Raw genomic sequence first — 57671 nt, 5'->3', positions numbered from 1 at the left:
GGTGCGGGTACTTCGCCTTCTGGGCGTCGGTGAGGGCGGCGCTCCTGAGCCGCAGCCACCGGCCCTCGTCGGAGAGCGCCCCGTCGGTGACGGTGATGCCGCCGTTCTCCGCGTACACGAGCTGCTGGCTGGTGGCGGCGGTGGCCTTGACCTTCCAGACGACGGTGTCGGCGTCGATCCACTGCGCCTCGGCCTTGGAGAGGTCGGGGGCGGGCAGTCCGGCGGCGGTCGGCAGCAGGTAGTCGGCGACGCCGCCCAGCATCCAGACCTCGCGGCCCTTGCCGGCGAAGTCGAGAGACTGGTCGCTCGGCAGGTCCTTCTCGTCGCCCTTGTGCAGGATGTAACTGAGCGAGGTGGCTCCGTCGGCGAGCGGGACCTCGAAGGTGACGCCGTAGGCGTCCTTCTTCACCGGCTGCAGCGGCTTGGCCCAGTCGGTGGGCGACGCGGCGCCGGTCCAGGTGTGCAGTCCCCAGCCGTCGTAGTTCCCGTCGGCGCGGTGGTAGTGCAGGACCGCCTTGGTGGTGTCCTGCGGCGGGTTGGCGCCGTCGGGGGCCTCGGTGGACTGACCGTCCCGGCCCTGCTCGACCCAGACCTGCCCGGTGGTGGCCAGGTCCAGGGTGCGGACGGGCCCGTCGGCGACGCCGTCCTTCTGGATCGTGTACGGGAGCGTGGCGGCGCCCTCCTCCAGCTTCAGCCAGGCGAACGCGCCCCAGGCGTCCCGGCCGGTGAACTCGGCGGTGGCGCCGCCGGCGGAGAGCTGCCGGCCGGTGTAGTCGTTGTCGGCCCGCTTGTAGTGGACGACGGCGTAGTCGCGTTCGACGGCCACGGGCTTGGCGGCCGGCGGCGCCTGGCCGGCGGTGGTGGCGGCGAGGGCGCCGGCGGTGCGGCCCGCGCTGTCGACCACGACGGCCTTGTACCGCAGCGGGGTGCCCGCCTTCACCGTGCCGTCGAGGTACTGGGTGACCTTGTACGGGGCGTGGTCGGCGGTGCCGAGGGTCTTCCAGGGGCCGTTGCCGGTCTGGGCGGCGAAGACGACCCGGTTGAGCTGTCCGCCGGACGGGGACGCGGTCAGTTCGACGGTGCCGGTGGCTCCGGCGGCCGGCGCCTTCAGGGTGACGGACGGCCGGGCGGCGGGGGCGGCGAGCGGCTGGTCGGCGCGGAGCACCAGGCTGGACAGGGCGGGCACGGTGACCGTGGCCTTCTTGTCGGCGCCGCTGCGCACGGTGGCCGAACCGCCGTATATCGTGCGGAAGTTCATCCGGGCGGACTCGGTGGTGAGCTCGACCGTCCTCGGGGCGTCCCCGTTGTTGACGGCGACCAGGTATTCGTTGGTCCGGTGCGCGTCGATGCGCGAGTAGGCGTAGACGGAGCCCTCGGCGTACCGCTCGGTCTGCGTGCCGTCGCGGAGCGCCGGGTGGGCCTCGGTCAGCCGGGAGAGGGCCGCGATCTGCCGGTACAGCGGGTGCGTGGGGTCGTAGGCGTCGGCGGCGTGGGTGCGGTCGGTGCCGAGCTGGTCGTCGTCGAGGTAGTCGGCGGTCTTCGAGGCGAACAGCGTCTGGCGGGCGTCCTTGTCGCCGCCGGCGCCGGTGTAGCCCTGCTCGTCGCCGTAGTAGACCACCGGGTTGCCGCGGCCGAGGAACATCAGCTCGTTGGCCAGCTCGGCCCGGCGCAGCAGTTCCGCGTCGGTCGCACCGGGGTTGTCCTGCTTCAGGAAGGCGCCGATGCGTCCCATGTCGTGGTTGCCGAGGAAGGTCACCTGCTCGTAGGCGTTGGCCTTGTCGGTGGTGTACCGGTAGTCGTCGGCGTAGAGCGCGGCGAGCCTGGCGGCGGAACCGCCCTGGGAGGCGTACTGGCGGGCGGCTTCCTGGAAGGGGAAGTCGAGGGTGGCGTCGAGCCGGCCGCGGGTCACGTAGGGCGAGGTGATCGCCGTGTCGGCGGAGTAGACCTCGCCGAACATGAAGAAGTCGTCGCGGCCCCGCTTCGCGGCGTAGGCGTCGAGCGCGGTGGCCCACTGGGTCCAGAAGTCGAGGTCGACGTGTTTGACGGTGTCGATGCGGAAGCCGTCGATGTCGAAGTCGCGGACCCACTTCTCGTAGATCTCCTCCATGCCCTCGACGACCTCGGGACGCTCGGTCCACAGGTCGTCCAGGCCGGAGAAGTCGCCGTACTCGGTGGACTCGCCCGCGTACGTGGAGTCGCCCCGGTTGTGGTACATCGTGGGGTCGTTGAGCCAGGACGGGACCTTCCGGCCGGTGGCCTCCGGCGTGTAGGGGAAGGCGTCCGCGTCGATGTCGGCGGCCTCGACGGCGCGCGCGTCGGAGTCGTCGAAGGGCCGGCCGTCCTCGTCGAGGTACGGCTGGGAGCCCTTGGGCTGGTAGCCGTACTCCTTCTCGGCGTAGTCGATCATGTCGGCGGTGTGGTTGGTGATGACGTCGAAGAAGACCTTCATGCCCTTGCCGTGGGCCTTGTCGATCAGCTTCGCCAGGTCGGCGTTGGTGCCGAAGTGCGGGTCGACCTGGGTGAAGTCGGTGATCCAGTAGCCGTGGTACCCGGCCGAGGCGTTGGCGCCGGTGCCCTGCACGGGGCGGTTCTTGAAGATCGGGGCGAGCCAGATGGCGGTGGTGCCGAGACCCTTGATGTAGTCCAGCCTGCTGGTCAGGCCCTTGAGGTCGCCGCCCTGGTAGAACCCCTTGTCGGTGGGGTCGTGGCCGGTGTCCAGCCTGCCGCCGGTGAGCCCGCCGGTGTTGTTGGAGGAGTCTCCGTCGGCGAACCGGTCGGGCAGCACGAAGTAGAACTGCTCGCGGGTCAGGTCCTGGCGGGCCGGTTCCTTCGCCAGCTTCGCGTCCGAGGGAGGGGACGGGGGTCTGGGCGCGGCGGAGGCGGTGGCCGCCGGCACGACCGGCAGCAGGGCCGCGCACAGTGCGGCGACGGCCCCCCGCCGGAGGGTGGTTCGGGACACGGAGGGTTCTCCTCGATCAGGGGTCTGGGACAACGGGGGATACGGGGGCGGGCCGGGCCGCGTGGTGCGCGTCCCGGCCCGCCGGTGGTGCGTCAGCCGCGCCAGACGTCGCCGGTCAGCTGGACCTTGCCGGAGGCGGGGACGGTCGCGGTGCGGTTGGCGCCGCTCTCCCAGGTGACGTTGCCGGCGGCGTCCTTGCGCAGGTACTTGTACGCGAAGGTGGTGCCCGCGGGCAGGTTCACGTCCAGCTTCCAGACCGGGTAGGCGGCCGGGTCGAGCTTGAGGGCGCCGGCCGGGGACCAGTTGCCGAGCGCGGACTGGTCGCCGGTGACGTAGATGTTCTGGCCGAGGACAGTGGTGGCGTTCACGCCGAAGGAGGCGCCGGAGGTCCCGGTTCCCGGGGCGGGCGGGGTGGTCCCGCCGGCGCAGGTGCGGGCGTTGACGTGCAGGGCGAGCGCGGTGTCCGCACCGAGGGTGGCGGTGAACTGACCGGAGGAGTTGACCGTCACGGCGTTGCCGGTCTGCACGTCGCAGTAGGCTCCGGCGGGCAGCGAGGTCTGGAAGGTGCGGGTCAGTGCGGAACCCTCGTGGTTGATGGCGACGTACGCCTTGGCGCCCCGGCCGAAGGCGATCTGGTCGCCGCCGTTGTCCCACCAGTTCGAGACCGCCTCGCCGCGGGCGGTGTTGCGGAAGGCGACCATCGAGGAGATCTCGCGCCAGGCGTGCTGGCACTTCCAGCCGTCGCTGTAGCAGGCGTTCACCTGGCCGCCGCCCGGCGGTCCGGCGTCGTTGCTGCTGAACTCGTAGCCGGAGTGGACGTCCGGGGAGCCGTAGGGGTAGGCCAGCATGAAGACGTTGGCGAGGGTGTAGGAGGCGCCCGACTTGTAGTTGAGGGTGTCGCCGCCGCGCTCGGTGTCGTGGTTGTCGACGAAGACCGCCGACTTGCCGGACTCCATGAAGCCCCAGCCCTCGCCGTAGTTCTTGAGGTTGGCGAGGTTCTCGTTGAGGAACGTCTGCTTGAGCCCGCGGGCGTAGCGGAACTCCTGGACGTCGCCGGTGCCGAGGTACTCCGACGGGGAGACGGCCTCGCCCGCGCCGTAGATGGCCTCCTGCTTCCAGTACACGCCCGGGTTGCTCAGCCGCGACTTGATGGAGGCGAGGTCGGCGGCCGGCATGTGCTTGGCGGCGTCGATCCGGAAGCCGTCGACCCCGAGGGACAGCAGGTCGTTCAGGTAGCCGGCGATCTTGCCGCGGACGTAGTCCTCGCCGGTGTCCAGGTCGGCGAGGCCGACGAGTTCGCAGTTCTGGACGTTGCCACGGTCACCGTAGTTGTTGATCTGCGCCTGGCAGTCGTTCATGTCGTTGACCGAGTACAGGCCCGGATAGTCGTACTTGGTGTACGAGGAGCCGCCGGTCCCGGTGCCGGAGCCCGCCGACATGTGGTTGACGACGGCGTCGGCGACGACCTTGACGCCCGCCGCGTGGCACGTGTTGACCATGTTCGCGAAGGAGCTGCGGTCGCCCAGCCGGCCGGCGATCTTGTAGCTGACGGGTTGGTACGAGGTCCACCACTGGCCGCCCTGGATGTGCTCCATGGGCGGCGAGACCTGGACGTAGCCGTACCCGGCCGGACCGAGGGTGCTCGTACAGGCCGAGGCTATCGAGTCGAATTTCCACTCGAACATCACGGCGGTGACGTCCTTGGCGCCGGGGGCGGCGGCCTGCGCGGCGCCAGCGCCGAGGCCGGCGGGGGCGACCAGGGCGGCCGCCGCGGCGGCGAGGGCGAGCGAGGCGGAGGTGAGTCTGCGTGCCATGTCTTTCCTCCTGCGGTGGGGGAAGATCGCGGGTGACGTGCGGGCCTCACTCGGCAACGCGCTGTGCCCTCAAGGCTCTTGAATCCTCTTGCTGCAAGAATGAAACCCTGCCGCGGAGCAGACCGTACGAGGCGGCCCCGCTCCGGTCAACCCTTTGGACATCACCCGCTCATCTCCGCGAAACGCGGCAGTTTTCTCCCTGCAAGCCCTTTCGCAAGATGTTGCGCCCCTGTTAAGTTGCACCTGACTCCGGTCCGGCCGGCCGGGGGTCCGGGGCTTCGGCACCGGGCCCCACGCGCCCGGCCGGCCGGGCCGGTCACGCAGTCGAGAGGCACTCGGAGTCACCTCCCCGCCGGCCCGTCCGGGCCGACTCCGGTGCCTCTCCTCGGCGTCCGGGCACGCCCGGTCCCCGATTGGTGTGCCCGCGGACCGCTCAGGACGTGCGGGCCGCCGCCGTCGAGCCCCGTACCACCAGCTCCGGCTGGAAGACGTACTCCGTGCGCTGCACCGGACTGCCGGCTATCTCCTCCAGCAGCGCCCCCACCGCCGCCGCCGCCATGGCCTGGACGGGCTGGCGCACCGTCGTCAGCGGCGGATCGGTGAACGCGATGAGCTGCGAGTCGTCGAACCCGACGACCGAGACGTCGCGCGGCACGTCGAGTCCCCTCCCCCGGGCCGTGCGCACCACCCCGAGGGCCATCAGGTCGCTGCCGCAGACGATCGCGGTGCAGCCACTGTCCAGCAGCGCGTCCGCGGCCACCTGGCCGCCCTCGACGCCGAACAGCGTGGAGCGGACCAGCGACTCGGCCTCCTCGCGGGTCCGGCCGAGCATCTGGACCGAGGCGTCCAGGAACGAGTCCCGCTTGCGCCGCGAGGGCACGTAGCGCTGCGGGCCGATGGCGAGGCCGACCTTGCGGTGGCCGAGCGCCGCGAGGTGGCCCACCGCCATCCGCACGGCGGCGGCGTCGTCCGGCGACACGAAGGGGGCGCTGATGCGGTCGTTGTAGCCGTTGATGAGGACGAAGGGCACGCCGCGCTCGGTGAGCGCGGCGTACCGTCCGGGGTCCGCCGACAGATCGGCGTGCAGGCCGGAGAGGAAGACGATCCCGCCGACGCCGCGCTCCACGAGCTGCTCGACGAGTTCGTCCTCGGTGGCCCCGCCCGGCAGCTGGGTGCAGAGCACAGGCGTGTAGCCGTGGCCGGCCAGGACCTGTTCGACGGACTGCGCGAAGGCCGGGAAGATCGGGTTGGTGAGTTCGGGGGTCACCAGCCCGATCAGCCCGGCGCTGCGCTGCCGCAGCCGCACGGGGCGCTCGTAGCCGAGGATGTCGAGCGCCGCCAGCACCCGCTGGCGGGTGGGGTCGGCGACGCCCGGCTTCCCGTTGAGCACCCGGCTCACCGTGGCCTCGCTGACCGCGGCCTGGCCCGCGATGTCGGAGAGCCGCAGGGCCGAGCCGTTCCGTGCGGCGGGGACGGTCACACCGTCCACCACACCGTGGTGTCCGAGGGCAGCTCGAACTCGGCGCCGTCCACGGTCACCGGGGCGCTGGAGACCAGCACCGTGCCGGGGGCGGTCATGCGGACCGGCGCGCCGGTCGTGTTGACGGTGCAGACGAAGCCGGGGCGGGCGAAGGCGAGGACGCCCTCGGGTCCGTCCAGCCACTCGACCCCGGTGCCGGCGCCGAGGCCCGGGTGGGCGCGGCGGGCGGCGACGGCGGTCCGGTAGAGCTCCAGGGTGGAGCCCTCGACGCCGGTCTGCGCCTCGACGGACAGCTCGCCCCAGCCGGCCGGCTGCGGGAGCCAGCTCCCGCCGGAGCCGAAGCCGTGGCTGCTGCCGCCGCGGGTCCACGGGATCGGCACCCGGCAGCCGTCGCGGTAGCCGTCCTGGCCCTCGGCGCGGAAGAACGACGGGTCCTGGCGGGCCTCGTCGGGCAGGTCGGTGACGTCGGGCAGGCCGAGCTCCTCGCCCTGGTAGACGTAGGCGGAGCCGGGCAGGGCCAGCATCAGCAGGGTGGCGGCGCGGCCGCGGCGCAGGCCCAGTTCGCGGTCGCCCGCGGTGCGGATCTGGGTGCCGAGGCCGGGCGGGTTGCCGAAGCGGGTGGTGTGCCGGGTGACGTCGTGGTTGGAGAGCACCCAGGTGGTGGGGGCGCCGACCGGGAGCATCGCGGCGAGCGAGGAGTCGATGACGGCCCGCAGCGCGGCGGCGTCCCAGTCCGTGGAGAGGTACTGGAAGTTGAACGCCTGGTGCATCTCGTCGGGGCGCACGTAGTGGGCGGTCCGCTCGACGGTCGGGGTCCACGCCTCGGCGACCAGGATCCGGTCGCCCGGGTACTCGTCGAGGATGGTGCGCCAGCTCCGGTAGATCGCGTGCACGCCGTCCTGGTCGAAGAAGGGCAGGCCGTCGTCGGCGCTGCCCAGCAGTTTGAGCTGGTCGTGCGAGCCGAGGTCGGGCAGTCCCGCCGCCTTGACCAGGCCGTGGGCGACGTCGACGCGGAAGCCGTCGACGCCCATGTCGAGCCAGTAGCGCAGGATGGAGCGGAACTCGTCGGCGACGGCCGGGTGTTCCCAGTTGAAGTCGGGCTGCTCCGGGGCGAAGAGGTGCAGGTACCACTCGCCGGGCGTGCCGTCCGGGTCGGTGGTGCGGGTCCAGGCCGGGCCGCCGAAGATGGACTCCCAGTCGTTGGGCGGGAGTTCGCCGTCCGCGCCCTTGCCGGGACGGAAGTGGTAGCGCTCGCGGAGCGCGGAGCCGGGGCCCTCGGCGAGGGCGCGCTTGAACCACTCGTGCTGGTCGGAGGAGTGGTTGGGCACCAGGTCGACGATGACGCGCAGGTCCAGGGCGTGGGCCTCGCGGATCAGGGCGTCGGCGTCCAGCAGGGTGCCGAACATGGGGTCGATGGCCCGGTAGTCGGCGACGTCGTAGCCGGCGTCGGCCTGCGGGGAGGCGTAGAAGGGGGAGAGCCAGACGGCGTCGACGCCGAGGTCGCGCAGGTGCGGCAGGCGGGCGGTGACGCCCGCGAGGTCGCCCATGCCGTCCCCGTCGGAATCGGCGAAGCTCCGCGGATAGACCTGGTAGATCACCGCGTCCTGCCACCAGCCGGTGGACCGGCCCGAGGTGTCGTCGGACGTACCGGTGGAGGGGGCAGCGAGGTGCTGGGTCATGTCGTCCCTGGGGTGTCTGGTGGGGAAGCGGCGCCGGGACCGGGTCGGGGATCCGGCGCCGCCGTGACGGGTGCTGCGGCGACGCGTGCGGGTGCGGGTGCGTCAGCCCTTGACGGCTCCGGCGGACATGCCGGTGACCAGGTGCTTCTGCGCGAACAGGAACACCAGGGCGGCCGGAATGGCGATGAGCACGGAGGCCGCGGTCATCGGGCCCCACTGGGCGCCGTACTGGTTGACGAACTTCTGCAGTCCGCCGGCGAGCGTGAGGTTCTCGTCGCCGACCATGAAGGCGGAGGCGTAGGCCACTTCGCCCCAGGCGGTGATGAACGAGTAGAACGCCGTGACCGCGAGGCCCGGCTTGGCGAGCGGCAGGACCAGCCGCCAGAACGTGCCGAACGGTGTCAGGCCGTCGACCTGCCCCGACTCGTCGATCTCGCGCGGGATCGTGTCGAAGAAGCCCTTCATCATCCAGGCGCAGAACGGCACCGAGATGGTGAGGTAGGTGATGACGAGTCCGGCGGGCTGGTTGAGCAGGCCCATGGCCGACATGATGTTGTAGATCGGCACGATGAGGACGGCGACCGGGAACATCTGTGTGATCAGCAGCGTCCACATCAGCCCGCGCTTGCCGGGGAACCGGAAGCGGCTGACGGCGTAGCCGGTGGTGGCGGAGACGAAGACGCCGATGACGGTGGAGAGCGCCGCGATGACGACCGAGTTGCCGAACCAGGTGACGAACTCGGTGTCCTGGATCAGGTTGGTGTAGTTGACGAACGTCGTCTCGCGGAAGAAGTCCGTGGTGGTCGCGTACTTGGCGGGCTTGAGCGAGGTCAGCAGGACCCAGAGCACCGGGAAGACGGCGATCACCGAGGCGACGATCAGCGTGGTGTGCAGCGCCACCGAGGCCAGCGGGGAGCGCTGCCCGCGCAGCCGGGGCCGGCGCGGGGCGCGCCGGTCGGGGGTGTGCGTGAGGGTGGTCACCAGACTTCTCCCTGCTTGCGGAGGACTCGCCGGTAGACCGCGGCGAAGACCATGAGGAGGACGAGGATCAGCACGCCCCAGGTGGAGGACTGCGCGAAGTCGCGCGGGCTGATCTCGAAGGAGAACTTGTACGCCTGGGTGACGAGGATCTGGGTCGCTTCGCCGGGTCCGCCGCGGGTGAGCAGGAAGATCACCGGGAACATGTTGAAGGTCCAGATGGTGGAGAGCAGGATCACCGTGGTGGAGACCGGCGCGAGGCCGGGGACGGTGATGTGCCGGAACCGCTGCCAGGCGGTGGCGCCGTCCATCTCGGCGGCCTCGTACTGCTCCGCGGGTATGGACTGCAGCCCGCCGAGGAGGGCCACCATCATGAAGGGGATGCCGAGCCAGACGTTGACGACGATGACGGAGAACTTGGCCCAGGTGGGGTCGTTGAGCCAGGGGATGCCGTCGATGCCGGCTCCGGACAGGAGCTGGTTGAGCATGCCGCGGTCCTCGTTGTAGAGGAAGCGCCAGGCGAAGACCGAGACGAAGCCCGGGATGGCCCACGGCAGGATGAGCGCCATGCGGTAGGCGGAGCGGCCGGCGATGCGGCGGTTGAGGATGTTGGCGAGCGCCATGCCGAGCGCGAACGTGATGCTCACGCACGCGATCGTCCACACCAGCGTCCAGCCGAGCGTCGAGAGGAACTCACCGCCGGTGAGGGCGTCGGCGTAGTTGTCCAGGCCGACGAACTCGTAGGTGGCGGGCAGGTGGTTGACGCCGATGGACCGCGCCACGTTGCGCTCGTTGGCGTCGGTCAGCGACAGGAAGACGCCGCGGACCAGCGGGTAGCCGATGATCACGCCGATGACCAGCACCACCGGGGCGACCATGACCCAGGCGTACCAGTGGGTGGACAGGGCGCGCCGGAGCTTGCCCGGCGGCGGGGGGTTGCCAGTACCGCGGGTCCGGCCGCGGGCGACGTCGTCGCCCGCGGCCTTCGCCACCGACTGGCTGGTGTGGACAGCCATCAGTCGGCCAACCTTCCTGTTACTTCCAGCCCTTGAGGAGCTCGCGGTAGGCGTCGCCGGTCGTGGCGGCCGCCTTCTCCGGGGTGGTCTGGTCGGTGAGGACCTTGGTGTACTCGGTCACCAGCGGGGCGAAGAGGCTGCCGCCCTCGGGGATCCAGGGGCGCTGCACGGACGTCTCGACGACCGGCTTGAAGAAGCCGACGATCTCGCTGTCCACGGCCTCCTTGCGGGCGTAGGCGGAGGTACGGGTCGGCAGCAGGTTCAGCTCGCCGGCGACCTGGGCCTGGGCGTCGACCGACGTCATGTAGTCGACGAAGGCGTAGGAGGCGTCGAGGTTCTTGGAGCCCGCGTACACGGCCAGGTTGTGACCGCCCTGCGGGGCGCCCTGGTCGGCCGAGCCGGCCGGGACCGGGGCGACGCCGAGGTTGGCGGCGTCCTTGAACTGGTCGCCGGTGAGGGTGTCCGCCACGGCCCACGGGCCGTTGATCATCATGGCGACCTCGCCGGACTTGAACGCCTGCATCATGTTCTCCCAGCCGTCCGTGGCGTCCGTCTTGGCGGCACCGGAGTCGACCAGGTCCTTGACCACCTTGAACGCCTTGACGCTCTCGGGGCCGTCGACCGTGACGGTCTTGCTGCCGGCGTCGACCAGGTCGCCGCCCTCGCCGTAGAGGAAGGAGAGGAAGTAGTACGCGTCGTCGCCGCGGAGGTAGAGGCCGGTCTTGCCGGTCTTCTTCTTGATGGCGGCGGAGGCGGTCTTCAGTTCGTCGACCGTCTTCGGCACCTCGACGCCGGCGTCCGCGAACATCTTCTTGTTGTAGAAGACGCCCATGGAGTCGATGACCTGCGGCACCGCGTAGGTCTTACCGTCGTACTTCGTCGACGCGGCGGCCTGCTCCAGGAAGTCCTTCTGGTCCTTGAGCGCGGCGGTGCCGTCGAGCGGGGCGAGGTAGCCGAGGTCGGCGAACTCCGGGGTCCAGGCGACTTCGGAGCGGATCACGTCGGGGGCGCCGGCGTTGGCCTGCGCGGCGTTCTTGAACTTGTTCTGGGCCTCGCCGAAGGGCACGTTGACGTACTTGACGTCGACCTTCGGGTGCTTCTTCTCGAAGCCCTCGGCGAGCTTCTTGAAGACCTTGTCCTCGCTGCCGACGCTGGACGTGTCCCACCACGTCACGGTGCCGGAGAGCTCGCCCGAGCTCTTGCTCCCGGTCTCGTCGTCGCTGCCGCACGCGGTCGCCGCGAACGCCAGGGCCGCGACCAGGGCGGTGGCCGTTATGCCACGTCGCATCTGAACTCCTTCAACTGCCGTACCGCTCCGTCGCGGCGCCGGGTCGACGTGAACGTAACAAGGATGAAAGAAGTCCGAAAGACCTTGCGGAACTTTTCTGCAAGCGCGGGGGATCGTTACATGCGCGTGTCCCCAAGGTTGCCGTCACGAGCCTTGACGCGGCCACGGAAACCCCTCCAGCGAACACCGTGTACCGGTATGTACCGGTGTGACGGCAAGCGCACGCTCTTCGCAGGGTGACCGCACCCTGCCCGCAAGGTCTTGCAAGAGGTTGCCGGGGAGCGCCGCACGGGCCGGGCGAGCCGCTTGCGGGAACAGGCGTCCGGGCCGAAAACACGATCCGGTGGGCAATCCGACACCCGCCCGGTACAGTCCTTTCCCATGACCGCACGGCTTGCCGACATCGCAACTCAGGCGGGGGTCAGTGAAGCGACGGTCAGCCGAGTCCTGAACGGCAAGCCCGGAGTCGCGGCGGCCACCCGCGAATCCGTCCTCGCGGCGCTCGACGTGCTCGGTTACGAACGCCCGGTGCGACTGCGCCGGCGCAGCGCGGGTCTCGTCGGGCTGATCACGCCGGAACTGGAGAACCCGATCTTCCCCGCGCTCGCGCAGGTGATCGGTCAGGCGCTCACCCGGCAGGGATACACCCCGGTGCTCGCGACCCAGACGCCCGGCGGCTCAACCGAGGACGAACTCACCGAGATGCTCGTGGACCGCGGCGTCTCCGGCATCATCTTCGTCTCCGGGCTGCACGCCGACACCTCGGCGGACATGGGGCGTTACGACCGGCTCCGCGCCCAGGGGGTGCCGTACGTCCTCGTCAACGGCTTCTCCGCCAAGGTGCAGGCGCCGTTCATCTCCCCCGACGACCGCGCGGCGATGCGGCTGGCGGTCACGCACCTGGCGTCGCTCGGGCACACCCGGATCGGGCTGGCCGTCGGGCCCAAGCGGTTCGTGCCGGTGCTCCGCAAGATCGAGGGCTTCCACGCCACGATGCGTGAGCAGTTGGGACTCTCCACCGAGGAGACGGAGGAGCTGATCCAGCACTCCCTCTACACCCTGGAGGGCGGCCAGGCCGCCGCCTCCGCGCTGATGGCGCGCGGCTGCACGGCCGTGGTGTGCGCGAGCGACATGATGGCGCTCGGCGCGATCAGGGCCGCCCGCCGCGAGGGCCTCCAGGTGCCGGGCGACCTGTCGGTGGTGGGGTACGACGACTCGCCGCTGATAGCGTTCACCGATCCGCCGCTGACCACGATCCGGCAGCCGGTGACGGCGATGGGGCAGGCGTCGGTGCGGACCCTGCTGGAGGAGATCGGCGGGACGCCCGCCCCGCACAGCGAGTTCGTCTTCATGCCCGAACTGGTGGTGCGCGGCTCCACCGCCGCGGCGCCCGGCCCTTCCTGACCCCCGGTCCCTACCGATCACCTCCAGTCCTTCCTGATGACCCCCGACTCCTCCGCAAGGTGCAGAACGTGCGACGTGAACCCCACCGGAGGATGATCGGGCGGAGGGGGACGTATCTGGCAGACTCTGCGCCTATGGGTGAAGCTCACGTGAGATCAGAGGAAGGCCTCTCGACGGCCGTGTCGGCACCCATCATGGACGAGCCCGTCCGCTCCCCCGCCCCGAGGCCCGGAGCGGTCGCCCGGCTGCGCCACTGGCGCTCCCGCCGGTCGCCGGGCCGTCCGCGGCTCTGGTTCGAGATCCTGCTCATCGGCGTCAGTTACTGGCTGTACTCGCTCGTGCGCAACGCCGTACCGGAGCAGAAAGCCGCCGCACTGCGCAACGCCGACTGGATCTGGTCGGTGGAGAAGTCGCTGGGCGCCGCGTTCGAGCACTCGGTCAACCACGCGGTCAACTCGGTGACATGGCTCATCGTGTCGATGAACTACTACTACGCGACGCTGCACTTCATCGTCACCATCGGTGTGCTGGTGTGGCTGTTCCGCTACCACCCGGGCCGTTACGCGGCGGCCCGTCTGGTGCTCTTCGCCACCACCGGCGTCGCCCTGCTCGGTTACTACCTCTACCCGCTGGCGCCGCCCCGCCTGATGAACGGCGGCCATTTCGTCGACACCGTGCTGGTCCACCAGACCTGGGGCTCGATGGCCTCCGGCAACTTCAAGAACATGTCCAACCAGTACGCGGCGATGCCGTCCATGCACATCGGCTGGTCGCTGTGGTGCGGGCTGATCATCTTCGCGGTGGCCTCGGCGCCGTGGGCCCGCATCCTGGGCCTGCTCTACCCGGCCGCCACCCTGGTCGTCATCGTGTCGACCGCCAACCACTTCTGGATGGACGCCGTCGGCGGCATGGCCTGCCTGGCCTTCGGTTTCGCGGTGTCCTTCGCCTGGTACGGCAGGCTGCCGCACCGGCTTCCGAAGCGGGTGGCGGCGGCCCGTACGCGCACCCGGCTGCACGGGCTGCGCACGGGTGCCGGAGCACGCGCGGCGCGGCTGCGCGCCGCTGCCCGCCGGGGCTCCCCGGCGCGGCCCGCCGACGGGGCGCACGACGGTGGCCCGGGGGGTACGGGGCCGGGGAACGCCGGGGGCACGGGGCCGGGGCGCACGGCCGTCACACCGACGGCCGGACGGCCGGAACCGGCTGCCGGACGGCCGGAGGAAGTGCCGGCCCGCGGGCAGTAGGCCCCACATCCCGCCGCACCCCGCACCGGCGCCCCTGCCGGCCGTGCGCGCCGTCCGGCGCACACACCCCCTCGCGCCCCACGGACGCGCTCTCACGCTCCGTAGAAGTGCTCCTCCACGACGGCGCGCGCCCGGCGGGTGACGCGCCGGTAGTCGTCCAGCATGTCCCCGGCGTGCCCCGGCTCGTAGCCGAGGTAGCGGGCGACCGCGGCCAGTTCCCGCGGGCCCGCCGGGAAGGTGTCGGCGGGACGTCCGCGTACCAGCATCACCGCGTTGCGGACCCGGGTGGCGAGCACCCATGCCTCGTCCAGGACCGCCGCGTCCTCGGTGGGGATCAGCTCCGCGGCGGCGGCCGCCGCCAGCGCCCGGCGGGTGCGGGTGGTGCGCAGCCCCGGCTCCGCCCAGCCGTGCTGCATCTGCAGCAGCTGCACGGTCCACTCGACGTCGCTGAGGCCGCCGCGGCCCAGCTTGGTGTGGAGGGTCGGGTCGGCGCCCCGCGGCAGCCGCTCGGACTCCATCCGGGCCTTGAGCCTGCGGATCTCCCGCACCGCGTCCTCGCCGAGCCCTTCCGCCGGGTACCGCAGCGGGTCGACCAGTTCGACGAAGGCCCGGCCCAGCTCTCCGTCCCCTGCCATCGGCTCGGCGCGCAGCAGGGCCTGGCTCTCCCAGACCAGCGACCAGCGCCGGTAGTACGCCTCGTACGACTTCAGGGTGCGGATGAGCGGGCCGCTCTTGCCCTCGGGGCGCAGGTCGGCGTCGATCAGCAGCGGCGGGTCGGCGGTGGGCAGCTGGAGCAGCCTGCGCATCTCCGTGATGACGGTGTTGGCCGCCTTCGACGCCTCCTCGTCGCCAACGCCCTCGCGGGGCTGGTGCACGAACAGGACGTCGGCGTCGGAGCCGTAGGCCAGCTCCCGGCCGCCGAACCGGCCCATGCCGATGACGGCAAACCGGGTGGGCAGCGTGTCGCCCCAGCGGGCCCGCACCGCGGCGCGCAGCGCCCCGCCGATGGTGGCCGCGTTCAGGTCGGTCAGCGCGAGGCCGACCCGGTCCACCAGGGCGCCCGGGTCGGCCTCGGCGGGGCTCTCCTCGGTGCCGTAGGAGCCGATGAGGTCGGCCGCCGCCGTGCGGAACATCTCGCGCCGGCGCACGCCGCGCACCACCGCCACCGCGGACTCGGCGTCCTCGGCGCGCCCGACCGCGGCCAGCACCTCGGCGTCGAGGGCCTCCCGGGTGCGCGGCCGGAGCCCTTCGGGGTCACCGAGGATGGACACCGCCTCCGGGGCCCGCATCAGCAGGTCGGGGGCGAGCCGCCCGGCGGACAGGACCCGGGCGAGATTCTCCGCGGCGGCGCCCTCGTCGCGCAGCAGCCGCAGGTACCAGGGGGTCTTGCCGAGGGCGTCGGAGACCTGGCGGAAGCCGAGCAGCCCGGCGTCCGGGTCGGCGGAGTCCGCGAACCAGCCGAGCAGCACCGGCAGCAGCGTCCGCTGGATCGCCGCCTTGCGCGACACCCCCGACGACAGCGCCTCCAGGTGCCGCAGCGCCGCGCCCGGGTCCTCGTAACCGAGGGCTTCGAGCCGGGTGCCGGCCGCCTTGGCGCTGAGCCGGGACTCGCCGGGGGCGAGCTGGGCGACGGCGTCCAGCAGCGGGCGGTAGAACAGTTTCTCGTGCAGCCGCCGGACGACGGCGGCGTGCCGCTTCCACGCCTTGGTCAGTTCCGCGACCGGCTCGGTGCGCATCCCCAGCGACCGGCCGAGGCGCCGCAGCCCGGCCTCGTCGTCGGGCACCAGATGGGTCCGGCGCAGCCGGTAGAGCTGGATGCGGTGCTCCATGGTCCGCAGGAAGCGGTACGCCTCGTCGAGCTGGGCGGCGTCCACCCGGCCCACGTAACCGCCCTCGGCGAGCGCCCGCAGCGCCTCCAGCGTGGTGCCGCTGTGCAGGCCGGCGTCACTGCGGCCGTGCACGAGTTGCAGGAGCTGGACGGCGAACTCGACGTCCCGCAGACCGCCGGGACCGAGCTTCAGCTCCCGGTCGACCCGGTCGGCGGGGATGTTGTCGACGACACGGCGGCGCATCTTCTGCACGTCGGGCACGAAGTTGTCGCGGTCGGCGGCCTGCCAGACCAGCGGCGACACCGCTTCGACGTACTCGGCGCCCAGCTCGGGGTCGCCCGCCACCGGCCGGGCCTTCAGCAGCGCCTGGAACTCCCAGGTCTTCGCCCACCGCTGGTAGTACGCGAGATGGGAGCTGAGGGTGCGCACCAGCGGCCCGTTGCGGCCCTCCGGGCGCAGGTTGGCGTCCACGGGCCAGATGGTGCCCTCGACGGTGGTGTCGGAGCAGATCCGCATCAGGTGCGCGGCGAGCCGGGTGGCCGCCTGCATCGCCGCGTTCTCGTCGGTGTCGCCGACGGGCTCGGCGACGTAGATGACGTCCACGTCGGAGACGTAGTTCAGCTCGTGGCCGCCGCACTTGCCCATCGCGACGACGGCGAGCCGGCAGCGGGCGGCGTCCTCGGGGGCGGCGGTACGGGCGATGGCGAGGGCGGCGCGCAGGGTGGCGGTCGCCAGGTCGGCCAGTTCGGCGGCGGTCTCCGCGACGCCCGTGGTGCCGCAGACGTCGCGGGCCGCGATCGACAGCAGACAGCGGCGGTAGGCGACCCGCAGCGCGTCGGGGTCGGTCGCCTCGGCGAGACACCGCTCGAACTCGGGCACTCCGGGGTGCAGGTCGGCCGCCTCGTAGGTGACGAGCGCCTTCCAGTCGTACGGGTGACGGGCCAGGTGGTCGCCGAGCGCCTCGGACGCCCCGAGGACCCCGAGCAGCCGGTCCCTGAGCGGCTTGGCGGTGATCAGCGTGTCGAGCAGGACGCGCCGCTGGTCCTCGGCCTCCGCCTCCACGATCCGTACGAGCCCCGCCAGCGCCAGGTCGGGGTCGGCGGTCGCGCCGAGCGCCTCGATCAGCACCGGGTCGGAGCGCACCGAGGAGAGCTCGGGCAGCTCCAGCAGCCGTTCGGCGCCCGAGGGGTCGGTGAAGCCGTGCCGAAGCAGGCGGGTGAAAGTACTGCTCCTGCGCCCCGGCAACGTCGTCATTCCGCGCTCTCCTGCCCGCCGACCCCGTCGGCCCCCGCCATTTTCCGCACGCCCGCGCCCCCTGCCCGCGCGCCGTGCGACCCAGCTTTCCGAGCGTAGTCCTGTGCCGATGAGTTCGTGACGCGGGCGGAGTCTCCACCGATGACGAATCCTGGGAGAGGGAGCGGACCACCCGGTCCGGCCCGGCGCTCTTCCGGCCCGGCATCCTTCGGGGACCTGCCCCACGGGATGCGTCCTCCGGGGCGTGCCCCACTGGATTCGCCCTACGGGATGCGTTCTACGGGACGCGTTCTGCGGGGCGGGTACTGCGGGGCGGGTCCGGGGCCGACCCGGACGGACGCCGGGGTCCGCCCCCAGGATCGGTATCCGGGAGGAACCATGTCCGACCACACGTCCGCCGGCTCTCCGGGCACGCTGCCCGTCGCCGAGCTCGACCCGCACTACAGCTCCCCGGGGGCCGAGCCCCGGCCCTGGCCGGAGATCACCGCGCTGCTGGTGGAGGCGCGGCTGTACTGGCTCAGCACCGTGCGCCCGGAGGGCCGCCCGCACGTGACCCCGCTGCTCGGGATCTGGGCGGACGGCGCGCTGCACTTCTGCACCGGCCCGCAGGAACGCAAGGCCCGCAACCTCGCGGCCAATCCGGAGGTGGTGCTGACCACCGGCGCCAACACCCTGGACGGCGGCGTCGACGTGGTGGTGGAGGGCCGGGCGGAACGGGTGACCGACCAGGAGCGGCTGCGCACGCTGGCCTCGGCCTGGGCCGCCAAGTACGGCCCGGACTGGCACTTCGACGTCCGCGACGGCGCCTTCCACCACGGCAGCGGGCGCGCGGACGTCTTCGCGGTGGCCCCGCGCACCGCCTTCGGCTTCGCCAAGGGCGACCCGTTCGGGCAGACGCGGTACCGGTTCGGGTAGGTGTCCGCCCGAACCGGGCGCGGAGGCGGTGCGGGCGGGACGGGCCGGCGGGAGCGGCAGGCGGGGCGGGAGCGGCAGGCGGGGCGTGCGGTGCGGCGGCTCGGTACGGCAGGACCCGCGCTCACGCGGGCCGGGTGCCGATGACGACGGTGGCGCACCACTCCTCGGAGGTGACCACGCGCGGGACGAGCCCGGCGGCGCGCACCGTTTCCCGTGCCAGTTCCGCCTGGCGCGCGCCCGCCTCCATCAGCAGGCTGCCGCCGGGGGCCAGCCAGTCCGGTGCCCCGGCCACGACCCGGCGCATCACGTCGAGCCCGTCGGCGCCGCCGTCGAGCGCGACGAGCGGTTCGTGGACGCGGGCCTCCGCGGGCAGCAGGGGGACGTCGCCGGTGGGCACGTACGGCACGTTGGCGAGCAGCACGGAGACCCGGCCGCGCAGGGCGGCGGGGAGCGGGTCGAAGAGGTCGCCGAGATGGACCCGGCCCCGCGCGCCGATGTTGCGGCGGGCGTACTCCACGGCGGCCGGCTCGACGTCGGCGGCGTGCAGTTCGACGCGGCCGAGCCGGGCGGCGAGTGCGGCGCCGAGGGCCCCGGAGCCGCAGCAGAGATCGACGACGACGGGGGCGGGACCCGGTTCCGGGGCGGGGCACGGGGCGTCCCCTGCCGTGACGGGTCCGGGTACGTGTACGGGTGCGGGTGCGGGCCGGGGTCCGGTGGCGGCGGCGAGTCCGGCGGCCTGCCGGACGAGGAACTCCGTACGCCGGCGGGGCACGAACACGCCCGGCCCCACCGCGATCCGCAGGCCGTCGAACTCGGCCCGGCCGACGACGTGTTCGAGGGGCGTCCCGTCGACCCGGCGGCTGACCATCAGGGCGAGTGCGGCGGGCGAGGAGGCTGCGGAGAGCAGCAGTTCGGCCTCGTCCTCGGCGAAGACGCAGCCGGCGGCGCGGAGGGTGGTGACGAGGGTGGCGCGGGAGAACGAGGGAGGTACCGACATGGAGCGGAGCCTTTCGGTGAGCCGATGGGCGCTCCGCGAACTCACGCCCGCAGGGCGCCTCGTCCGTCACTGGTGAGCACCCAGCCTGCGACAGCGGTCATGGGTCTCACCTCCTCGGTCGGTCCGCACGGGGCGTTCCCCGTGTCGAGAGGCGTCACCCTACCCCAGCCCCGTACCCCGGCGCCGCCTCTCCCACCGGCCCCGATCGGCCCCTCCCGCCGGTTGCACCCGGACACGGCGGTGCCCCCGCTCCGTGACGGTGTGTCATCACGGTGCGGGAGCACGGTTCGTGCGGGGTCCCGTACGGATCCCCTACGGGGCGGGGGATCCGGGGGCCGGGCCGGTCAGAGATCCACGCTGTCCCGGAGTTTCGTCGGGGTCAGGAAGAGCGAGGCGACGACCCCGACGAGGGCGATGGCGGCCGAGATCAGGAAGATGTGGCCGGTGGCGTCGCCGTAGGCGGCCCGCACGACCTCCTGGATCTCCGGCGGCAGCGCCTTGACGTTGAGCGTGGAGCTGCCGCCGCCCGCCTTCGCCGGGTCGATGCCGAGTCCGGCGAGCCCGGCGGCGATCTTCACGGACACCTGGTGGGCGAGGACCGCGCCGAGCACGGAGACGCCCATGGTGCCGCCGAGGGAGCGGAAGAAGGTGATCGAGCCGCTGGCGGCGCCGAGTTCACTGAGCGGGACGGTGTTCTGCAGGACCAGCACGAGGTTCTGCATCGACATGCCGACCCCGATGCCGACCGCGAGCATGCCGAGCGACACCAGCACCAGGTCGGTCTCGTGGTCGATCTGCGACAGGCCCAGGAAGCCGAGGGTGAGGACGACGACGCCCGCGATGATGAAGGGCTTGACCTTGCCGGTCTTGGAGACGAGCCGGCCGGCCACGGTCGAGGAGACGAGGACGCCCGCCATCAGCGGAATGGTCAGCAGCCCGGCCTCGGTCGGTGTGTTCCCGCGGCCGATCTGGAAGTACTGGCCGAGGAAGACCGCGCCGCCGAACATCGCCATGCCGACGGCGAGGCTGGCGACGATGGCGAGTGCGGGGTCCCGGCGGCGCACGACGTGCAGCGGGACGATCGGCTCCTTGACCCGCGCCTCGACGAGGACGGCGGCCGCGAGGATCAGCACGCTCGCGGCGACCATGACCAGCGTCTGCCAGGAGACCCAGTCGAACTCGTCGCCGACGAAGGTGACCCAGAGCAGCAGGAGCGAGACGCCCGCCGCGATGAGCCCGGCGCCGAGATAGTCGACCTTGGTGTCCGGGCGCCGGACCTCGGCGAGGTGCAGGGTGCGGGTGAGGATCACGAAGGCGATGAGGGTGAAGGGCACGGCGATGAAGAAGCACCACCGCCAGCCGAGCCACGAGGTGTCGGTGACGAACCCGCCGAGCAGCGGTCCGCCGACGGTCGCGACGGCCATGACGCCGCCGAGGTAGCCGTTGTAGCGCCCGCGTTCCTTGGGGCTGATCATCGCGGCGATGATCACCTGCACCAGCACCTGGAGCGCGCCCATGCCGAGGCCCTGGACGGCCCGGAAGCCGATCAACTGGGGTGTGGTCTGGGCGAATCCGCAGGCGACGGACGAGACGACGAAGAGACCGATGGATATCTGGAGCAGCAGCTTCTTGCTGAACAGGTCGGCGAGCTTGCCCCAGATCGGGGTGGAGGCCGTGGAGGCGAGCAGGCTCGCGGTGACGACCCAGGTGTACTGCGACTGCGTGCCGTTGAGTTCCCCGATGATGCGGGGCAGGGCGACCGAGACGACGGTGACGCTGATCATCGCGACGAAGAGCACGATGAGCAACCCGCTCAGCGCACGCAGGACATGACGGTGATCCATCGGCGCGGCTTCGACGGGCGCGGCGGTCTGTGCGCTCACGCGCAACCTCCGGAGGGCTCGAACAGAGGACGGGAAGGCGTACGGGAAGACGAACGCTTCACCATACATGCACAGTGGGCAAGTTTGCTCACTGCGCAATAATCCTGGCTCCGGGGACAATGGACCCATGGAGAGTTCAGTGGGACTGCGGGAACGCAAGAAGGAAGCCACCCGTCAGGCCGTGCACGAGGCCGCGATGCGGCTGACCGTGGAAAACGGCTTCGACGGTGTGACGATCGAGGCCATCGCGGACGCGGCCGGCGTCTCCCGCAGAACCTTCTCGAACTACTTCACCAACAAGGAGGACGCCCTCCTCTACGGCGACGAGCAGCACATCACCGCCCTGGTCCGCGCGGTCCGCGAGCGCCCCTCCGACGAGCCCGCCTGGCCCGCACTGCGCGCCGCCGTGGCCCATCTCGGGCACGGCCGCACCCCGGCCGAGCGCGAATGGGCGGTCCGCACCCGCCTCGCCCTGCGCCACCCGTCGCTGCTGGCCCGCCAGATGGCCAACCACGCCGCGATGGAACGCGACCTCGCCGACGCGGTCGCCGCCCGCCCCGGCCCCGCCGTGCGCCCCGTCCTCGTCGCCGCCGCCTTCCTCACCTCCCTGCGGATCGCGATGCGCCTGTGGATCGAGGAGGACCTCGCCCGGGACCTGCTGAGCGTCATCGACGAGGTGCTGGAGGAGATGGAGCGGGGGGTCGCGTAGGGGGCGGGGCCGTACCCGTCACCAGGCAGATGTACGGCTCCGGGCAGGTCGAGACGTACCTGATCGACGCCATGGGCCACCAGGGCACGTCGACCCCGGCACCGGCGCCGCCGACTGCGGCGCCACCGGCCAGGGCCACGACTCACTCTGAGATTGCGGGGCTCCCGCGTGAGCGGCCGTGCGTGGCGTCAGCGTGCGAACTTTTCGATGGCCTCCGGGGTGACGGGGGTGAAGAAGTTGACGAGGTTGCCGTCGGGGTCGCGGAACAACAGCGACCGGTTGCCCCAGGGCATCGTGGTGGGCTCGTTGACGAAGTCGGTGACGAAGCCGGTCAGGTTCTGGTGAACGCGGTCCACGTCGTCGACGAGGAACTCGATGATCACGCTGTGGTTGTCCGCCGGGCGGGCAGAGCCCGGGGCGAACAGCGGGACGGTGCGGGTGCCGGCGATGGCGAGGGTTGCGCCCGCGGTCTTGAGTTCGGCGAAGTCCTCGGTGGCCCGTGTCGCCGGCATCCCTGTAGCTCGCTCGTAGAACTCGACGAGGCGCGCGACGTCGCTGGTGATGATGCGGATCGAGACGAAGTCCATGGGTATCTCCTTGGCTGTGCTGGGAGCGTGCAGCCTCAGGCTAGGAGAAATAGTGGACAGAATCGGTCCTGTATTCGCGTGAGGCTGTGAACATGTCACGACCCACCGGCCGCGTGCTGAGACTCCTGGAGCTACTGCAGTCGGGCGGCACCCGGACGGTGGCCGAGCTCGCCGACCGTCTCGGCGTCGAAGGGCGCACCGTGCGGCGGTATGTGGACCAGCTGATCGACCTGGACGTGCCCGTGGAGTCGGTGCGCGGCCGCTACGGCGGGTACCGGCTGGCTCCCGGGTACCGCTTGCCTCCGCTCATGCTCAGCGACGACGAGGCGCTGGCCGTGCTGCTCGGCCTGGTAGCCGGCCGCCGGGCAGAGCTGACGACGACGGAGCGCACGGCAAACGAGACGGCGTCGGCGAAGATCCGGCGGGTGCTGCCCCAGCACATCGCCCGCCGGCTCGACACACTCCTGGAAGCTCTCGCCTTCACGGATCAGCCCGGCGAGTTGGACCACCCGGACGCCGGGCTCCTGCTCACCATCGCCGATGCGGTGCGCCACCGCCGGCCGGTCTCGATCCGCTACACCGACCGCGACGGACGGCGCAGCGAACGCACGCTGCACGCGTACGGGATCGTCGCCCATGCGGGCCGGTGGTACGTGACGGGCAAGGACGCCCAGGTCGGCGAGGACCGAACCCTCCGGCTCGACCGCATCGCAGCCGCGAGGGCCCTGCCCGGCTCGTTCGAAGCGCCCGTGGGTCCCGGTCCGGCACAACGCGTGTTGTCAGGATTCGCCACGGCCGAGTACCGGCATCAGGTCACCTTGCGGATCCACGGGACAGTTGAGCAGATCCGCGCCCACCTCCCCGCCGGCGTCGCGAGCCTGGAGGAGCACGAGCCCGCGGCCGGCCAGGACCCGGCGGCCGAGCACTGGCTGCGCGTCGAACTACGGGCGGAGCGGCTCGACTGGTTGCCTCCGGTACTCGCCTCACTCGACCGGCCGTTCGCCATCGAGCGCCCCGATGAACTCCGCGCCCTCGTCATCGCGCTCGCCGACCGCTTCACGTCCTATGCCCGCCAAGCCTGACAGGCGAAGAACCAATGTCGTGAGACGGCACAACTGGGCGGCGAGGTTCTTCGGACTGGGGGCCGAGGCCTCGGGGCCGACGGTGCCTCACCGTCGGCCCCGCACATGCGCGTACCAGCACCTCGGCGGCGCCGACCAGCCCTTACAGCACCGGCAGCAGGTTCTTCAGCTCGAAGGCGGTGACCTCGCTGCGGTACTCCTCCCACTCGCGCTTCTTGTTGCGGAGGAAGAAGTCGAAGACGTGCTCGCCGAGGGTTTCGGCGACGAGTTCGCTCTTCTCCATCAGGGCGATGGCCTCGCCGAGGTTCTGCGGGAGGGGCTCGATGCCCATGGCGCGGCGCTCGGAGTCGGAGAGGGCCCAGACGTCGTCGTCGGCGCCGGCGGGGAGCTCGTAGCCCTCCTCGATGCCCTTGAGGCCGGCGGCCAGCAGGACCGCGTACGTCAGGTAGGGGTTGGCGCCCGAGTCGATGGAGCGGACCTCGACGCGCGCCGATCCGTTCTTGCCCGGCTTGTACATGGGGACGCGGATCAGGGCGGAGCGGTTGTTGTGGCCCCAGCAGATGTACGAGGGGGCCTCGCCGCCCGCGCCGGCGCTGCGGGCGGAGCCGCCCCAGATGCGCTTGTAGGAGTTGACCCACTGGTTGGTGACGGCGGAGATCTCCGCAGCGTGGCGCAGCAGGCCCGCGATGAACGAACGGCCGACCTTGGAGAGTTGGTATTCGGCGCCCGACTCGTAGAACGCGTTGCGGTCGCCCTCGAAGAGGGAGAGGTGGGTGTGCATGCCCGAGCCGGGGTACTCCGAGAACGGCTTCGGCATGAAGGACGCCTGCACGCCCTGCTCCAGCGCGACCTGCTTCATCACCAGGCGGAAGGTCATGATGTTGTCGGCCGTGGAGAGCGCGTCCGCGTACCGCAGGTCGATCTCCTGCTGGCCCGGAGCGCCCTCGTGGTGGCTGAACTCGACCGAGATGCCCATGGATTCGAGCATGGTGATCGCCTGGCGGCGGAAGTCCATGCCGACGTTCTGCGGGGTGTGGTCGAAGTAGCCGGAGCTGTCGGCCGGGGTGGGCCGGGTGCCGTCGACCGGCTTGTCCTTCAGCAGGAAGAACTCGATCTCCGGGTGGGTGTAGAAGGTGAAGCCCAGGTCGGAGGTCTTGGCGAGGATGCGCTTGAGGACGTAACGGGGGTCCGCGAAGGACGGCGAGCCGTCGGGCATCAGGATGTCGCAGAACATCCGGGCGGTGCCCGGAGCCTCCGCGCGCCAGGGCAGGACCTGGAAGGTGCCCGGGTCCGGCTTGGCGATCATGTCCGATTCGTAGACGCGGGCGAAGCCCTCGATGGCGGAGCCGTCGAAGCCGATGCCCTCGTCGAAGGCCTGCTCCAGCTCGGCGGGGGCCACGGCGACGGACTTGAGGAACCCGAGGACGTCGGTGAACCACAGCCGTACGAAGCGGATGTCACGCTCCTCAAGGGTCCTGAGGACGAATTCCTGCTGCTTGTCCATAGCCACATCCTTGCAGTTCAGACGGTCTGTGCACCACCGCCCGGGGTAGGGGAGGAACTCCAGTATCACGACCCGGGATTTCACCCAGATTACGCACACGGTGTGAGAGAGAGCACGCGGCCACCCACTACGATCGGCGGCCACGGTGTGCAGCGGGTGCGGCGGGCCTTCCACGGGCGTGTGCGCAGCGGATGTCCGGCATGCCGCACGTCCCTCCCGCCCCCTGCAGAAGGACCGCCGCCATGAGCTTCGACCCCCGCCCTCCGATGCATCCGGCACCGCCCGCCGCCCCGACGCCCGGCCGGTCGGACAGGACCGGCCGGATCGTTGCCATCGTCGTGGGGGCGGTCGCCGTCGCAGGTCTGGTGGGCTTCGGCTCGTACACGGTGCTCGACCGCACGGTGGGTGACCGCCCCGAGCGCGACGGGGCCGCGAGCGACTCGAAGCCGGGCGGGCCGCCTCCCACGGCCGCCGCGGGAGGGCCGGTGCGGGGTGAGAAGACGTGGGACGCGGAGAAGCTCGGCCGCGACCACGTCGCCGGGGACGTGGACTACCCGATGACGCCTCCGGTGGGCGGGAACCACGACCAGGTGTGGATGAACTGCCAGGGCGATGTATACGAAAAGCCGCTCGCCGACGTCAACGCGGTGCACTCGCTGGAGCACGGTGCGGTGTGGGTGACGTACAACGCGACGGCGTCCGACGCCGACGTCTCGGCGCTGGCCTCGCGGGTCTCCTCGACGCCGTTCACGCTGATGAGCCCGTACCCGTCGCAGGCCGGGACCATCACGCTGACCGCGTGGGGCAAGCAGCTCACGGTGGACGGCGCGGAGGACGAGCGGGTGGACGCGTTCCTCTCAGCGTACGTACAGGGCCCGCAGACACCCGAGCCCGGCGCGCCCTGCACCGGCGGGCTGGCCGCACCCCGATGACGGTCGGGCCGACGGGAGCAGAGGGCCCGGCGAACCGGGCGAGCCGGGCGAACCCCGCCGGGGGCCCGGGGAGCCCGGTTGACCCGGAGAGCCCCGCCGAGGGACCGCCCACCGCTCCCGGCCGCGCGCCCCGGCAGCGGTACGTGCGGCTGATGGCCGGGCTCGGCGTCGTGGTCCTCGCGGTGGCCGCCGGGGCCGCCGTGGCGGCGGGCCGGGGCGGGGACGACGTCCCGGAGCACCTGGCGGGCACTGCGGCGGACACCGCGACGGGCGGTACGGGGATCCCGGCGGCGGACTCCGCCGACGCCGGGTTCGCGCGGGACATGGCCGTCCACCATCAGCAGGCCGTCGAGATGTCCCTCCTGGTGCGGGACCGGACGGCGGACGACGAGGTGCGGCTGCTCGCGTACGACATCGCCCAGACCCAGGCCAACCAGCGGGGGATGATGCTGGGCTGGCTGGACCTGTGGGGGCTGCCGAAGACCGCGCCCGGCGGGGCCGGACCGATGGCGTGGATGGGCGACGACGCGGCGGGCGACGGGGACGGGGACGGGGACGGAAGTGAAGGCGGGCACGCCGGAGGCGGAGGCCACGAGGGGCACGGTGGCCAGGACGGGGCCGGAACCCCCGGCGGCCCGATGCCCGGCATGGCGACCGACGCCGAGCTGAGACGGCTCGGGGAGGCGGAGGGGAGAGCCGCCGAGGTCCTCTTCCTGCGGCTGATGACCGACCACCACGAGGGCGGCGTCATCATGGCCGCCGCCTGCGCGGAGCGGTGCGCCGTACCCGCCGAGCGACGGCTCGCCCGCGGCATGGTGGCGGCCCAGCGGTCCGAGCTGAAGCTCATGGCGGACATGCTGGTCGAGCGGGGCGCGCGCCCGCGCACGTGAGCCGCTTCCCCGGCCGTGACGCCGACCGGTCGCGGGGCGGCGGCCGGGCCCGGAGAATGGTGTGCGCTCGGGGTCGTACGCCCGTGCCGGTTCCGGCACACAGGAGGAGTCCCCATGACGACAGCGAAAGACATCATGCACGCCGGTGCCACGTGGATACCGGCGCACGAGACGCTGGACCGGGCCGCGCAGCTGATGCGCGACCACCAGGTGGGCGCGCTGCCCATCTCCGCCGACGGCGAGCAGGACCGGATGGTCGGCATCCTCACGGACCGCGACATCGTGGTCGGCTGCGTGGCAGCGGGACACGATCCGTCGAAGGTCACCGCGGGCGAGTTCGCGCACGGCACCCCCCGCTGGATCGACGCGGACGCCGGGGTGGACCAGGTGCTGAACGAGATGCAGACGCACCGCATCCGCCGGCTTCCGGTGGTCGAGAACAAGAAGCTGATCGGCATGATCAGCGAGGCCGACCTGGCCCAGCACCTGTCCGACGACCAGATCGCGGCCTGGGCGGAACAGGTCTACGCCCGCGGCTGACGCCCACGCCCCCGCCCTCGCCCGCCCCCACGGAAGCGGCCTCCCCCCGAGGCCCCACGGAACGGCCCCGCCGTCCGCCGCACCTCACCGCGCCGGGCGGCGGGGCTCCGCGCGTCCGTGTGCGGTCCGGCGGCACCGGTCTCCTCCCGCCCCCGTACGGCTTCACGGGCAGCGGTGAAGGCACCTGTCCGTACAGCCCGCAACAGCCCGACCGGCAGCCGTACGACCCGCCCGGCCCTCATCTCCCGACTCGCCCGCTGCCGACGGCATCACCGCGCTACCGACGCGGGGCCGGGCACCTCCGGAGCCTTCACGGGCGTCGGCTCCGCCCTTTCGGAACACCGGCCTCCAGGACATCGCGTCAGTAAGACGATTACACTGCCCCCGTGCCTCAACTACGCCTCGCACTCAATCAGATCGACTCGACCGTCGGGGACATCGCCGGCAACGCCGAGGCGGTCGTCCACTGGACCCGGCACGCCGCCGACCAGGGCGCCCACCTCGTGGCGTTCCCGGAGATGGTGCTGACCGGCTATCCCGTCGAGGACCTCGCGCTGCGGTCGTCCTTCGTCGAGGCCTCGCGGACGGCGCTGCACGCGCTCGCCGCGCGGCTCGACGCGGAGGGCTTCGGCGGAACGCCGGTCGTCGTCGGCTACCTCGACCGCTCCGAGGACGCGCAGCCGCGTTACGGACAGCCCGCGGGCACGCCGCGCAACGCGGCGGCCGTGCTGCACGGCGGGCGGGTCGCACTGTCCTTCGCCAAGCACCATCTGCCCAACTACGGGGTGTTCGACGAGTTCCGGTACTTCGTGCCGGGCGACTCGATGCCCGTGGTGCGGGTGCACGGGGTGGACGTGGCGCTCGCGATCTGCGAGGACCTCTGGCAGGACGGCGGCCGGGTGCCGGCCGCGCGGTCCGCGCAGGCCGGGCTGCTGCTGTCGATCAACGCCTCCCCCTACGAGCGCGACAAGGACGACACCCGGCTCGAACTGGTCCGCAGGCGGGCCCGCGAGGCCGGCTGCACCACGGCCTACCTGGCGATGACGGGCGGCCAGGACGAACTGGTCTTCGACGGTGACTCGATCGTGGTCGACGCGGACGGCGAAGTCGTCGCCCGCGCGCCGCAGTTCGCCGAGGGCAGCATGATCCTCGATCTGGAGCTGCCGGCCGCCGCGCCCGACGCGCCGACCGGCATGCTCGACGACGGCCTGCGGATCGACCGCGTGGTGCTCTCCGAGGACCCGCTGCCCTCCTACGCCCCCGAGCTGGCCGGCGGCTACGCGGAACGGCTGGACGCGGACGAGGAGGTGTACTCGGCGCTGGTGATCGGGTTGCGCGCCTATGTCGCGAAGAACGGTTTCAGCAGTGTGCTGATCGGCCTTTCCGGCGGGATCGACTCGGCCCTCGTCGCCGCCCTCGCCTGCGACGCGCTGGGAGTGGAGAACGTCCACGGGGTCTCGATGCCGTCGAAGTACTCCTCCGACCACTCGAAGGACGATGCGGCAGAGCTGGCGCGGCGCACCGGGCTGAACTTCCGGACCGTACCGATCGAGCCGATGTTCGACGCTTACATGGGATCGCTGAAGCTGACCGGGCTGGCCGAGGAGAACCTCCAGTCGCGGCTGCGCGGCACCCTGCTGATGGCACTCTCCAACCAGGAGGGCCAGCTCGTGCTGGCGCCGGGCAACAAGTCGGAGCTGGCGGTGGGGTATTCGACGCTGTACGGGGACTCCGTGGGCGCGTTCGGCCCGATCAAGGACGTCTACAAGACGTCTGTCTTCCGCCTCGCGCGGTGGCGCAACCGGGCCGCCGAGGAGCGCGGGCAGACCCCGCCGATCCCGGAGACGTCGATCAGCAAGCCGCCCAGCGCGGAGCTGCGCCCCGGCCAGGTCGACACCGACTCGCTGCCGGACTACGACGTGCTGGACCGCATCCTGGAGCTGTACGTGGACCGGGACCGGGGCCGCGACGCGATCGTGGCGGCCGGGTTCGACGAGGCGCTGGTGACGAAGACGCTGCGGATGGTGGACACCGCGGAGTACAAGCGGCGGCAGTACCCGCCGGGCACGAAGATCTCGCCGAAGGGGTTCGGCAAGGACCGTCGGCTGCCGATCACCAACCTCTGGCGCGAATCGAGCTGACGCGGGGCGGGTGCGGGGGCGGATGCCGGGCGTGGAGCGGCGGGCGCGGACCGGGCCGCGCCCGCCGGCCCGGAACCGGACGAACCCGGTCCCGCAACCCCACGGGCCGAGGGCCGCACCACGCGGTCCCCGGCCCGTCCGTGTCACACCGTCCCGTCCCGGCCGTCAGCGCGTGCGCATCGCGTCCTGCCCCGATCGCGGACCCGCGTGCTGCCCCGGACCCGTGCCCGCGTCCTGGCCCGATCCCGTGCTGGCCTCCGGTCCCGGCCCCGCGGCCGGCCCCGGCTCCCGGCCCGGTTCCGAGGTCGCCCGGAGCGACTCCGGTCCGGCCTGGGCGACGACGCGGGAGGCGGCGGGCGCCCGGTCCCAGAACGCGGCGGCGGCGGCCACCGCGAGTCCGAGTGCGGCGAGCACCGCGCCGACGAAGGCCGGGGAGGTCCAGCCCCAGCCCGCCGCGATGGCGGCGCCGCCGAGCCAGGCTCCGCCGGCGTTGGCCAGGTTGAACGCGGAGTGGTTGGAGGCGGAGGCGAGCGTGGGGGCGTCCTGCGCCTTGCGCATCACCAGCATCTGCAGCGGTGTGGTCGTCATGAAGCCGACCGCGCCCAGCAGCACCACCATCACCAGGGCCAGCCACTGCACGTGCACCGTGAACGGGAACGCCACCAGCACCACGGCGAGGGCGCCCAGCGCGCCGAAGAGGGTGGGGCGCAGCGCCCGGTCGGTCAGCGGTCCGGCCGCCAGCGCGCCCAGCGTCATCCCGATGCCGAACAGGGCGAGGACCACGGTGACCGAGGACTCGCCGAATCCCATCGCCTCGGTCGTCATGGACGACAGGTAGGAGTAGACGGCGAAGACGCCGCCGAAGCCGAAGACGGCGGTGAGCAGGCCGAGGAGCACCTGCCGGTTGCCGAGCGCCCGCAGTTCGTGGCGGACGTTCTGGTGCGCCTCCACCGGGATGCGCGGCACCAGCCGGGCCAGGGCGGCCATCGCGCAGAGGCCGATGGCGGCGACGACCAGGAAGGTCGCGCGCCAGCCGAGGTGCTGGCCGAGCAGGGTGGCAGCCGGTACGCCGACGATGTTGGCGACGGTCAGACCGAGGAACATCGTGGCGACGGCCCGCGCCTGGCGGCCCTCGGAGACCAGCCGGGCGGCGACGACCGCGCCGACGCCGAAGAACGCGCCGTGCGGCAGTCCGGCGAGGAACCGGCCCGCGAGCAGTGTCCCGAAGCCGGGGGCGAGCGCCGAGGCCAGGTTGCCGACGGTGAACAGGGCCATCAGCAGCAGGAGCATCCGCTTGCGCGGGACCTTGGAGCCGAAGGCGGTGAGCAGCGGAGCGCCCACGACGACGCCGATGGCGTAGGCGGACACCAGGTAGCCGGCGGTGGGCACCGACGTTCCCAGGTCGTCCGCGACGTTGGGCAGCAGGCCCATCATCACGAACTCGGTGGTGCCGATGCCGAAGGCGCTCACGGCCAGCGCGAGCAGGGCCAGGGGCATGGGGGTGAAACCTTTCAGCAGGGAGCCGCGCGGGGCCCTCCTTCCCCGTACGGCACGGGGTCCGTGACGGGGCGGGGACGCGGGCGGCGGGACCGGGGCGCACAGGTGCCCCGGCGGGGAGAACGGGCACCGCGAGGTGCCCCGGGGACGGGGGAGGCGTCGGCCGCACTGCCGACGCCCGCGACAGCGGACAGAACAAATGGTGGCAGACGATGTGTTCCGCGCGGTGAACGGGTCGTTTCGGCCGGCCCACCGTAACGCGTCCCCGGCGTGGGGCTCGAACCCGCGCACTCGGCCGCCACGGCGCACGCCGCCCCGGACGCCCGCAGCCCGCCCGGACGCGTCCGGATGCCGGTCCCCGCTCCGGCCGTCCGCACCGGTCGGCGCCTTCGTCCTGTGCACCTCGCATGTTGTGTTCGCCTCATGCGCGGGGGCAGGAGAACGACGGCGGTGCCGTCCGGCACTCCCCGGCGGGAGAGTCTGCTCGCGGGTTCTCGCGGCGGAGCGGCGTCGCACGGCGTCCGGCGGGCGACCGCCGGGGGTGGGAGGCCACGGCCTTGTTCGAGGACTTCGAAGCCACGCGGATCCAGGTCGACGGGGCGTCGGTCTTCGCCCGTCACGGCGGGCAGGGGCCGCCGGTGGTGCTGCTGCACGGCCACCCGCGGACCTCGGCGACCTGGCACCGGGTCGCCCCGCTCCTCGTCGGGCGCGGGTTCACCGTGGTCTGCCCCGATCTGCGGGGGTACGGACGGTCGGTCGGCCCGGCGCCCAGCGCGGACCACTCCGCCCACTCGAAGCGGGCCGTCGCCGGCGACGTGGTCGAGGTGATGCGCGCGCTGGGCCACGACCGTTTCGCCCTCGTCGGACACGATCGCGGGGGCTGTGCCGCGCTGCGCCTCGCCCTCGACCATCCCGACGCGGTCTCGCGGGTGGCGCTCATCGACTGCCTGCCCGTGTCCGAGCACCTGTCGCGCCTCACGGTCGCGTTCGCCACGCAGTGGTGGCACTGGTTCTTCTTCGCCCAGCCGGACGTCCCCGAGCGGGTCATCAACGCCGATCCCGACGCCTGGTACCACGGTGATCCGGTCGCCATGGGCCGGGAGAACCACGACGAGTGGCGCGCGGCCACCAGGAACCCGGACGTGGTGCGGGCGATGCTGGAGGACTACCGGGCCGGTCTCACGGTCGACCGGCGGCACGAGGAGGAGGACCGTGCCGCGGGGAACCGGGTCTGGTGCCCCGCCCTGGTCCTGTGGTCGCTGCGGGACGACCTTGAGCAGTTGCACGGGGACCCGGTGGAGATCTGGCGGCAGTGGGCGCCGGACGTGCGGGGGCACGGCATCGACGCCGGGCACCACGTCGCCGAGGAGGCCCCGGAACCGCTCGCCGCCGCGCTGGCGGACTTCTTCGGCGGCCGCCCCGGCTGAGCGGTCCCCGATCGGTCCCCGCCCACCACCGTCCGGCGCTCACCACGGTCCGCCGCCCGCCGCGGCCCCTGCCGCCGCCGATCAGAGTCGGACGCGGGCGGCGATCGGGAGGTGGTCACTGTCGGTGGCGGCGAGGGTCCAGGAGGACAGGGGCTCGACGCCCCGGACCATGATCTGGTCGATCCGGGCCATCGGGAACGAGGCGGGCCAGCTGAAGCCGAAGCCGTCGCCGGCCGCGCCCTGGGTGGAGCGCATCTGCGAGGTGACGCCCTTCAGGGCGCGGTCGTTCATGGTGCCGTTGAGGTCGCCGAGCAGCACCACCCGCTCGATGGGCTCGTCCGCGATGGCCTCGCCGAGCGCGTCGGCGCTCTCGTCCCGCTGGCTGGCGGTGAACCCGGCGTGCAGCTTGACGCGTACCGAGGGGAGGTGGGCGACGTAGACCGCGACCTTGCCGCCCGGCGCGGTGACGGTGGAGCGCATGGCGCGGGTCCAGCCCATCTTGATGTCGACGGGCCGGGTGTCGCTGATCGGGTACTTGCTCCACAGCCCGACGGTGCCCTGGACCGAGTGGTAGGGGAAGCGGCCGTCGAGCGCCTTCTCGTACGTGGCGACCTGGCCGGTCGGCAGTTCCTGGAGGGCCACCACGTCGGCGCCGGAGCCCGCGACCTGCTGGGCGGTGCCGGTGGGGTCGGGGTTGTCGGCGTTGACGTTGTGGGTGGCGACGGTGAGGTCGCCGCCGGGGCCGGACTTGCCGGTGAGCAGGCCGCCGAAGAGGTTGAACCAGACGACGAGCGGCAGCAGCAGCGCGATCAGGGCGGTCGCCGACCTGCGGACCAGCCCGAGGACGAGCAGCACCGGGATGCCGGCCCCTATCCACGGCAGGAAGGTCTCGACGAGGCTGCCGAGGTTCCCGAAGCGGTTGGGGATCTGGGCGTGGCAGACCATGAGCAGCGTCAGCAGGACGGCCAGCACGGCGACGACGATGCCGCGCCGCCAGATCCCGCGGTCGCGCGTCCACTTGTTCCGCAGGTCACGGAGGCGGGACGCGGGCCGGGGCGGCTCCGCCTCGCCGTGGCCGGTCTCCGCTCCGTACGCCTGCACCATTCCGCTTCCTCACTGCCTTGCCGTGCGTTGTCACCGCGCCCCTCGACCCTAGGGGATCACGGGCGCCGTGAGCACCGTTCCCGACGGCGTCACGTGGAGAAGGACGACACGGGCGGGGCCGGAGGTTCCGTTTGGGGCGGCCGGAAAGCGACGGGCGGGAAGCGGCGGGCGGAGGAAGCCGGCTCGGCGTGTCCCGCGGGCGGGTGGGCGTCCGGCTCAGCCGCGGGTGTCCGGGCCGGTGCGGCCTCCGGGGGCCGCACCGGCCCGCGGACCGGATTCGGGGTGCGGCCCCAGGCCCTCGATGAGCGCGGTGAGCACCCGGTCGACCAGGTCGTCGGGGAGCGCGGACTCGGGGCGGTGGACGGTGCGGACGAGCAGCGTGCCGAGGATCAGGTCGTCCATCAGCTCGACGTCGAGGTCCGCCCGGAGTTCGCCCGCGGCGACGGCCCGCCGGACGGCGGCGGTCACGGCGTCCCGGCGGGGGCCGATCACCGTGTCCTTGTACTCGTTCCACAGCCGCGGGTGGCTCTTCATCTGGGCGAAGACGTTGTGCAGCAGGACGGAGGAGCGCTGGGCGAGGCCGCGGGCGCGCTGGGCCTCCATCAGGGACCTGAGGTCGGCGAGGCCCGCCGTGCCGGAGACCTCGGGGTCCTGGGGTTCCATGTCCCGCAGGACGTCGAGGAAGAGCTCTTCCTTGCCGCTCCAGCGCCGGTAGATGGTGGCCTTGCCGACTCCGGCGGTGCGGGCGATGCGCTCGATGGAGAGGCCGGCGAGGGGTTCGCCGGCCTCCAGGAGGGTGACGACGGCGTCGAGGATCGCGCGCTCGGCGGCGGCGCTGCGGGGGCGTCCGCGGCGGGGTTCGCCGCAGCCCTCCGGGCGTCCGGGGCCGGGGTTCCGGGCGGCCCCGGCGTCCGGGGCGTGCGCGTCGGCGGCATCGGGTCCGCGATCCTGTCCCTGCACGTGCATCCGCCTTTCACCGCGTCTACGGCCTGCGGCCATTCTCGCCGACCCGGGTCCCGGCGGGGGCCCGGGTGCGGCGGGACGGGGTCAGCCGGCGCGGCCGGCGGGTTCGGGGCTCGCCTCCCGGCCGGCGGGCGCGTCGGGCGCGGGCGCCCGTCCCGGCAGGAAGAGGGCGACCACGACCGCGCCTATCAGGGCGACGCCCGCCGAGGTGACGGCGGTGAGGTGCATGGCGCCGAGGAAGGCGTCGTTCGCGGCGGCGGCGAGCGGCTTGCCCGCGGGGCCCAGCTTCGCCGCGACGCCGAGGGTGGCCTCGATGGACTCCCCCGCGACGTCCCGCGCGCCGGCGGGCACCGCGCCGAGGTGTCCCTCGATGTCGCCGCGGTAGGCGGCGGAGAGCACCGAGCCGAGCACGGCGACGCCGAGCGCCCCGCCGACCTGGCGGAAGGTGTTGTTGATGGCCGAGCCGGAGCCAGCCTTCTCGCGGGGCAGCGCCTGCATCACGGCGACGGTGACCGGCGGCATGATGTGCGCCATGCCGGTGCCCTGGACGAAGAAGACCAGGCACAGGACCCATACCGGTGTGCCGGCGTCGAAGGTCCCGAAGGCGGCGAGGCCGCCCGCCACCAGCAGCAGGCCGGCCGTGCAGACGGCCTTGGCACCGAAGCGGGTGACGACGTGCCGGGCGCGCGGGGAGAAGACCATCTGCGCGGCGGCCAGCGGCAGCATGAGCAGGCCGGACTGGAGGGCGGTGTAGCCGCGGACGCTCTGGAGGTAGAAGGCGGAGAAGAAGGTGACGCCCATCAGCGCGAAGAAGACGAGGGCGATGGCGGCGACGGCGGCGGAGAAGGCGGGCTTGCGGAAGGAGGAGATGTCGAGGGCGGGGTGGCTGCTGCGCTTCTCGTGGACGACGAAGAGGGCGAGGACCACCAGGCCGCCGGCTATCGGGGCGAGCACGGTGGACTCGGTGAAGTCGGCGAGTTCGCCGCCGCGGATGATGCCGTAGACCAGCAGGACCAGGCCGACGACGGACAGGGCGACGCCCGCCGGGTCGAGGCGGCCGGGCTTCGGGTCACGGGAGTCCGGCACCAGGACCACCATCGCGACCAGCGCGACGAGGCCGACGGGGACGTTCACCAGGAAGATCGAGCCCCACCAGAAGTGCTCCAGCAGCAGCCCGCCGGTGATGGGGCCGATGGCGATGGCCAGGCCGACGCCGCCGGCCCAGATGCCGATGGCCTTGGGCTGCTCGTCGCGCTCGAAGACGTTCATCAGCACGGCGAGGGTGGCCGGCATCACGAACGCGGCGCCGAAGCCCATCAGGGCGCGCCAGGCGATCAGCTGGCCGGGCGAGGAGGAGAAGGCGGCGAGCGCGGAGCCGGCGGCGAACACGAGGATGCCGAAGAGCAGCACCTTCTTGCGGCCGATCCGGTCGCCGAGCAGTCCGGCGGTGAACAGGATCCCGGCGAAGACGAGGGTGTAGGAGTTGATCGCCCACTCCAGCTCGCTCTGGGTGGCGCCGAGCCCGGTGGGCTCCGGCGCGGCGATCGTCTTGACGGCGACGTTGAGGATCGAGTTGTCCAGCACCACGATCAGCAGGCTGAGCATCAGGACGGCGAGGATCGCCCATCGGCGGCGGTGGACCGCTTCGGGGACACGGGGTGCCACGGCAGGGGGGTGGGAGGCTGGGGACATGGGAAAGACCATAGCCTCATTTCGATACGAGACCGTTCCGTATTGTTAAGTCTTTACCCGTTGCCCTCCTCCGTACGCCCGCCGGTCGTCCGGCGGCCTCCGGGACGCCCCCTTCCGCCCACTTCCCGCATCGGGGCACGGGATGCCACCATGGAAGGGATCCGGGGACGCCGTGAGGGCGCCTCGAGATGACGAAGGAGCCGTTCGCCATGGCGCTCGACGCTGCCCAGAACACGTCTGCCCCCACCCCTCCCCGCGCTGCCGCCGACGGCGGCAAGGCGCTGTACGGAGGAAAGAGCAGCCGCCGCATCACCGTCCACGACATCGCCGCCGCCACCGCCCGCGGCGAGAAGTGGCCCATGCTGACCGCCTACGACGCGATGACCGCGTCCGTCTTCGACGAGGCCGGCATCCCGGTCATGCTCGTCGGAGACTCGATGGGCAACTGCCACCTCGGGTACGAGACCACCGTGCCCGTCACGATGGACGAGATCGCGATGCTGTCCGCCGCCGTCGTCCGGGGCACCAAGCGCGCCCTGATCGTCGGCGACCTGCCGTTCGGCTCGTACCAGGAGGGGCCCGTACAGGCCCTGCGCAACGCGACCCGGCTGGTCAAGGAGTCCGGGGTGGGCGCGGTGAAGCTGGAGGGCGGCGAGCGCAGCCACGAGCAGATCCGGCTGCTGGTCGACGCGGGCATCCCCGTGATGGCCCACATCGGCCTCACCCCCCAGTCCGTCAACGCCATGGGCTACCGGGTCCAGGGCCGCGGCGAGGAGGCGGCCCACCAGCTGCTGCGCGACGCCAAGTCCGTGCAGGACGCGGGCGCGTTCGCCGTCGTGCTGGAGCTGGTCCCGGCCGAGCTGGCGGAGGAGGTCACCCGCACGCTGCACATCCCGACCGTCGGCATCGGCGCCGGCGCGGGCACCGACGCGCAGGTCCTCGTCTACACCGACATGGTGGGCCTGACCGGCGGCAAGACGCCGCGCTTCACCAAGCAGTACGCCGACCTGCGCACGGTGCTCGGCGACGCGGCGAAGGCGTTCGCCGAGGAGGTCGTCGGCGGCGCGTTCCCGGCGGCCGAGCACACCTTCCACTGATCCGTCCGGGCGCGGACGGCCCGCGCCCGGCCCCCGACCATCTCCGGCACCACCGTCAGCCCGCCGACCGTCCCCCGTCGGCGGGCTGACGCCCGTCCGGCGCCCCGTCGGCGTGCCGTCGGCGCACCTGTCGGCGATATATCGGCGAGCTGTCGGCGGCGGGTGGTTCTCTGAGCACATGACGCGAATCGACAAGAACCCCGGGCGCGGCGGCAACGCCGTCGAGGTGCGGGGGCTGGTGAAGCACTACGGCGCCACCAAGGCGCTCGACGGCGTGGACCTCGACGTGCGCGCGGGCACCGTCCTCGGCGTGCTCGGCCCCAACGGCGCCGGCAAGACCACCCTCGTACGCTGCCTGTCCACACTGATCCTGCCCGACGCCGGGCACGCGACCGTCGCCGGCTACGACGTGGTGCGCCAGCCCCGGCAGCTGCGCCGCGTGATCGGGCTGACCGGCCAGTACGCCTCGGTCGACGAGAAGCTCTCCGGCTGGGAGAACCTCTACATGATCGGCCGGCTGCTCGACCTGTCCCGCAAGGACGCCCGGTCCCGGACCGACGAGCTGCTGGAACGCTTCTCCCTCACCGACGCCGCCCGCCGGGCCGCCGCCGAGTACTCCGGCGGCATGCGCCGCCGCCTCGACCTCGCCGCCTCGATGATCGGCAACCCGTCCGTGCTGTACCTGGACGAGCCGACCACCGGTCTCGATCCGCGCACCCGCAACGAGGTCTGGGACGAGGTGCAGCGGATGGTCGCGGAGGGGGCGACCGTGCTGCTCACCACCCAGTACATGGAGGAGGCCGAGCAGTTGGCGAACGAGCTGACGGTGATCGACCAGGGCAGGATCATCGCGCGCGGCGGGGTGAACGAGCTGAAGGCCAAGGTCGGCGGCCGCACCCTCCAGATCCGTCCCTCCGACCCGGCCGACCTGGCCGCGATGGCGCGGGCGCTGCACGAGGCCGGACTCGACGGCGTGGCCGGCGCGCAGAGCGTGCCGGACGAGGGGCTGCTGCTGGTGCCGATCCTCAGCGACGAACAGCTCACCGCCGTCGTCGGGCTGCTGGGGACGCGCGGCTTCTCGCTCGCCCACGTCGCCACCGCGCTGCCCAGCCTGGACGAGGTCTTCCTCGCCGTCACGGGCGCCAGGGCCACCGTCACCGAACCGAAGGACCAGGAGGTCGCGGCATGAGCACGACGACACTGACGAAGTCCCCGGCCGGGCCCGCGGGCCCGGTGCCGGCGGGCGCCCCCGCCCCGGACGAGGGCCGGATCGGGCTGCGCGCCAACCTGCGGCACATCGGCGCCCTGACCCGGCGCAACATGCTCCAGATCAAGAAGGACCCGGAGTCGATGTTCGACGCGGTCCTGATGCCCATCATCTTCACCCTGCTGTTCACCTACGTCTTCGGCGGATCGGTCGGCGGCGCGCTGGGCGGGGACCGCACCGACTACCTCAACTACCTGGTCCCCGGGCTGATGGCGATGATGGGCATGAACATCGCCTCCGCCGTCGGCTCCGGCGTCAACGACGACTTCCGCAAGGGCGTCATGGACCGTTTCCGGACCATGCCGATCGCCAGGTCCTCGGTGCTGATCGCGAAGATCGTGGTGGAGCTGGGCCGGATGATGGTCGCCACGCTGATCCTGCTGGGCATGGGCTTCGCGCTCGGCATGGAGATCCAGACGTCGTTCCTCGGCCTGCTCGGCGCGATCGCGCTCTCCGCGGTGTTCGGCGCCGCCATCATGTGGATCTTCATCGTGCTCGGCCTGGCGATGCGGACCGCGCAGGCCGTGCAGGCGACGGGAATGCTGGTACTGATGCCGCTCCAGTTCGGCTCGTCCATCTTCGCGCCGACGGGCACCATGCCGGGCTGGCTCCGGACCTTCACCGACTACAACCCGCTGTCCAACCTCGCGGACGCGGCCCGCGGCCTGATGATGGGCGGCCCGGTCGCCCACTCGGTCTGGGTCACGCTCGCCTGGGCCGGGATCATCACGCTCGTGATGGCCCCGCTGGCGGTCTCCAAGTTCCGCAAGGCGACCTGACCGGCGGCCGTCAGCGGTACGCGCCCGCCAGGGCGGCGACCTCCTCCAGGGTGAGGTCGCCGCCTTCGGCGTGCGCGGCCTCGTAGGCGTCGTCGCCCAGGACGTCACGGGCCCGTGCCTCGGCCCGCGCCAGGCTCTGGCGGACGGCAGCGTTCAGCACCAGCCCCTGGGACGACAGCCCGGCACGCATCCCCAGCACCCGCGCGGCGTCCCGGGCGCGCTCCTCGCCGCCCGGTCCGCCGATCGCCTCGGCGAGGGCGGCGAGATGGACGGTGGTCATGTGCGGGGCGATCATCAGCGACAGCCGGTTGCGGGACTCCGCCAGGGCCACCAGCGCCCCGTCGAGGGCGCTCGCCCACTCGCCCTCCAGGTTGTCCAGCCAGGCCAGCGCCCCGACCGCGAACGAGTGGAAGATCGACAGCGTCCGCGACCCGAACAGCTCTCCCAGCGCGGCCAGTTCGGCCCGTGCCTCGTCGATCCGGCCGTCCAGGCCCAGCAGGACCGCGAGGAACATCCGGGCCGGCGGCGCCCCTTCGTGCCCGAGCTGCCGCTCGTCGGAGAAGATGTCCCGGAAGACCGCCTCGGCCTCCGCCAGCCGCCCGGTCTCGGTCAGCACGTTGGCGTACCGGGTCCGCAACAGTCCCACCTGGGCGTGCGCGCCCAGGCGTTCGGCGTACTCGACGGCGGCCAGGTAGTCCGCGGCGGCCTGCTCGTAGTCGCCGGTCTGCTCGTTGGCCTCGCCGCTCGCGGAGAGCGCGTCGGCGGCGCCCCAGGCGTCGCCGAGGCGGACGCAGATCGCCAGGCTCTCGTCGGCGTCCGCGCGGGCCGCGGCGGCGGTCTCCGGGTTGTTGGCGTAGAAGTTGGCCCGCATCTGGAGCGCGGAGGCCAGTTCGGAGGTGTACCCGAGCTCCCGGCAGGTGCGCACGGTCTCGTCCAGCACCTCGTACAGGTCGGCGCCGCCGGAGAGCATGACGGCGAAGATCCACAGGGAGCCGGGCGGGCGGCAGGTCTGCGGCTGCCCGGGGCGGTAGGTGCGGGCGATGACCGCCAGCCGCTCCTGGCTCTCCGGGGAGACCCACAGGTCCTCCTCGTGGTCCATGAAGGCGAGCTGGATCAGCCGGACCCCGCGCCTGGCCTCCCGGAGCTGGTCCGGCTCCAGCGGCGGCGGCCGGTCGGTGACCCGCTCCAGCAGCGACGGCACCGGGCCGCCCTCGGCGAACGGGTCGGGTCCCAGCGCGGCGGCGGCGTCCGCCCACTGCCGGGCGTCGGCGCGCAGGTCGCGCATCATCCAGTACCAGGACAGCGAATGGACCAGGCAGAGCACCTCGTGCTCGTCGCGCAGCGCCGCAGCGCGCCGCAGCGCGGTGCGCAGGTTCTCGTACTCCCGCCGGAACAGGCCGATGACGGCGGCCTGTTCGGAGGTGCGCAGCAACGGGCCGTTGATCCGGGCGAGTTCGCGGTGGTGGACCAGGTGGCGGCGTTCGGTCGCCACCCGCTCCCCCGCCTCGGCCAGGCGCTCCGCGGCGTACTCCCCGACGGTCTCCAGCAAGCGGTAGCGCATCTGGCCGGCGTCGTCCGCCTCGGCGACGACGAGGGACTTGTCCACCAGGGAGCCCAGCAGCGGGGCGACGTCGCGGCGGTCGACCGGATCGGCGGCGCCGTCCTCGGCGGTCAGCGAGCAGACGTCCTCGGCGGCGGTCAGCGCGCAGCCGCCCGCGAAGACCGACAGCCGCCGCAGCACGGCCCGTTCGGGGGCGTCCAGCAGGTCCCAGGACCAGTCCACCACGGCACGCAGGGTCTGCTGGCGGGGCAGCACGGTGCGGCTGCCGCTGCTCAGCAGCCGGAAGCGGTCGTCGAGCCGGTCGGCGATCTGCCGGGGGCTGAGCGTGCGCAGCCGGGCGGCGGCGAGTTCGACGGCGAGCGGCAGGCCGTCGAGCCGCCGGCAGATCTCCGCGCAGGCCTCGGCGGTGGCGGGGTCGGCGTCCACCCGGAAGCCGGGCACGGCGGCCGCGCCGCGTTCGCCGAGCAGCCGCAGCGCGACCGGTTCGGGCAACGGCTCGACGGGGCGCACCAGTTCGCCGGGCACTCCGAGGGGTTCGCGGCTGGTCGCCAGCACGGTCACCTCGGGGCAGTGCGCCAGCAGGTGGTCGGCGAGGGCTGCGGCGGCCCCGACGACGTGCTCGCAGTTGTCGAGGAGCAGCAGCAGCCGGCGCCGGGCGCAGTGGTCCACGAGCCGGGTGAGCGGGGTGTCCGAGGCGCGCTCGGCGGCCCGGATCTCCTCGGCGCCGACGCCGCGCAGCACGGTCTCCCGGGCGCCGAGTGCGGAGAGGACCGCCTCGGGGACGGCGAGGGGGTCCTCCACGGGGGCGAGTTCGGCCATCCAGACGCCGTCCGGCCACCGGTCGGCGACGGCCTGCGCGGCCTCCTGCGAGAGCCGGGTCTTGCCGGCGCCGCCGGGGCCGAGAAGGGTGACGAGCCGGGAGCGGCCGAGGTCCTCGCCGAGGGTCGCGAGGTCGGTGTCCCGCCCGACGAAGCTGGTGAGCCGGGCCCGCAGGTTGCCGTACGGGGAGGGGGCGTTCGCCCCCGCACGCGGTGGGGCGGGACGGTCCGGCTCCGGTGGGCGGTGCCGGGCGGGCGTGTTGGCCTGCTGGTGGAGCAACGCGTCGTGCAGGGCGCGCAGTTCGGGCCCGGGGTCGGCGCCGAGCCGGTCGGCGAGCAGGGCGCGCACCTCCGCGTAGGCGGCCAGTGCCCCGGCGGTGCTGCCGGAGTCCCGCAGGGCGGTGATGCGCAGTGCCTGGAGCGGTTCGTCCAGCGGGTGGGCGGCGCACAGCGCGACCAGGTCGGGCAGGGTCGCGCCGGGCCTGCCGAGCGCCAGCAGGGCGGCGGCGCGGGTGCGCCGGGCGGCCAGCCGACGGGCCTCGGCGCGGCCGGCGTCGGCGCTCGCGTCCGGCAGGTCGGCGAGGGCGGGGCCCTGCCACAGGGCGAGCGCCTCGTCGAGGAGTTCCACGGCCTTCTCGGGGTCGCGGTCCTCCCAGGCCCGCTCGCCCTCACCGGTCAGCCGCTCGAACCGGTGCAGGTCGACGTCGTCCGGGGCGGCGGCGAGGCGGTAGCCGCTCTCCACGGACTCGACGGCGTCCCGCCCGAGCGCGCGCCGCAACCGGCCGACCAGGGCCTGGAGCGCACCGGCCGCGTCGGCGGGCGGCTCGCCGTCCCACACCTCGGCGACCAGCAACGCCGCGGGGACCGGCCGCCCGGCGCGCAGGGCCAGGACGGTGAGCAGGGCACGCAGCCGCGCCCCGCCGAGGGTGACGGCCGTGCCGTCGTCGCGGAGCGCGCGGGTGGTACCGAGGACGCTGTAGTGCACGGGCCCATTGTCCGGGACGGGGTCCGCGCGCCGCACGGCAACCCTGCGCGAGGGTCCGCGCGCGGCACGGCGGGGGTGGCGGAGGGGAACGCGCGGAAGGGCGCGACCGGGTGACGCGGGCGGCCCGGCGCCCCGTACGCTCGGGCCCCAACGGCCGTCCGGCCGCGACGGGACGCCCCTCCAGCCGCTAGGAGTACCGCGGATGCGCAGCACAGCCGGCCGCCACGACCGGAGGATCAGCCCGGTCTTCCTCGGCATCGCCGCCGTCACGGCGGTCGCGGGGTGGGCGGTGTGGACCGGCTTCGCCGGGAGCACCGGTTTCGCGGTGTTCCTGTTCGTCACCGGCGGCTGGGTGGTCTCGCTCTGCCTGCACGAGTACGCGCACGCCCGCACGGCCCTGCACAGCGGGGACATCAGCGTCGGCGCCAAGGGCTATCTCACCCTCAACCCCCTGAAGTACACGCACGCGTTGCTGAGCATCGTGCTGCCGGTGCTCTTCGTGATCATGGGCGGCATCGGTCTGCCGGGCGGCGCGGTCTTCATCGAGCGCGGCCGGATCCGGGGGCGCCGGCGGCACAGCCTGATCTCGGCGGCGGGGCCGCTGACCAACGTGCTGTTCGCCGTGGTCTGCACCGCGCCGTTCTGGCTGGACGCGCTGGACGGGGTGCCGGTGCCCTTCCGCTACGCGCTGGCCTTCCTGGCGCTGCTCCAGGTGACCGCGGCGATCCTGAACTCGGTGCCGGTGCCGGGGCTGGACGGGTACGGCGTGATCGAGCCCTGGCTGCCGTACGGGATCCGCCGCCAGGTCGAGCCGTTCGCGCCGTTCGGGCTGATCGCGGTCTTCGCGGTGCTGTGGATCCCCGAGGTGAACGGGGCGTTCTTCGACGCGATCGACGCGGTCCTGCGCGGGCTGGGCGTCAGCGAGTTCGAGACCTACTGCGGCCTGGACGCCTACCGGTTCTGGCAGGAACTGACGGGCGGGGACGACACCCGGTGCACGGTGGGGGCCGTGGTGTACACGGGGCGGTGAGCGCGAGGGCCGGCGGCGGCCGGCGGGCGAGCGGTCAGCGGGCGGCGGCCTCGGCGCGCTGCCTGCGGACGTAGTACCACGCCATGTTCGAGGAGAGCCCGGCCACCAGCACCCAGAGGATGCCGAGCAGGCTGCCCTGGACGAACGAAACCACGGCCGCGGCGACGGCGAGGGCGCAGACGGCGAGGGCGAAGAGGGCGAGGCGGGGCATGGGGGAGGCTCCTGTCCGGGTGGTGCGCGGTCCCGTCCAGTGTCCCCCATGCCCCGTTCCGCCCCCTGACCGGCTCCCCGCGCGGCGGGGGAGCCGGGGCAGGCCGGTTGGGCCCGGAAGGGTCAGACGTCGGTGGCGCGCAGGCCCGCGTGGGCCTTGTAGCGGCGGTTGACGGAGATCAGGTTGGCGACCAGCGACTCGACCTGGTGCGCGTTGCGCAGCCGACCCGCGAAGACGCCGCGCATGCCGGCGATGCGGCCGGCCAGGGCCTGCACGATGTCGGTGTCGGCGCGGGCCTCGCCGAGCACCATGACGTCGGTGTCGATCTCCTCGATCGACTCGTCCTGGAGCAGGACGGCCGACAGGTGGTGGAAGGCGGCGGTGACCCGGGAGTCCGGCAGCAGGGCGGCGGCCTGCTCGGCGGCGCTGCCCTCCTCGGGCTTCAGGGCGTAGGCGCCCTTCTTGTCGAAGCCGAGCGGGTTGACGCAGTCGACGACGAGCTTGCCGGCCAGCTCCTCGCGCAGCGACTCCAGCGTCTTGGCGTGGCCGTCCCACGGCACGGCGACGATCACCACGTCGCTGCGGCGCGCGGTCTCCGCGTTGTCCGCGCCCTCGACGCCGTGGCCCAGCTCCGCCGCGGCGGCCTCGGCGCGGGCCGCGTCGCGGGAGCCGACGACGACGCGCTGGCCCGCGCGGGCCAGTCGGTAGGCGAGCCCGCGGCCCTGCGGGCCGGTGCCGCCGAGAACGCCGACGGTGAGGCGGGAGACGTCGGGAAGGTCCCAGGGGTCCTTGGCGGGGGGCTTGGGCGCGCCGCTGCTGTCTTGGGTAGTCATGGCTCCGACACTAACGGCAGGTGACGGGGGTGGCACCGGGTCGTCGCAGTCCTCCACCGTGGGCACGATCACAGTCGATATGTCCCTCCCGCCCGGCCCACCCGGACCCGTACGGGTGAATCCCGGCGGAGTCCCGGCGTGCGGGCTCCAGGTCGGGCAGGATGCCGGGCCATGGATGCCGTCCGTGTCTCCCTGTTGCGCGAGGTGCTGGCCGGGACCGAGTGGCCCGCGGCGGCCCGCCGGTTCGCGGGCGCGTTGCGGTCCTCCGTCGTCCCGCACGGCGGCGGACTGCTGCTGGTGGGCACCGAGGCGTACGAACCGTGGCACCTGGCGGCCCACCTGGCCGACGAAGCCGCGTGGTCCGGGTTGGCCGAGCTGCGGCCCACGCTGGTGCGTCACCGGGTGGAAGCCGCCGGTCCCGCGCACCTGGCGGTCGGGCTCGGCCGGATCGAGGCGGCCGGGCGGGGCGAGACGGTGCTGCTGGTCGCGCCCGAACGGCCCGGCGAGGGGCTGCTGGAGCGGGTGCACGGGGCCAGGCGGGCCGGGGCGACGGTGCTGACGCTGGACCGGGGCGACGCGGAGGTGCGGGCGCTGGGCCACGAGTCGCTGGTGGTCGCCGCGACGGACGAGATGGACCTGGACACCGTGCAGCACCTGGTCAGCGCGGCGGCCGGGGAGAACGCCGGGCCCGCCCCGCACGGCCGGCGCAGCTTCCGCGACCGGCTCGCCCGGCTCGCCGACCAGCTCACCGCGCCGCCGCCGGCGCGGTGGTGAGGCGCGGCCGGACCCCGTCCACGCCTCAAAACACGCTTGCACCGGCCACGGGCCGGGCCGAGCATGGCCCCTCGTGACCACCCCGCACGGCCCCGCCCCCACCGACCCGCCGGTCCCCGCCCCTTCCCACGCACCGCCCGCCGAGCACGCCCCGCCGGCCGAGCACGCCCCTCCGGCCCCGTCCGCTCCCGGTCGCCGGGGCGCGTCACGGTTGCGGGCGCTGCTCCCGGACCTCTCCCCCTGGCACGCCTCGGCCGACTTCCGACTGCTCTGGGTGCAGGGGCTGATCACCTACTTCGGCAGCTTCATGGCGCTCGTCGCGCTGCCGCTCCAGATCAAGGAGCTGACCGGCTCGCCGCTCGCGGTCGGCGCGATGGGCGCGGTGGAACTGGTGCCACTGGTGGTCTTCGGGCTGTACGGCGGGGCGCTCGCGGACTCCGCCGACCGCCGCCGGGTGATCCTCGCCACCGAGGCCGGACTGGGCGTGCTGGCGGCGGTCCTGCTGGTCAACGCCCTGCTGCCGGCCCCGCTGCTCTGGCCGCTCTACGTGGTCGCGGGCGGCGTCTCCGCGCTGGCCGGTCTCCAGCGGCCCGCCCTGGACTCGCTGCTGGCCCGGATCGTCCCGCACGACCAGCTGCCGGCCGCCGCCGCGCTGAACGCGGTGCGCTGGCAGGCCGGCGCCATCGCCGGCCCCTCGCTGGCGGGCCTGGTGGTGGCCTACGCCGGGCACGCCACCGCGTACACCGTCACCGTGGCGACCTTCGCGCTCTCGGTGGTGCTCTGCCTGCGGCTGTCGCCCGCCCCGCCCTCGAAGGGCGCGCGGGGGCCGTCGCTGCGCGGGATCGCCGAGGGCGCCCGGTACGCCTGGAGCCGCCCGGTGCTGCTGGGGACGTACGCGATCGACCTGGCGGCGATGTTCTTCGCCTTCCCGAACACGGTCTTCCCGTTCCTCGCCGACGAGCTGGACGCCGACTGGTCGCTCGGGCTGATGTACGCGGCCGGTTCGGTGGGCTCGCTGCTGATCGGGCTGACCAGCGGGTGGACCTCGCGGCTGCGGCGGCACGGACTGCTGGTGGTGTGCGGGGCGGCGGTCTGGGGGCTGGCGATCGTCGGGGCGGGGGCGTTCGGCAGCGTGTGGCCGGTGCTGGCCTGCCTGGCGGTGGCGGGCGCGGGCGACATGCTGAGCGGGCTCGGCCGGTCCTCGATCTGGAACCAGACCATCCCGGAGGAGCTGCGCGGCCGGCTGGCCGGCATCGAGGTGCTCTCCTACAGCGTGGGCCCGCAGCTCGGGCAGGTGCGGGCCGGGGCGATGGCCGGCTGGACGGGCACCCGCGCGGCGGTGTGGTCCGGCGGCGTGGCGTGCGTGGCCTCGGTCGCCCTCCTCACCGCGGCCCTGCCGAAGCTGCTGCGCTACGACTCCGCCACCGACGAGGACGCGCTGCGGCGGCGGGCGGCGCGTCCGGCCGGGTGAGCGGTGAACGCGGTGAGGGGCGGCGGGCACGGCCGCCCGCCGCCCCGTCTCCCCGTCCCCCGTCTTCCCGCCCCGACGGCGGTCAGGCGGACGGTGCGCCGGGCCCACCGGGGCGGTCGTGCCACTTGGGGTCGGTGTCCCACTCCAGGTTGCGCTCCTGCGCCGTGTCCATGGCGTGCTGCGCCGCCTCGCGGGTGGCGTACGGACCGAAGCGGTCCTTCGCGGGGCACTCGGGGCCTTCCTCGACCTTCTTGTGCTCCAGGCAGTAGTACCACTCGCCCGGTTTGCCGACGGTGCGCTTCTTGAACAGGGCCATCGGGGCTCCTTTCCTCGATGCCATGCTGCCCCAAGGACGGCGGTCCAGTACTGCTCCGGCGACCCCGGCGGGCAGCACCTAAACTCGCCAGCATGTCTGGTCAGCAGCTCCTCACCCCCGGGGTGCAGTCCCCCGTCCGTTCCGTTCCCGGAAACATCCGGCGCCCCGAGTACGTCGGCAAGCCGGGTCCGAAGCCGTACACCGGCCCGGAGATCCAGGACTCCGACACCGTCGAGCGGATGCGGGTCGCGGGCCGCATCGCGGCGCAGGCGATGGAGGAGGCCGCCAAGCACATCGCCCCCGGTGTCACCACCGACGAACTCGACCGGGTGGCCCACGAGTTCATGGTCGACCATGGCGCCTACCCGTCGACGCTCGGCTACCGGGGCTTCCCCAAGTCGCTGTGCACCTCGGTCAACGAGGTCATCTGCCACGGAATCCCGGACTCCACCGTGCTGCGCGACGGCGACATCGTGAACCTCGACGTCACCGCGTACATCAACGGCGTGCACGGCGACAACAACGCGACCTACCTCTGCGGCGACGTGGACGAGGAGTCGCGGCTGCTGGTCGAGCGCACCCGCGAGTCGCTGAACCGGGCGATCAAGGCGGTCCGCCCCGGCCGGCAGATCAACGTGATCGGCCGGGTCATCGAGTCGTACGCCAAGCGGTTCGGATACGGCGTGGTGCGCGACTTCACCGGTCACGGCATCAACACGTCCTTCCACTCCGGCCTGATCGTGCCGCACTACGACAGCCCGCACGCCACCACGGTGATGCGCCCCGGCATGACGTTCACCATCGAGCCGATGCTGACGCTCGGCACCCACAGCTATGACATGTGGGACGACGGCTGGACCGTGGTGACGAAGGACCGCAAGCGGACCGCGCAGTTCGAGCACACGCTGGTGGTCACCGACACCGGGGCGGACATCCTCACGCTCCCGTAGGACGTTTTCGGCGCGGGCGTCCTTCCGGGGCGCCCGCGCGGGCGGCGGGCCGCGGAGCACCGTAAGGTCTTTTACCGACAGGCAGTCGGGAACCCATTGACTTAGGTAAACCTAAATACGAGGATCGGGGTACCGACGGGCATGGGTCGCACCCCGGCCCCCACCCCTCGGGACCGCTCCGTCTTCTTCTGGACTTCCCGTCCCCCTCGGTCCCCGGAGGCCCACCTTGGACGCAACCGCCACCGCCACGCCCTTCTCCACGCTGATCCGCACGGCGTCCCACGAGCAGCACACCGAGGCGGAGGCCTCGGCCTTCATGGGCGACCTGCTCGGCGGGCGCCTCGGTGTGGACGCGTACACCCGCTACACCGAGCAGCTGTGGTTCGTGTACGCCGCACTGGAGGAGGGCGCGCGGGCGCTGGGCCCGGACCCGGTGGCCGGACCGTTCATACAGCCGGAGCTGGAGCGCCGGGCCGAGCTGGAGCGGGACCTGGCCCACCTGCGCGGGCCCGACTGGCGCCAGGGCCTGGAGCCGCTGCCGGCCACCGCCGCGTACGCCGACCGGGTGGCGTGGTGCGCCCGCGCGTGGCCGGCCGGCTACATCGCCCACCACTACACCCGCTACCTCGGCGACCTCTCGGGTGGCCAGATCATCCGCGGCCGTGCGGAGAAGGCCTGGGGGTTCGCGCACAAGGGTGACGGGGTGCGGTTCTACGTCTTCGAGCAGATCTCCAACCCGGCCGCGTTCAAGCGGGGTTACCGCGAGCTGCTGGACGCGGTGGACGCGGACGACCTGGAGAAGGAGCGGATCGTCGAGGAGTGCAAGCGCGCCTTCGCGCTCAACACCGCGGTCTTCCGCGAACTGGGCGAGGTCTTCCCGCAGGCCGCGTGACGTCCCGCACGGTCCGTCCGCCCGGCGCGCGCCCCGCGCCGGGCGGACCCGTGTCCGGGGCCGCGTCGGCCCTCAGCCCTGCTGGGCCAGCAGCACCCGGCCGCCGATCTCCACCGTGCCGTCCGGCGCGGGCGCGGTGAGGATCTGCGAGCCCCGGCCCTGGACGATGTTGAGGGCACGCCCCAGCCGGGCGGTGAGCAGCAGGGCCGCCGCGCCGGTGGCCTCGTCCTCGACCGTGCCGGGGCGGCGGGGGAAGGCGCGGGCGCGGACCCGGCCCGCCGCCTCGTCCTCCCAGGCCCAGACGTAGGTCCAGTCCTCGCCGGACGGCGGGCCGGTCAGCGCCTCCACCTCGGCCGCCGAGGCGTACTGCTCCAGGGTCCTCGGCGGCGCCCACTCGGGGCGGGCGGAGATCCAGGTGAACTCCCCGTCGTGACGGGCGAACACGTCCCCGACACCGAGTTCCAGGATCTCCAGGTCCAGCAGCCAGGCCACCCCGACGACGGGGTGCCCGGCGAACGGCAGCCGGAGGCCGGGGGCCCAGATGTCGACCTGTCCGCGCTCGGGGTCGTCCACGAACACGGTCTCGCTGAAGCCGAGTTTCTCCGCGAGTACCAGCCGGGACGCGTCGTCGGGGTAGCCGCGCCCGTCCCGTACGACCCCGAGCGGATTGCCGTGACGGCCGTCGGCCCCGCAGAACACCCGCAGCACGTCGATGCCCGCGGGTACGTCGAATGCGCTCATCCGGGCATTGAAGCATCCGGCGGCTTACCCGACCCGGGTACGGGTGCGTGGCCGGGGCCCCGGCGACGAGGAACTGGGCCGGTTCCGGGGCCCGTCGGCGGGGGCCGGCCACCGCCGGAGCACCGATTCGCGGTCCCCGCACCCGTGTTCCGTTCCGCCCCGGTAGGGTTCGCACGGTCAGTGGGGGCGACGGATCAGAAGGCGCAGAGCAACGGATGAGAAGGCTGGGTCGGCTGGCGGCGGGGCTCGCGGCGACGACGGTGCTGTCGCTGACGGCGGGCGGCTGCGTGACGGTGCACGGTGAGCGGGCGGTCGTGCCGGGGGCCACGGTCTCCGAGGCGGACCAGGCCGTCGCGGCGTTCCTCGCCGCCTACAACAAGGCGGACGAGGCGTACGATCCGGCGCTCGACGCCGACCACGTGACCGGGCCGCTCGGCGCGGTGACCCAGGCCGGCCTGAAGGCGCGGGGCTCGTACCATCCGGACGGCAACCCGGACCACCGGCCGCTGGAGCTGACCGACGCGACGTATCTGGTGCCGAAGAAGGCGGGCTGGCCGCGGTGGTTCCTCGCGGACACCGACTCCAACCGCGACACGGACGGCGGCGACCGGGACACCCGCTGGCTGTTCGTCTTCGTGAAGTCCGGCCCGGAGGACGGCTGGCGGGCCGCCTATCTCGCGCCGCTGCCGGCCGCGAAGGTACCGCAGTTCGCCCGGGACGCCGACGGACTGGCGGTACCGGTCACCGCGAACGCACCCGAACTGGCCGTGAAGCCGAAGGAGTTGAGCACCAGCTACACCGAGTACCTGGAGCACGGCGCCCCGGACGTGTTCGCGCCGGGAGCCACCACCTCCGTCTGGCGCAAGGCGCGGGAGGCCGCGGTGCGGCCCGGCTTCTCCTACCAGTACGCCGACCAGCCGCTGGACTCCGGCGCCTTCGCCCCGCTGGGGCTCAGGACGAAGGACGGCGGGGCGCTCGTCTTCTTCAGCAGCAAGCACTTCGAGCGCCAGACCGCGGCCGAGGGGCTGAAGCCCGCCGTCGGCCGGGACACCGCGGCGCTGATGGAGGGCGCGGTGACCACCACTCTGACCAAGGAGCGGATCGCCAGCCAGCTCGCGTACGTCCCCGGACGGGACGGCGGGGACGCGGGCGACGGCAAGGTGGTCATGCTGAACCGGACTCCGGGGCTGGTGTCGGCCGAGGGGTCGTGAGTCCGGTCCCGGACCGGCCGGGTCAGCGCCCGAGGGGCCAGGCCACCGCGTTCGGGTCCAGGCCGTTCGCCTCGGCGCTGCCGGCGTACCGGGCGCAGGCGTCCTGGAGCGCCTCCAGCAGCGTCAGCGGGTCCGGCAGCGGGTGCTCCGGGCCGCGTTCCCAGCGGACGTCCAGCTCACCGGGGAGCCGGGACGGCGGCAGCAGGACGTAGCTTCCCCGGCAGTGCCAGCGCAGCCCCGGATGCTCCTCCTGGGTCTCCGGGTGGCAGTCCAGCTCGCACGGCCACCACTCGTCCTCCTCCTCGGGGGTGCCGCGGGTGGCGGTGAAGAAGAGCATCCGGTCGGAGCCGGAGCGGGCGACCGGGCCGACCTCGACGCCCTCGTCGGTCAGCCGCTCCAGGGCCTGGAGCCCGGCCGTGAGCGGGACGTCCAGCACGTCGTGGACCATTCCGGTCGCGGTGATGAAGTTGGCCAGCGGCTGCCCGGCGGCCCAGCGCTCGATCTGCGCGGGGTCGGTGGTCGACTGCGTCTGCCAGGCGAAGGAGACCGGGTGCCGGGCGGGGGTGGGACATCCGACGCGTTCGCACGAACATCGGAAACCGACCGGGTGCGCGGCGGGCGAGACGGGCATGCCCGCCCCGGCCACGGCGAGCAGCAGTGCCAGCCGCTCCGAGGCTTCGTCCTCGGCCGGCCGCGGTTTGGGTCGTCGCCGCAGCCACTGGGAAATCTTGCCTTCTGTGCCGCGTGCACGACCGGAATCGGCGCCCATCTATCCCCTCACCTCAGCGTTACCCGTCCATGGTCCCACCATCCTGCGCCCAGGGTGGCCGGAGTCCGTCAGTGGGGTCCGCGGTACGCCCCCGGCGTACGGGTCCCTGCGGGGAATGTCAGCACATTCCGTGACGCGCCGCGGCTCGTTCGGCGACTCCCGACCCGCCGCGCGGGGGCATTTGAGCCTCTTGCCCCGGTGCGTCCCGTCACCGAGCGGTGGAGATCCCGCGCGGTGCGTAGTCGACGGGCGTGCCCGCCCCGCCCGGACGGGGAGCACGGGACGCGCGGGGCCGCGCATCGCGCCGTACGGCCGTCCGGACGGGCCATGGCACGGACCACCCGTTCGGTGCACGGCGGAACGCCCCCGGGCGGAGCACCATGGGCTCACGCGCGGACCGCGCGACCCCCGTGCCGCAGCCGTGGCTGCCGTTCGTGAGGAGCACCCCTTGAACCGTGACGCCACCCCTCGTCGCTACCTGATGTGCCCGCCGGAGCACTTCGAGGTCACCTACTCCATCAACCCGTGGATGGACCCCTCCAAGCCCGTCGACCTGCCGCTGGCGCGCACCCAGTGGGAGGACCTGCGCGACCGCTACCGCTCGCTGGGCCACACCGTGGAGGAGCTGGCGCCGCGGCCCGGTCTGCCCGACATGGTGTTCGCGGCCAACGGGGCCACTGTGGTCGACGGCCGGGTGCTCGGCGCGAAGTTCGCCTACCGGGAGCGGCACGCGGAGGCGGCCGTCCACCGGGAGTGGTTCCGCGACCACGGGTACACGGAGATCCTGGAGCCCGACCACGTCAACGAGGGCGAGGGCGACTTCGCGGTCACCGCGTCGTTCCTGCTGGCCGGGCGGGGCTTCCGGTCCAGTCCGCTGTCGCACGACGAGGCGCAGGAGTTCTTCGGCCGGCCGGTGATCGGGCTGGACCTGGTGGATCCGCGCTACTACCACCTGGACACGGCGCTGTGCGTGCTCGACGGGGCGGCCGACGAGATCATGTACTTCCCCGGCGCCTTCTCCCCCGGCAGCCGCTCGGTGCTGGCCCGGCTCTTCCCGGACGCGCTGATCGCCGGTGAGCCGGACGCGGCGGCGCTCGGCCTGAACGCGGTCAGCGACGGGCGGCACGTGCTGCTGCCGCAGGCCGCCACCGGCCTGTTCGACCCGCTGCGGGACCGGGGGTTCGAGCCGATGCCGATGGACCTGAGCGAGCTGCTGAAGGGCGGCGGCAGCGTGAAGTGCTGCACCCAGGAGCTGCGCGAGCGGTGAACCGGGCGGGGCGTCGGTCCGCGGACGGACGCCCCGCCCGGCGTCTCACTCCTCGCCGTCGGGCGGCCAGGCGTCGCCCCAGTCGGTGTCGCGGGCGGCCCGGTAGCGCTCGCCGTGCCGCTTGGTGACCGTCGCGCGGGCCAGGCCCTCGTCGCGGGTGCAGAGCTCCAGCAGGACCTGGCCCTTGCGGATCTGCGGGCGGCGGGTCACCCGGGCGGCCACCGGGACGACCGGGAAACGGGTCGCCGCCACGTAGGCGAACTTCTCGTCCTCGTGGCTGAGGGAGCCGCCCTTGACCTGCCGGTGCAGCGAGGAACGGCTGACCCGGGCCGAGAAGTGGCACCAGTCGGCGCCCGGCTCGATGGGGCAGGCGCCGCTGTGCGGGCAGGGCGCGGCGACGGTCATCCCGGCGGCGACGAGCCGGTCCCGGGCCTCGATGATCCGGGCGTAGCCGTCGGGGGTGCCGGGCTCCACGACGACCACGGCCTGCGCGGCGGCGGCCGCGGCGTCGGCCAGTTCGGTCCTGGCCCGCTCCGGCAGCTCCTTGAGCACGTACGAGACGGTGACCAGGTCGACCGGGTCCAGCGCGGTGCCGTCGCCGATCCTGGTCCGCTGCCACCGGGCCTCGCGCAGACCGGGCAGCCCGGAGGCGGCGGCGAGTTCCCGGCCGGTCTCCAGGGCGGGGGCGGCCCAGTCGAGCACGGTGGTGGCGGCGGCCCCGTCCCAGGCCCCGGCGACGGCCCAGCTCGCCGCGCCGGTGCCGCCGCCGACGTCGGTGTGCGTGGCGGGCGTCCAGCCGGGCGCCGCGTCACGGAAGGCGCCGAGGGCGGCCCGTACGGCTTCGAAGGTCGCGGGCATCCGGTACGCGGCGTACGCGGCGACGTCGGAGCGGTCCCGCAGCACCGGGGCGTCGGTGGGGGTGGTGCCGCGGTAGCTGGCGATCAGCCGGTCGACGGCCTGCGCGGCCTGCTTGGGCGGCAGCCCGTCGAGCAGGCCCGCGAGGGCCGTGCGCAGGGCGTCCGCGGTGGGAAGGGGGGTGACGTTCACCGCCGAATCGTACGCGGAGCGGACGGCGCGCACGGGCCGCGGAGGGGCGCCGGGACACCCGGTGGGGGGCGTTGCGGAACCGAACTCCACTGCCGGGCGTGGCTGTTGCTACGCTGACCGGCGCGAGATCGCGACGCCCACCGGGGGGACCCATGCGACAGAGGATCGTTCGGCTGGCTCTGGTCGGCGGGGTGGTCTTCCTGGCCCTGCTGCTCCTGCTGGCCACGTGCGGGGGCGGCGGTGCGACGGAGGACGACGGCGGGGGCGGCACGGACGCGAGGACGGGCGCCGCGAGCCCGGCGGCGTCCGCGTCGCCGAGCGACACCGGCTCCGGCGACACCAGGACCGTGCTCAACGTCCCGCCGCAGTACTCGACGCGTACCGGCTGGGAGATCGTCGGCGCCTCGCCCGACATCGCGTTCAGCCACGCGACGGGCCGGCTGGCCTATCTGGAGCGCGCCGCGGACGACCGGTACCGGCTGCGCACCCTGGACACCGCCACGGGCAGGCTGGGCTGGCAGGGCGCGGCCCGGCAGACGCTCGACCCGACGCACTACCCGCGGCTGCTGACCGTCACCAAGGACGACCGCCAGTTCTTCGTCACCTGGTCGTACGGCAAGGCGGGCGACGGCCTGACCCCGTCGAAGACGTTCCTGGCGCTCGACGTGTACGACGTGACCAACGGCGACCGGCGCCATGTGGAGCTGCCGTGGTCCGGCGCCCCCGCGGTGACCGCGAGCGGTCCGGACATCGTGATCACCGACGCCGGGGCGAACAGTTCGCTGGTCGACCCGGTGACCGGGGAGATCGGGGAGATCTCCGCGAAGGAGCTGAAGTACCCCAAGGGCTGCACGACCTGCACCCGGCTGACGGAGGTGCGCGGCCAGACGGCGAAGGGGCTGCTGGCGAGCGGGGCGGCGGGGTTCTGGGTGCGCGACGGCTGGTACAGCGCCAACGTGGCGCCGAAGGGCGCCGACCGGGTGACCGGGGTCCCGACGTCGGTGATTCCCGGGCTGGTGCTGGCCAAGTGGCGGCTGGCCAAGAAGTCGCCGCGGGTGGCCACGCACGAGCTGTGGTCGGTGCACGACGCGACGACCGGGAAGGCGCTGGCACAGGTGGAGTGCCACCGTCCGGCGATAGAGCCGGGGCGCTATCCGCAGGCGGTGGTGTCCCCCTCGGGCGGCTATCTGATCGCGGGGAACCTGGCGTTCGACCTGAAGGCGAAGGCGGGCTACTGCCTGGAGGACGAGGACGGGGCGGCCCATGTGACGCTCGCCTCGGTCACCGACGACGGTCTGGCGTTCGGCGCGCGCAACGTGCGGGACGCGGCGGAGGCGCTGTCCGACGGCAACTCGCCGGTCACCATGGCGTTCCTCGACGGCGGCGTGGACGCGCTGCCCCGCAACGTGCGGCTGCCGGTGGCGGAGACCACCGGGATCGGCGTCTTCCGCTGGACGGACCGGCAGGACCGCCAGCATCTGATCGGCTATCCGCGGGCGGGCTGACCGGCGGACCCGGCGAACGGCGGACCGGGCGAACGGCGGCGGGGCGCGGACGGGCCGTCCGCGCCCCGCCCGCTCAGCCCTGGGCGGCCTGCCGCCACGGCCGGCACAGCAGCAGGAAGCAGGCGCCCGCCGCCACCGCGCAGACCACCTGGACGACCGCCATCGGCACCGCGGTCTCCTCGCCGGCGATGCCCACCAGCGGCGAGGCCACGGCGCCGATCAGGAACGACGAGGTGCCGAGCAGCGCGGAGGCGGAGCCCGCCGCGTTCCGGGACCGCATGAGCGCCTGCGCGTTGGCGTTCGGCATGGCCAGCCCCATCGCGGACATCAGCACGAACAGTCCGGCCGCCATCGGCGCCAGGCCGACCTCGCCGAAGACGCCGGTGGTCATCAGCAGCAGCGCCACGGCGGCGGCCAGGATGATGAGCAGCCCGATGCCGAGGACCCGGTCCAGGCTGACCCGGCCCACCAGCACCTTGCCGTTGAGCTGGCCGACGGCGATCAGCCCGACCGAGTTGAGCCCGAACAGCAGGCTGAAGGTCTGCGGGGACGCCCCGTAGATCTCCTGGACGACGAACGGGGAGGCGCTGATGTAGGAGAACAGGACCGCGAAGGCGAGACCGCCGGCGAGCGTGTAGCCGGTGAAGACCCGGTCGGCGAGAAGCCCGCGCATGGTCCGCAGGGCGTCCGCGACGCCGCCGGTGTGGCGCTCGTCCGGCGGCAGCGTCTCGTGCAGGTACCTCCGTACGACGAGGGTGAGCAGCGCGCCCACCACCGTCAGCACGACGAAGATGCCGCGCCAGTCGGTGAAGCGCAGGACCTGTCCGCCGATGAGGGGCGCGACGATCGGGGCGACGCCGGAGATCAGCATCAGGGTGGAGAAGAAGCGGGCCATCTCCATGCCGTCGTACAGGTCGCGCACCACCGCGCGGGCGATCACGATGCCGGCGGCGCCCGCGAGGCCCTGCAGGAGGCGGAAGCCGATCAGCAGCTCGGCGGTGGGCGCGAACGCGCAGACGGCGGTGGCGACGACGTAGACGAGCATGCCGGCCAGGAGCGGGGTACGGCGGCCCCAGCGGTCGCTCATCGGGCCGACGACGAGCTGGCCGAGCGCCATGCCCAGCAGGCAGGCGGTGAGGGTGAGCTGGACGGTGGCGGCCGGCGCGTGCAGCGCGTCGGTGACCTCGGGCAGCGCCGGGAGGTACATGTCCATCGACAGGGCGGGCAGGGCGGTGAGCCCGCCCAGCACCAGCGTCACCAGCAGGGCGGCCCGGCGCGCCGCGACGAGCGGCGCAGCGGGTGCGGGCGGGGCCGCGGGGAGCGGTGCGGGGGTGGGCGCGGAGGGTCCGGTGGTTCCGGGAGCGTCCTTCGCGGTCGGTGTCTGGGTGCGCTGGGCACGGCTCACGCCGCTGTCCGGCATTCTCTTCTCCACATCGTTGAAATCCGGATCTATGCTCTCAGCTCGGCCGCAGTGGCCGGACCACATTTTCCGGGCGGGCGTCGGAACGCTTCGTTCCGGGCAGGTGTCGGAACTCTCTTCACGGCAGGCAAGGGGCGGTCATGAGCAGGACTGTGCGCTGGGGCGTACTGGCGACGGGCGGCATAGCGGCGACCTTCACGGCGGCCCTCCAGGGGTTGCCGGACGCCGAGGTGGTGGCGGTGGCGTCCCGCACCGACGCGTCGGCGCGGGCCTTCGCCGACCGGTTCTCGATCCCCCGGGCCTACGGGAGCTGGGCCGAGCTCGTCGCGGACGAGGAGGTGGACGTGGTGTACGTCGCCACGCCGCACTCGGCCCACTACGAGGCGACCGCGCTGGCGCTGAAGGCCGGGAAGCACGTGCTGTGCGAGAAGGCGTTCACCTTGAACGCCGGGCAGGCCGCGGAGCTGGTGGAGCTGGCCCGGGAGCGCGGCCTGTTCCTGATGGAGGCCATGTGGACGTACTGCAACCCGCTGGTCCGGCGGATGACGGAACTGGTGCGGGAGGGCGCGATCGGGGAGATCCGGACCGTCCAGGCGGACTTCGGCTTCGCCGGCGACTTCGGTGCGGACCACCGGCTGCGCGACCCGGCGCTGGGCGGCGGGGCGCTGCTGGACCTCGGGGTGTACCCGGTGGCGTTCGCACAGCTCCTGCTGGGCGAGCCGGACCGCATCCAGGCGGACGCGCTGCTCTCCCCGGAGGGCGTGGACCTGAACACCGGGATGCTGCTGAGCTGGGCGTCGGGCGCCAACGCGCTGCTGTCCTGCTCGATCGTGGGGCACCACGCCACGGCCGCCTCGGTGGTCGGCACGGCGGGCCGGATGGACTTCCCGCACGGTTTCTTCCACCCGGACCACTTCCTGCT

At 73.0% G+C, this 57671-nt stretch carries 46 protein-coding genes (2 of these 46 only partly in view); 22 read left to right on the top strand and 24 right to left on the bottom strand.

Annotation, left to right across the window (positions count from 1 at the left end; all coding sequences use genetic code 11):
• From pulA to Q0994_RS07920, 7 genes are all read right to left on the bottom strand, one after another.
• Positions 1–2959, bottom strand: the 5' portion of a protein-coding gene (gene pulA / locus Q0994_RS07950; protein WP_299530796.1) for a pullulanase-type alpha-1,6-glucosidase. The gene continues 2366 nt to the left of window position 1, outside the view; only the first 2959 of its 5325 coding nucleotides appear in the window; the start codon lies at positions 2957–2959; its stop codon lies off the left edge, out of view.
• Between the two features lie 92 nt (positions 2960–3051).
• Positions 3052–4773, bottom strand: coding sequence for a carbohydrate-binding module family 20 domain-containing protein (locus Q0994_RS07945; RefSeq protein ID WP_299530794.1), 1722 nt, complete (start codon positions 4771–4773; stop codon positions 3052–3054).
• Between the two features lie 433 nt (positions 4774–5206).
• Positions 5207–6265, bottom strand: coding sequence for a LacI family DNA-binding transcriptional regulator (locus Q0994_RS07940; protein ID WP_299530793.1), 1059 nt, complete (start codon positions 6263–6265; stop codon positions 5207–5209).
• On the bottom strand, positions 6250–7932 hold the full coding sequence (locus tag Q0994_RS07935; RefSeq protein ID WP_299530791.1) for a glycoside hydrolase family 13 protein: 1683 nt from the start codon (positions 7930–7932) through the stop codon (positions 6250–6252). Before Q0994_RS07935 ends, Q0994_RS07940 begins: the two co-directional genes overlap by 16 nt.
• A gap of 102 nt (positions 7933–8034) precedes the next feature.
• Entirely contained in the window at positions 8035–8913 is an 879-nt protein-coding gene (locus Q0994_RS07930; protein ID WP_299530789.1) for a sugar ABC transporter permease, read from the bottom strand.
• The gene (locus Q0994_RS07925; protein WP_299530787.1) at positions 8910–9926 is read right to left on the bottom strand and encodes a carbohydrate ABC transporter permease; all 1017 of its coding nucleotides are present in this window, start codon (positions 9924–9926) and stop codon (positions 8910–8912) included. Before Q0994_RS07925 ends, Q0994_RS07930 begins: the two co-directional genes overlap by 4 nt.
• 19 nt (positions 9927–9945) lie before the next feature.
• Positions 9946–11214, bottom strand: coding sequence for an extracellular solute-binding protein (locus Q0994_RS07920; protein ID WP_299530785.1), 1269 nt, complete (start codon positions 11212–11214; stop codon positions 9946–9948).
• A 381-nt stretch (positions 11215–11595) separates the two neighbouring features.
• Here Q0994_RS07920 and Q0994_RS07915 point away from each other — a divergent pair, with 381 nt between their 5' ends.
• A complete protein-coding gene (locus Q0994_RS07915) occupies positions 11596–12618 on the top strand; it encodes a LacI family DNA-binding transcriptional regulator (RefSeq protein ID WP_299530782.1) in 1023 nt (340 codons plus the stop codon).
• 134 nt (positions 12619–12752) lie between these two features.
• Complete coding sequence (locus tag Q0994_RS07910) at positions 12753–13859, top strand: phosphatase PAP2 family protein (RefSeq protein ID WP_299530780.1); 1107 nt, start codon at positions 12753–12755, stop codon at positions 13857–13859.
• A gap of 92 nt (positions 13860–13951) precedes the next feature.
• Here Q0994_RS07910 and Q0994_RS07905 read toward each other — a convergent pair whose 3' ends face one another.
• Complete coding sequence (locus Q0994_RS07905) at positions 13952–16942, bottom strand: bifunctional [glutamine synthetase] adenylyltransferase/[glutamine synthetase]-adenylyl-L-tyrosine phosphorylase (RefSeq protein WP_299530778.1); 2991 nt, start codon at positions 16940–16942, stop codon at positions 13952–13954.
• A gap of 378 nt (positions 16943–17320) precedes the next feature.
• On the opposite strand from Q0994_RS07905, the gene Q0994_RS07900 reads away from it, so the two are divergent.
• Complete coding sequence (locus Q0994_RS07900) at positions 17321–17857, top strand: pyridoxamine 5'-phosphate oxidase family protein (RefSeq protein WP_299530776.1); 537 nt, start codon at positions 17321–17323, stop codon at positions 17855–17857.
• 121 nt (positions 17858–17978) lie between these two features.
• On the opposite strand, the gene Q0994_RS07895 is transcribed toward Q0994_RS07900, so the two are convergent.
• Positions 17979–18854: a methyltransferase gene (locus Q0994_RS07895; RefSeq protein WP_299530774.1), complete on the bottom strand. Its 876-nt coding sequence runs from the start codon at positions 18852–18854 to the stop codon at positions 17979–17981.
• 344 nt (positions 18855–19198) lie between these two features.
• Positions 19199–20698 carry an MDR family MFS transporter gene (locus tag Q0994_RS07890; RefSeq protein ID WP_299531326.1) on the bottom strand — a complete coding sequence of 500 codons (1500 nt, stop codon included), beginning with the start codon at positions 20696–20698 and terminating at the stop codon, positions 19199–19201.
• 166 nt (positions 20699–20864) lie between these two features.
• Here Q0994_RS07890 and Q0994_RS07885 point away from each other — a divergent pair, with 166 nt between their 5' ends.
• The gene (locus Q0994_RS07885; protein ID WP_299530772.1) at positions 20865–21446 is read left to right on the top strand and encodes a TetR family transcriptional regulator; all 582 of its coding nucleotides are present in this window, start codon (positions 20865–20867) and stop codon (positions 21444–21446) included.
• A 188-nt stretch (positions 21447–21634) separates the two neighbouring features.
• Here Q0994_RS07885 and Q0994_RS07880 read toward each other — a convergent pair whose 3' ends face one another.
• Positions 21635–22033 carry a VOC family protein gene (locus tag Q0994_RS07880; RefSeq protein WP_299530769.1) on the bottom strand — a complete coding sequence of 133 codons (399 nt, stop codon included), beginning with the start codon at positions 22031–22033 and terminating at the stop codon, positions 21635–21637.
• 92 nt (positions 22034–22125) lie between these two features.
• On the opposite strand from Q0994_RS07880, the gene Q0994_RS07875 reads away from it, so the two are divergent.
• Positions 22126–23115 (top strand): YafY family protein, encoded by a 990-nt coding sequence (locus tag Q0994_RS07875; protein ID WP_299530766.1) that lies wholly within the window; start codon positions 22126–22128, stop codon positions 23113–23115.
• A gap of 142 nt (positions 23116–23257) precedes the next feature.
• Here Q0994_RS07875 and glnA read toward each other — a convergent pair whose 3' ends face one another.
• On the bottom strand, positions 23258–24619 hold the full coding sequence (gene glnA, locus Q0994_RS07870; RefSeq protein ID WP_299530763.1) for a type I glutamate--ammonia ligase: 1362 nt from the start codon (positions 24617–24619) through the stop codon (positions 23258–23260).
• A gap of 266 nt (positions 24620–24885) precedes the next feature.
• On the opposite strand from glnA, the gene Q0994_RS07865 reads away from it, so the two are divergent.
• The 4 genes from Q0994_RS07865 to Q0994_RS07850 all read left to right on the top strand — a co-directional run bounded on the left by Q0994_RS07865 (position 24886) and on the right by Q0994_RS07850 (position 29122).
• Entirely contained in the window at positions 24886–25551 is a 666-nt protein-coding gene (locus Q0994_RS07865; RefSeq protein ID WP_299531324.1) for a DUF3105 domain-containing protein, read from the top strand.
• A gap of 152 nt (positions 25552–25703) precedes the next feature.
• A complete protein-coding gene (locus tag Q0994_RS07860) occupies positions 25704–26441 on the top strand; it encodes a DUF305 domain-containing protein (RefSeq protein ID WP_299530761.1) in 738 nt (245 codons plus the stop codon).
• 114 nt (positions 26442–26555) lie between these two features.
• Positions 26556–26981, top strand: coding sequence for a CBS domain-containing protein (locus tag Q0994_RS07855; RefSeq protein ID WP_299530759.1), 426 nt, complete (start codon positions 26556–26558; stop codon positions 26979–26981).
• Between the two features lie 386 nt (positions 26982–27367).
• Positions 27368–29122 (top strand): NAD+ synthase, encoded by a 1755-nt coding sequence (locus Q0994_RS07850; RefSeq protein ID WP_299530757.1) that lies wholly within the window; start codon positions 27368–27370, stop codon positions 29120–29122.
• Between the two features lie 165 nt (positions 29123–29287).
• On the opposite strand, the gene Q0994_RS07845 is transcribed toward Q0994_RS07850, so the two are convergent.
• Complete coding sequence (locus tag Q0994_RS07845) at positions 29288–30619, bottom strand: MFS transporter (RefSeq protein WP_299530755.1); 1332 nt, start codon at positions 30617–30619, stop codon at positions 29288–29290.
• Between the two features lie 557 nt (positions 30620–31176).
• Here Q0994_RS07845 and Q0994_RS07840 point away from each other — a divergent pair.
• Positions 31177–32046 (top strand): alpha/beta hydrolase, encoded by an 870-nt coding sequence (locus tag Q0994_RS07840; protein WP_299530753.1) that lies wholly within the window; start codon positions 31177–31179, stop codon positions 32044–32046.
• Between the two features lie 81 nt (positions 32047–32127).
• On the opposite strand, the gene Q0994_RS07835 is transcribed toward Q0994_RS07840, so the two are convergent.
• From Q0994_RS07835 to Q0994_RS07825, 3 genes are all read right to left on the bottom strand, one after another.
• A complete protein-coding gene (locus Q0994_RS07835) occupies positions 32128–33150 on the bottom strand; it encodes an endonuclease/exonuclease/phosphatase family protein (RefSeq protein WP_299530751.1) in 1023 nt (340 codons plus the stop codon).
• Positions 33151–33366: 216 nt separating this feature from the next.
• The gene (locus tag Q0994_RS07830) at positions 33367–34110 is read right to left on the bottom strand and encodes a TetR/AcrR family transcriptional regulator (RefSeq protein WP_299530748.1); all 744 of its coding nucleotides are present in this window, start codon (positions 34108–34110) and stop codon (positions 33367–33369) included.
• Between the two features lie 87 nt (positions 34111–34197).
• Complete coding sequence (locus Q0994_RS07825; RefSeq protein ID WP_299530745.1) at positions 34198–35805, bottom strand: MFS transporter; 1608 nt, start codon at positions 35803–35805, stop codon at positions 34198–34200.
• Between the two features lie 209 nt (positions 35806–36014).
• Between Q0994_RS07825 and panB the strand changes: the two genes are divergently transcribed.
• The 3 genes from panB (at position 36015) to Q0994_RS07810 (ending at position 38948) form a co-directional block, all read left to right on the top strand.
• The gene (gene panB / locus Q0994_RS07820) at positions 36015–36902 is read left to right on the top strand and encodes a 3-methyl-2-oxobutanoate hydroxymethyltransferase (RefSeq protein ID WP_299530743.1); all 888 of its coding nucleotides are present in this window, start codon (positions 36015–36017) and stop codon (positions 36900–36902) included.
• A 178-nt stretch (positions 36903–37080) separates the two neighbouring features.
• The gene (locus Q0994_RS07815; protein WP_299530740.1) at positions 37081–38091 is read left to right on the top strand and encodes an ATP-binding cassette domain-containing protein; all 1011 of its coding nucleotides are present in this window, start codon (positions 37081–37083) and stop codon (positions 38089–38091) included.
• Positions 38088–38948 (top strand): ABC transporter permease, encoded by an 861-nt coding sequence (locus Q0994_RS07810; protein ID WP_299530737.1) that lies wholly within the window; start codon positions 38088–38090, stop codon positions 38946–38948. The genes Q0994_RS07815 and Q0994_RS07810 overlap by 4 nt, the downstream gene beginning before the upstream one ends.
• Positions 38949–38958: 10 nt before the next feature.
• Here the strand turns inward: Q0994_RS07810 and Q0994_RS07805 are convergent, their stop codons facing one another.
• Positions 38959–42312, bottom strand: a complete 3354-nt coding sequence (locus Q0994_RS07805; RefSeq protein WP_299530734.1) for a BTAD domain-containing putative transcriptional regulator — start codon at positions 42310–42312, stop codon at positions 38959–38961.
• Positions 42313–42514: 202 nt separating this feature from the next.
• On the opposite strand from Q0994_RS07805, the gene Q0994_RS07800 reads away from it, so the two are divergent.
• Positions 42515–43342 (top strand): site-2 protease family protein, encoded by an 828-nt coding sequence (locus Q0994_RS07800; RefSeq protein WP_299530731.1) that lies wholly within the window; start codon positions 42515–42517, stop codon positions 43340–43342.
• A gap of 34 nt (positions 43343–43376) precedes the next feature.
• Here Q0994_RS07800 and Q0994_RS07795 read toward each other — a convergent pair whose 3' ends face one another.
• Positions 43377–43553, bottom strand: coding sequence for a hypothetical protein (locus Q0994_RS07795; protein WP_299530729.1), 177 nt, complete (start codon positions 43551–43553; stop codon positions 43377–43379).
• A gap of 122 nt (positions 43554–43675) precedes the next feature.
• Positions 43676–44386 carry an NADPH-dependent F420 reductase gene (npdG, locus tag Q0994_RS07790; protein ID WP_299530727.1) on the bottom strand — a complete coding sequence of 237 codons (711 nt, stop codon included), beginning with the start codon at positions 44384–44386 and terminating at the stop codon, positions 43676–43678.
• A 171-nt stretch (positions 44387–44557) separates the two neighbouring features.
• On the opposite strand from npdG, the gene Q0994_RS07785 reads away from it, so the two are divergent.
• Positions 44558–45160 carry a hypothetical protein gene (locus Q0994_RS07785; protein WP_299530725.1) on the top strand — a complete coding sequence of 201 codons (603 nt, stop codon included), beginning with the start codon at positions 44558–44560 and terminating at the stop codon, positions 45158–45160.
• Between the two features lie 211 nt (positions 45161–45371).
• Entirely contained in the window at positions 45372–46631 is a 1260-nt protein-coding gene (locus tag Q0994_RS07780) for an MFS transporter (RefSeq protein WP_299531322.1), read from the top strand.
• An 82-nt stretch (positions 46632–46713) separates the two neighbouring features.
• On the opposite strand, the gene Q0994_RS07775 is transcribed toward Q0994_RS07780, so the two are convergent.
• Positions 46714–46947, bottom strand: coding sequence for a hypothetical protein (locus Q0994_RS07775; RefSeq protein WP_299530722.1), 234 nt, complete (start codon positions 46945–46947; stop codon positions 46714–46716).
• Between the two features lie 92 nt (positions 46948–47039).
• Between Q0994_RS07775 and map the strand changes: the two genes are divergently transcribed.
• Both map and Q0994_RS07765 read left to right on the top strand, forming a co-directional pair.
• A complete protein-coding gene (map, locus tag Q0994_RS07770; protein WP_299530720.1) occupies positions 47040–47897 on the top strand; it encodes a type I methionyl aminopeptidase in 858 nt (285 codons plus the stop codon).
• A 226-nt stretch (positions 47898–48123) separates the two neighbouring features.
• Positions 48124–48789: a heme oxygenase (biliverdin-producing) gene (locus tag Q0994_RS07765; protein WP_299530718.1), complete on the top strand. Its 666-nt coding sequence runs from the start codon at positions 48124–48126 to the stop codon at positions 48787–48789.
• Between the two features lie 72 nt (positions 48790–48861).
• On the opposite strand, the gene Q0994_RS07760 is transcribed toward Q0994_RS07765, so the two are convergent.
• Positions 48862–49530, bottom strand: coding sequence for a PhzF family phenazine biosynthesis protein (locus Q0994_RS07760; RefSeq protein WP_299530715.1), 669 nt, complete (start codon positions 49528–49530; stop codon positions 48862–48864).
• 215 nt (positions 49531–49745) lie between these two features.
• Between Q0994_RS07760 and Q0994_RS07755 the strand changes: the two genes are divergently transcribed.
• Positions 49746–50741, top strand: coding sequence for a hypothetical protein (locus tag Q0994_RS07755; RefSeq protein WP_299530712.1), 996 nt, complete (start codon positions 49746–49748; stop codon positions 50739–50741).
• A gap of 22 nt (positions 50742–50763) precedes the next feature.
• On the opposite strand, the gene Q0994_RS07750 is transcribed toward Q0994_RS07755, so the two are convergent.
• Complete coding sequence (locus Q0994_RS07750) at positions 50764–51510, bottom strand: bifunctional DNA primase/polymerase (RefSeq protein WP_299530709.1); 747 nt, start codon at positions 51508–51510, stop codon at positions 50764–50766.
• 448 nt (positions 51511–51958) lie between these two features.
• On the opposite strand from Q0994_RS07750, the gene ddaH reads away from it, so the two are divergent.
• A complete protein-coding gene (ddaH, locus tag Q0994_RS07745; protein WP_299530707.1) occupies positions 51959–52777 on the top strand; it encodes a dimethylargininase in 819 nt (272 codons plus the stop codon).
• Positions 52778–52822: 45 nt separating this feature from the next.
• On the opposite strand, the gene Q0994_RS07740 is transcribed toward ddaH, so the two are convergent.
• The gene (locus Q0994_RS07740; protein WP_299530705.1) at positions 52823–53824 is read right to left on the bottom strand and encodes a small ribosomal subunit Rsm22 family protein; all 1002 of its coding nucleotides are present in this window, start codon (positions 53822–53824) and stop codon (positions 52823–52825) included.
• A gap of 152 nt (positions 53825–53976) precedes the next feature.
• On the opposite strand from Q0994_RS07740, the gene Q0994_RS07735 reads away from it, so the two are divergent.
• Positions 53977–55329 (top strand): hypothetical protein, encoded by a 1353-nt coding sequence (locus Q0994_RS07735; RefSeq protein WP_299530703.1) that lies wholly within the window; start codon positions 53977–53979, stop codon positions 55327–55329.
• Between the two features lie 73 nt (positions 55330–55402).
• Here Q0994_RS07735 and Q0994_RS07730 read toward each other — a convergent pair whose 3' ends face one another.
• Positions 55403–56749: a multidrug effflux MFS transporter gene (locus Q0994_RS07730; protein ID WP_299530701.1), complete on the bottom strand. Its 1347-nt coding sequence runs from the start codon at positions 56747–56749 to the stop codon at positions 55403–55405.
• Between the two features lie 140 nt (positions 56750–56889).
• Here Q0994_RS07730 and Q0994_RS07725 point away from each other — a divergent pair, with 140 nt between their 5' ends.
• Positions 56890–57671 carry the 5' portion of a Gfo/Idh/MocA family protein gene (locus Q0994_RS07725; protein ID WP_299530699.1) on the top strand. Its footprint extends 235 nt past the window's final position, so 782 of the gene's 1017 nt are visible here — the first part of the coding sequence; it begins with the start codon at positions 56890–56892; its stop codon lies beyond the right edge, outside the window.

The organism is uncultured Streptomyces sp. (assembly GCF_947488945.1).
Lineage (GTDB): Bacteria > Actinomycetota > Actinomycetes > Streptomycetales > Streptomycetaceae > Streptomyces.
This window is presented reverse-complemented; position numbering and strand designations above follow the sequence as displayed.

Excerpts from the sequence above, each read along its gene's own strand:
- Q0994_RS07945 (WP_299530794.1), bottom strand. The coding sequence starts at position 4,773 with ATGGCACGCAGACTCACCTCCGCCTCGCTCGCCCTCGCCGCCGCGGCG.
- Q0994_RS07935 (WP_299530791.1), bottom strand. The coding sequence starts at position 7,932 with ATGACCCAGCACCTCGCTGCCCCCTCCACCGGTACGTCCGACGACACC.
- Q0994_RS07925 (WP_299530787.1), bottom strand. The coding sequence starts at position 9,926 with ATGGCTGTCCACACCAGCCAGTCGGTGGCGAAGGCCGCGGGCGACGAC.
- Q0994_RS07920 (WP_299530785.1), bottom strand. The coding sequence starts at position 11,214 with ATGCGACGTGGCATAACGGCCACCGCCCTGGTCGCGGCCCTGGCGTTC.
- Q0994_RS07915 (WP_299530782.1), top strand. The coding sequence starts at position 11,596 with ATGACCGCACGGCTTGCCGACATCGCAACTCAGGCGGGGGTCAGTGAA.
- Q0994_RS07910 (WP_299530780.1), top strand. The coding sequence starts at position 12,753 with ATGGGTGAAGCTCACGTGAGATCAGAGGAAGGCCTCTCGACGGCCGTG.
- Q0994_RS07905 (WP_299530778.1), bottom strand. The coding sequence starts at position 16,942 with ATGACGACGTTGCCGGGGCGCAGGAGCAGTACTTTCACCCGCCTGCTT.
- Q0994_RS07900 (WP_299530776.1), top strand. The coding sequence starts at position 17,321 with ATGTCCGACCACACGTCCGCCGGCTCTCCGGGCACGCTGCCCGTCGCC.
- Q0994_RS07895 (WP_299530774.1), bottom strand. The coding sequence starts at position 18,854 with ATGTCGGTACCTCCCTCGTTCTCCCGCGCCACCCTCGTCACCACCCTC.
- Q0994_RS07890 (WP_299531326.1), bottom strand. The coding sequence starts at position 20,698 with ATGGATCACCGTCATGTCCTGCGTGCGCTGAGCGGGTTGCTCATCGTG.
- Q0994_RS07885 (WP_299530772.1), top strand. The coding sequence starts at position 20,865 with ATGGAGAGTTCAGTGGGACTGCGGGAACGCAAGAAGGAAGCCACCCGT.
- Q0994_RS07880 (WP_299530769.1), bottom strand. The coding sequence starts at position 22,033 with ATGGACTTCGTCTCGATCCGCATCATCACCAGCGACGTCGCGCGCCTC.
- Q0994_RS07875 (WP_299530766.1), top strand. The coding sequence starts at position 22,126 with ATGTCACGACCCACCGGCCGCGTGCTGAGACTCCTGGAGCTACTGCAG.
- glnA (WP_299530763.1), bottom strand. The coding sequence starts at position 24,619 with ATGGACAAGCAGCAGGAATTCGTCCTCAGGACCCTTGAGGAGCGTGAC.
- Q0994_RS07865 (WP_299531324.1), top strand. The coding sequence starts at position 24,886 with ATGCATCCGGCACCGCCCGCCGCCCCGACGCCCGGCCGGTCGGACAGG.
- Q0994_RS07860 (WP_299530761.1), top strand. The coding sequence starts at position 25,704 with ATGGCCGGGCTCGGCGTCGTGGTCCTCGCGGTGGCCGCCGGGGCCGCC.
- Q0994_RS07855 (WP_299530759.1), top strand. The coding sequence starts at position 26,556 with ATGACGACAGCGAAAGACATCATGCACGCCGGTGCCACGTGGATACCG.
- Q0994_RS07845 (WP_299530755.1), bottom strand. The coding sequence starts at position 30,619 with ATGCCCCTGGCCCTGCTCGCGCTGGCCGTGAGCGCCTTCGGCATCGGC.
- Q0994_RS07835 (WP_299530751.1), bottom strand. The coding sequence starts at position 33,150 with ATGGTGCAGGCGTACGGAGCGGAGACCGGCCACGGCGAGGCGGAGCCG.
- Q0994_RS07825 (WP_299530745.1), bottom strand. The coding sequence starts at position 35,805 with ATGTCCCCAGCCTCCCACCCCCCTGCCGTGGCACCCCGTGTCCCCGAA.
- panB (WP_299530743.1), top strand. The coding sequence starts at position 36,015 with ATGGCGCTCGACGCTGCCCAGAACACGTCTGCCCCCACCCCTCCCCGC.
- Q0994_RS07815 (WP_299530740.1), top strand. The coding sequence starts at position 37,081 with ATGACGCGAATCGACAAGAACCCCGGGCGCGGCGGCAACGCCGTCGAG.
- Q0994_RS07810 (WP_299530737.1), top strand. The coding sequence starts at position 38,088 with ATGAGCACGACGACACTGACGAAGTCCCCGGCCGGGCCCGCGGGCCCG.
- Q0994_RS07800 (WP_299530731.1), top strand. The coding sequence starts at position 42,515 with ATGCGCAGCACAGCCGGCCGCCACGACCGGAGGATCAGCCCGGTCTTC.
- Q0994_RS07795 (WP_299530729.1), bottom strand. The coding sequence starts at position 43,553 with ATGCCCCGCCTCGCCCTCTTCGCCCTCGCCGTCTGCGCCCTCGCCGTC.
- npdG (WP_299530727.1), bottom strand. The coding sequence starts at position 44,386 with ATGACTACCCAAGACAGCAGCGGCGCGCCCAAGCCCCCCGCCAAGGAC.
- Q0994_RS07785 (WP_299530725.1), top strand. The coding sequence starts at position 44,558 with ATGGATGCCGTCCGTGTCTCCCTGTTGCGCGAGGTGCTGGCCGGGACC.
- Q0994_RS07775 (WP_299530722.1), bottom strand. The coding sequence starts at position 46,947 with ATGGCCCTGTTCAAGAAGCGCACCGTCGGCAAACCGGGCGAGTGGTAC.
- map (WP_299530720.1), top strand. The coding sequence starts at position 47,040 with ATGTCTGGTCAGCAGCTCCTCACCCCCGGGGTGCAGTCCCCCGTCCGT.
- Q0994_RS07760 (WP_299530715.1), bottom strand. The coding sequence starts at position 49,530 with ATGAGCGCATTCGACGTACCCGCGGGCATCGACGTGCTGCGGGTGTTC.
- Q0994_RS07755 (WP_299530712.1), top strand. The coding sequence starts at position 49,746 with ATGAGAAGGCTGGGTCGGCTGGCGGCGGGGCTCGCGGCGACGACGGTG.
- Q0994_RS07750 (WP_299530709.1), bottom strand. The coding sequence starts at position 51,510 with ATGGGCGCCGATTCCGGTCGTGCACGCGGCACAGAAGGCAAGATTTCC.
- Q0994_RS07735 (WP_299530703.1), top strand. The coding sequence starts at position 53,977 with ATGCGACAGAGGATCGTTCGGCTGGCTCTGGTCGGCGGGGTGGTCTTC.
- Q0994_RS07730 (WP_299530701.1), bottom strand. The coding sequence starts at position 56,749 with ATGCCGGACAGCGGCGTGAGCCGTGCCCAGCGCACCCAGACACCGACC.